The sequence below is a fragment of the Frankia sp. EI5c genome (assembly GCF_001636565.1).
GTDB lineage: Bacteria > Actinomycetota > Actinomycetes > Frankiales > Frankiaceae > Parafrankia.
Genome location: NZ_LRTK01000001.1, coordinates 57,672 through 115,342 on the forward strand (window position 1 = coordinate 57,672; position 57,671 = coordinate 115,342).

The 57,671-nt window shown below is 72.5% G+C and carries 36 protein-coding genes and 24 pseudogenes (2 of these 60 cut by a window edge); 23 read left to right on the forward strand and 37 right to left on the reverse strand.

The window, feature by feature from the left end; genetic code table 11:
* Positions 1-609: the final stretch of an acetyl-CoA C-acetyltransferase gene (locus tag UG55_RS00245; RefSeq protein ID WP_066061300.1), read on the forward strand. It extends 609 nt beyond the left edge of the window; 609 of the gene's 1,218 nt are visible here — the last part of the coding sequence; its start codon lies off the left edge, out of view; it ends in the stop codon at positions 607-609.
* Positions 610-865: 256 nt separating this feature from the next.
* Positions 866-2,128, forward strand: a complete 1,263-nt coding sequence (locus UG55_RS00250; protein WP_242423533.1) for an IS701 family transposase — start codon at positions 866-868, stop codon at positions 2,126-2,128.
* On the opposite strand, the gene UG55_RS46460 is transcribed toward UG55_RS00250, so the two are convergent.
* The 10 genes and pseudogenes from UG55_RS46460 to UG55_RS30690 all read right to left on the reverse strand — a co-directional run.
* Positions 2,113-2,923 (reverse strand): ABC transporter substrate-binding protein (locus UG55_RS46460; RefSeq protein WP_396230763.1); only part of this gene is annotated, 811 nt, incomplete at its 5' end. The two genes, UG55_RS00250 and UG55_RS46460, sit on opposite strands and share 16 nt — an antisense overlap.
* Before the next feature lies 1 nt (position 2,924).
* Positions 2,925-3,456: pseudogene (locus UG55_RS46465) on the reverse strand (ABC transporter substrate-binding protein); the annotation flags it as partial.
* Between the two features lie 28 nt (positions 3,457-3,484).
* A pseudogene (locus UG55_RS30670) lies at positions 3,485-3,713 on the reverse strand (branched-chain amino acid ABC transporter permease); the annotation flags it as partial.
* Between the two features lies 1 nt (position 3,714).
* Positions 3,715-4,080 (reverse strand): annotated as a pseudogene (locus tag UG55_RS30675) (branched-chain amino acid ABC transporter permease); the annotation flags it as partial.
* Between the two features lies 1 nt (position 4,081).
* Positions 4,082-4,513: pseudogene (locus UG55_RS30680) on the reverse strand (branched-chain amino acid ABC transporter permease); the annotation flags it as partial.
* A gap of 133 nt (positions 4,514-4,646) precedes the next feature.
* The gene (locus UG55_RS00265; protein WP_066060988.1) at positions 4,647-5,537 is read right to left on the reverse strand and encodes a branched-chain amino acid ABC transporter permease; all 891 of its coding nucleotides are present in this window, start codon (positions 5,535-5,537) and stop codon (positions 4,647-4,649) included.
* Positions 5,538-5,588: 51 nt separating this feature from the next.
* Positions 5,589-5,910 (reverse strand): annotated as a pseudogene (locus UG55_RS45040) (ABC transporter ATP-binding protein); the annotation flags it as partial.
* Position 5,911: 1 nt separating this feature from the next.
* A pseudogene (locus UG55_RS30685) lies at positions 5,912-6,539 on the reverse strand (ABC transporter ATP-binding protein); the annotation flags it as partial.
* A 3-nt stretch (positions 6,540-6,542) separates the two neighbouring features.
* Positions 6,543-7,009 (reverse strand): annotated as a pseudogene (locus tag UG55_RS46470) (ABC transporter ATP-binding protein); the annotation flags it as partial.
* A gap of 1 nt (position 7,010) precedes the next feature.
* Positions 7,011-7,484, reverse strand: a pseudogene (locus tag UG55_RS30690) (ABC transporter ATP-binding protein); the annotation flags it as partial.
* An 852-nt stretch (positions 7,485-8,336) separates the two neighbouring features.
* Between UG55_RS30690 and UG55_RS46475 the strand changes: the two are divergent.
* The 3 genes and pseudogenes from UG55_RS46475 to UG55_RS30695 form a co-directional block, all read left to right on the forward strand.
* Positions 8,337-8,499: helix-turn-helix domain-containing protein (locus UG55_RS46475; protein ID WP_206779336.1), on the forward strand; the 163-nt coding region annotated here is incomplete at its 3' end.
* Positions 8,500-8,779: 280 nt separating this feature from the next.
* On the forward strand, positions 8,780-10,996 hold a 2,217-nt coding region (locus tag UG55_RS00285), incomplete at its 3' end, for an SNF2-related protein (RefSeq protein ID WP_242423506.1).
* Between the two features lies 1 nt (position 10,997).
* Positions 10,998-11,989: pseudogene (locus tag UG55_RS30695) on the forward strand (DEAD/DEAH box helicase); the annotation flags it as partial.
* Between the two features lie 2,435 nt (positions 11,990-14,424).
* On the opposite strand, the gene UG55_RS00300 reads toward UG55_RS30695, so the two are convergent.
* Positions 14,425-15,150 carry a TetR/AcrR family transcriptional regulator gene (locus tag UG55_RS00300; RefSeq protein WP_083986236.1) on the reverse strand — a complete coding sequence of 242 codons (726 nt, stop codon included), beginning with the start codon at positions 15,148-15,150 and terminating at the stop codon, positions 14,425-14,427.
* Positions 15,151-15,393: 243 nt separating this feature from the next.
* Here UG55_RS00300 and UG55_RS00305 point away from each other — a divergent pair, with 243 nt between their 5' ends.
* Positions 15,394-16,440, forward strand: coding sequence for an aldo/keto reductase (locus UG55_RS00305; RefSeq protein ID WP_066061311.1), 1,047 nt, complete (start codon positions 15,394-15,396; stop codon positions 16,438-16,440).
* A gap of 35 nt (positions 16,441-16,475) precedes the next feature.
* On the forward strand, positions 16,476-16,967 hold the full coding sequence (locus UG55_RS00310) for a TIGR00725 family protein (RefSeq protein ID WP_206779332.1): 492 nt from the start codon (positions 16,476-16,478) through the stop codon (positions 16,965-16,967).
* 141 nt (positions 16,968-17,108) lie between these two features.
* Here the strand turns inward: UG55_RS00310 and UG55_RS00315 are convergent, their stop codons facing one another.
* The 6 genes and pseudogenes from UG55_RS00315 to UG55_RS46485 form a co-directional block, all read right to left on the reverse strand.
* Positions 17,109-18,149 (reverse strand): hemerythrin HHE cation-binding protein, encoded by a 1,041-nt coding sequence (locus UG55_RS00315; RefSeq protein ID WP_066061006.1) that lies wholly within the window; start codon positions 18,147-18,149, stop codon positions 17,109-17,111.
* A gap of 77 nt (positions 18,150-18,226) precedes the next feature.
* A complete protein-coding gene (locus UG55_RS00320) occupies positions 18,227-18,637 on the reverse strand; it encodes an EthD domain-containing protein (RefSeq protein ID WP_066061009.1) in 411 nt (136 codons plus the stop codon).
* A gap of 777 nt (positions 18,638-19,414) precedes the next feature.
* Complete coding sequence (locus UG55_RS00325; protein WP_066061012.1) at positions 19,415-21,118, reverse strand: WD40 repeat domain-containing protein; 1,704 nt, start codon at positions 21,116-21,118, stop codon at positions 19,415-19,417.
* A gap of 257 nt (positions 21,119-21,375) precedes the next feature.
* Positions 21,376-21,957: a DUF4190 domain-containing protein gene (locus UG55_RS00330; RefSeq protein WP_066061015.1), complete on the reverse strand. Its 582-nt coding sequence runs from the start codon at positions 21,955-21,957 to the stop codon at positions 21,376-21,378.
* A gap of 228 nt (positions 21,958-22,185) precedes the next feature.
* Positions 22,186-22,684 (reverse strand): annotated as a pseudogene (locus tag UG55_RS46480) (pectate lyase); the annotation flags it as partial.
* 1 nt (position 22,685) lies between these two features.
* Positions 22,686-23,589, reverse strand: a pseudogene (locus tag UG55_RS46485) (right-handed parallel beta-helix repeat-containing protein); the annotation flags it as partial.
* A 634-nt stretch (positions 23,590-24,223) separates the two neighbouring features.
* Between UG55_RS46485 and UG55_RS00340 the strand changes: the two are divergent.
* The 3 genes and pseudogenes from UG55_RS00340 to UG55_RS00345 all read left to right on the forward strand — a co-directional run.
* The coding region (locus UG55_RS00340; protein ID WP_242423507.1) for a thiolase family protein at positions 24,224-25,289 on the forward strand (1,066 nt) is incomplete at its 3' end.
* A 1-nt stretch (position 25,290) separates the two neighbouring features.
* Positions 25,291-25,372: pseudogene (locus tag UG55_RS30700) on the forward strand (hypothetical protein); the annotation flags it as partial.
* Positions 25,373-25,437: 65 nt separating this feature from the next.
* Complete coding sequence (locus UG55_RS00345; protein WP_304440371.1) at positions 25,438-25,641, forward strand: cold shock domain-containing protein; 204 nt, start codon at positions 25,438-25,440, stop codon at positions 25,639-25,641.
* A 93-nt stretch (positions 25,642-25,734) separates the two neighbouring features.
* Here UG55_RS00345 and UG55_RS00350 read toward each other — a convergent pair.
* On the reverse strand, positions 25,735-26,420 hold a 686-nt coding region (locus UG55_RS00350), incomplete at its 5' end, for a TIGR03564 family F420-dependent LLM class oxidoreductase (protein ID WP_242423508.1).
* Position 26,421: 1 nt separating this feature from the next.
* A pseudogene (locus tag UG55_RS30705) lies at positions 26,422-26,676 on the reverse strand (LLM class flavin-dependent oxidoreductase); the annotation flags it as partial.
* Between the two features lie 45 nt (positions 26,677-26,721).
* Here UG55_RS30705 and UG55_RS00355 point away from each other — a divergent pair.
* Entirely contained in the window at positions 26,722-27,279 is a 558-nt protein-coding gene (locus UG55_RS00355; RefSeq protein WP_066061321.1) for a TetR/AcrR family transcriptional regulator, read from the forward strand.
* A 25-nt stretch (positions 27,280-27,304) separates the two neighbouring features.
* Here UG55_RS00355 and prpB read toward each other — a convergent pair whose 3' ends face one another.
* From prpB to UG55_RS30730, 7 genes and pseudogenes are all read right to left on the reverse strand, one after another.
* Positions 27,305-28,198, reverse strand: a complete 894-nt coding sequence (prpB, locus tag UG55_RS00360) for a methylisocitrate lyase (RefSeq protein WP_066061024.1) — start codon at positions 28,196-28,198, stop codon at positions 27,305-27,307.
* A 40-nt stretch (positions 28,199-28,238) separates the two neighbouring features.
* Positions 28,239-28,729, reverse strand: a pseudogene (locus UG55_RS30710) (MmgE/PrpD family protein); the annotation flags it as partial.
* Between the two features lies 1 nt (position 28,730).
* Positions 28,731-29,077, reverse strand: a pseudogene (locus UG55_RS30715) (MmgE/PrpD family protein); the annotation flags it as partial.
* A gap of 1 nt (position 29,078) precedes the next feature.
* A pseudogene (locus tag UG55_RS30720) lies at positions 29,079-29,810 on the reverse strand (MmgE/PrpD family protein); the annotation flags it as partial.
* Between the two features lie 154 nt (positions 29,811-29,964).
* Positions 29,965-31,014 carry an enoyl-CoA hydratase/isomerase family protein gene (locus tag UG55_RS00370; protein WP_066061030.1) on the reverse strand — a complete coding sequence of 350 codons (1,050 nt, stop codon included), beginning with the start codon at positions 31,012-31,014 and terminating at the stop codon, positions 29,965-29,967.
* Positions 31,015-31,254: 240 nt separating this feature from the next.
* Positions 31,255-31,955: pseudogene (locus UG55_RS30725) on the reverse strand (phosphatidylglycerol lysyltransferase domain-containing protein); the annotation flags it as partial.
* Position 31,956: 1 nt separating this feature from the next.
* Positions 31,957-32,946: pseudogene (locus UG55_RS30730) on the reverse strand (phosphatidylglycerol lysyltransferase domain-containing protein); the annotation flags it as partial.
* 370 nt (positions 32,947-33,316) lie between these two features.
* Here UG55_RS30730 and UG55_RS00380 point away from each other — a divergent pair.
* Positions 33,317-34,801 (forward strand): class I adenylate-forming enzyme family protein, encoded by a 1,485-nt coding sequence (locus UG55_RS00380; protein ID WP_066061033.1) that lies wholly within the window; start codon positions 33,317-33,319, stop codon positions 34,799-34,801.
* 16 nt (positions 34,802-34,817) lie between these two features.
* On the opposite strand, the pseudogene UG55_RS30735 reads toward UG55_RS00380, so the two are convergent.
* The 3 pseudogenes from UG55_RS30735 to UG55_RS30745 all read right to left on the reverse strand — a co-directional run.
* Positions 34,818-34,968 (reverse strand): annotated as a pseudogene (locus UG55_RS30735) (GntR family transcriptional regulator); the annotation flags it as partial.
* A gap of 1 nt (position 34,969) precedes the next feature.
* Positions 34,970-35,298: pseudogene (locus UG55_RS30740) on the reverse strand (FCD domain-containing protein); the annotation flags it as partial.
* Between the two features lies 1 nt (position 35,299).
* Positions 35,300-35,594, reverse strand: a pseudogene (locus UG55_RS30745) (FadR/GntR family transcriptional regulator); the annotation flags it as partial.
* A 329-nt stretch (positions 35,595-35,923) separates the two neighbouring features.
* Here UG55_RS30745 and UG55_RS00390 point away from each other — a divergent pair.
* Positions 35,924-36,880: an alpha/beta hydrolase gene (locus UG55_RS00390; protein WP_066061038.1), complete on the forward strand. Its 957-nt coding sequence runs from the start codon at positions 35,924-35,926 to the stop codon at positions 36,878-36,880.
* Here the strand turns inward: UG55_RS00390 and UG55_RS00395 are convergent.
* On the reverse strand, positions 36,786-38,408 hold the full coding sequence (locus UG55_RS00395; protein ID WP_242423510.1) for an MFS transporter: 1,623 nt from the start codon (positions 38,406-38,408) through the stop codon (positions 36,786-36,788). The two genes, UG55_RS00390 and UG55_RS00395, sit on opposite strands and share 95 nt — an antisense overlap.
* Positions 38,409-38,748: 340 nt before the next feature.
* On the opposite strand from UG55_RS00395, the gene UG55_RS00400 reads away from it, so the two are divergent.
* From UG55_RS00400 to UG55_RS30755, 4 genes and pseudogenes are all read left to right on the forward strand, one after another.
* Entirely contained in the window at positions 38,749-39,807 is a 1,059-nt protein-coding gene (locus UG55_RS00400; RefSeq protein WP_066061041.1) for a phospholipase A2, read from the forward strand.
* A 141-nt stretch (positions 39,808-39,948) separates the two neighbouring features.
* Entirely contained in the window at positions 39,949-40,683 is a 735-nt protein-coding gene (locus UG55_RS00405; RefSeq protein ID WP_066061044.1) for an SDR family oxidoreductase, read from the forward strand.
* A 173-nt stretch (positions 40,684-40,856) separates the two neighbouring features.
* On the forward strand, positions 40,857-41,381 hold a 525-nt coding region (locus tag UG55_RS30750; protein ID WP_242423511.1), incomplete at its 3' end, for an aldo/keto reductase.
* 1 nt (position 41,382) lies between these two features.
* A pseudogene (locus UG55_RS30755) lies at positions 41,383-41,846 on the forward strand (aldo/keto reductase); the annotation flags it as partial.
* Positions 41,847-42,031: 185 nt separating this feature from the next.
* Here the strand turns inward: UG55_RS30755 and UG55_RS29025 are convergent.
* The 3 genes from UG55_RS29025 to UG55_RS00425 all read right to left on the reverse strand — a co-directional run bounded on the left by UG55_RS29025 (position 42,032) and on the right by UG55_RS00425 (position 46,270).
* Positions 42,032-42,940: a hypothetical protein gene (locus tag UG55_RS29025; protein ID WP_066061050.1), complete on the reverse strand. Its 909-nt coding sequence runs from the start codon at positions 42,938-42,940 to the stop codon at positions 42,032-42,034.
* 24 nt (positions 42,941-42,964) lie between these two features.
* Positions 42,965-45,403 carry a hypothetical protein gene (locus UG55_RS00420; RefSeq protein ID WP_066061327.1) on the reverse strand — a complete coding sequence of 813 codons (2,439 nt, stop codon included), beginning with the start codon at positions 45,401-45,403 and terminating at the stop codon, positions 42,965-42,967.
* Positions 45,404-45,556: 153 nt separating this feature from the next.
* Entirely contained in the window at positions 45,557-46,270 is a 714-nt protein-coding gene (locus UG55_RS00425; protein WP_066061053.1) for an HAD hydrolase-like protein, read from the reverse strand.
* Between the two features lie 293 nt (positions 46,271-46,563).
* Between UG55_RS00425 and UG55_RS30760 the strand changes: the two are divergent.
* Positions 46,564-47,796 (forward strand): annotated as a pseudogene (locus tag UG55_RS30760) (ATP-binding protein); the annotation flags it as partial.
* 1,408 nt (positions 47,797-49,204) lie between these two features.
* On the opposite strand, the gene UG55_RS00435 reads toward UG55_RS30760, so the two are convergent.
* A complete protein-coding gene (locus UG55_RS00435) occupies positions 49,205-50,518 on the reverse strand; it encodes an amidohydrolase family protein (RefSeq protein WP_242423513.1) in 1,314 nt (437 codons plus the stop codon).
* An 843-nt stretch (positions 50,519-51,361) separates the two neighbouring features.
* On the opposite strand from UG55_RS00435, the gene UG55_RS30765 reads away from it, so the two are divergent.
* Together UG55_RS30765 and UG55_RS00440 are read left to right on the forward strand one after the other, a co-directional pair.
* A partial coding sequence (locus tag UG55_RS30765; RefSeq protein WP_242423514.1) for a thioesterase II family protein occupies positions 51,362-51,564 on the forward strand: 203 nt, incomplete at its 3' end.
* A gap of 1 nt (position 51,565) precedes the next feature.
* Positions 51,566-52,132: an alpha/beta fold hydrolase gene (locus tag UG55_RS00440; RefSeq protein WP_313954566.1), complete on the forward strand. Its 567-nt coding sequence runs from the start codon at positions 51,566-51,568 to the stop codon at positions 52,130-52,132.
* A 72-nt stretch (positions 52,133-52,204) separates the two neighbouring features.
* On the opposite strand, the gene UG55_RS00445 is transcribed toward UG55_RS00440, so the two are convergent.
* Positions 52,205-54,286 carry an NAD-binding protein gene (locus UG55_RS00445; protein WP_313954567.1) on the reverse strand — a complete coding sequence of 694 codons (2,082 nt, stop codon included), beginning with the start codon at positions 54,284-54,286 and terminating at the stop codon, positions 52,205-52,207.
* Positions 54,287-54,498: 212 nt separating this feature from the next.
* Between UG55_RS00445 and UG55_RS00450 the strand changes: the two genes are divergently transcribed.
* From UG55_RS00450 to UG55_RS00460, 3 genes are all read left to right on the forward strand, one after another.
* Positions 54,499-55,371: an oxygenase MpaB family protein gene (locus UG55_RS00450; protein WP_066061333.1), complete on the forward strand. Its 873-nt coding sequence runs from the start codon at positions 54,499-54,501 to the stop codon at positions 55,369-55,371.
* A gap of 324 nt (positions 55,372-55,695) precedes the next feature.
* Complete coding sequence (locus tag UG55_RS00455; RefSeq protein ID WP_066061062.1) at positions 55,696-55,947, forward strand: hypothetical protein; 252 nt, start codon at positions 55,696-55,698, stop codon at positions 55,945-55,947.
* Between the two features lie 189 nt (positions 55,948-56,136).
* On the forward strand, positions 56,137-56,574 hold the full coding sequence (locus UG55_RS00460; protein ID WP_066061065.1) for an SsgA family sporulation/cell division regulator: 438 nt from the start codon (positions 56,137-56,139) through the stop codon (positions 56,572-56,574).
* A 207-nt stretch (positions 56,575-56,781) separates the two neighbouring features.
* On the opposite strand, the gene UG55_RS30770 is transcribed toward UG55_RS00460, so the two are convergent.
* Positions 56,782-57,475: sensor histidine kinase (locus UG55_RS30770; RefSeq protein ID WP_242423515.1), on the reverse strand; the 694-nt coding region annotated here is incomplete at its 5' end.
* A 1-nt stretch (position 57,476) separates the two neighbouring features.
* Positions 57,477-57,671: pseudogene (locus UG55_RS30775) on the reverse strand (GAF domain-containing protein) (its annotated part continues 1,288 nt past the right edge of the window); the annotation flags it as partial.

Sequence of the window (57,671 nt, forward strand, 5' to 3'; positions counted from 1 at the left end):
GCGATCGCGGACGGCTTCTGGGCGCGTGACATCACCCCGGTCACCCTTCCCGACGACACGCTGGTCACCAAGGACGACGGGCCGCGCCCGGGCGTCACCCTGGAGGCGGTCGCCGCACTGAAGCCGGTGTTCCGCCCCGACGGCACCGTCACGGCTGGAAACTGCTGCCCGCTCAACGACGGTGCCGCCGCGGTGGTCGTCATGTCCGACACCAGGGCCAGGGAGCTGGGTATCACGCCGCTGGCCCGGATCGTCTCCACCGCCGTCACCGGTCTCTCCCCGGAAATCATGGGTCTCGGCCCGGTCGAAGCCTCGAAGCGGGCGCTGGCCCGGGCCGGCCTCACCATCGATGACATCGATCTGGTCGAGATCAACGAGGCTTTCGCGGTGCAGGTGATCGCCTCCGCCCGGGAACTCGGCATCGACGAGGACAGGCTGAACGTGAACGGCGGCGCAATCGCGGTCGGCCACCCCTTCGGGATGACCGGTGCCCGGATCACGAGCACACTGATCAACTCCCTGCGGTTCCACGACAAGCAGTTCGGTCTGGAAACCATGTGCGTCGGCGGCGGGCAGGGCATGGCGATGGTCATCGAACGACTGAGCTGAACTCAGCGGCCGAACTGGGGGGCTGGCCTTAGGCGCGTCGATTTCCGTCAGCGGGAGGCGCTCCGTCCTGCTGCCGGCAGGAGGAGAAATTGGCCCATTTACAGCGGCTCGTGCCCGACGGCCACCTGGGGTCGGCGCCGTGAGGCCGGAGGAAATGGAACGGGTCCGCCCGGTCGTCGAGGCCTTCGCCGAGCAGATGCTGGGTGGGCTGCGGCGACGTGACCAGNGTGCGAAGGGTGAGCTGTATCTGCGCGGCCTGCTGCTTGACGGCAGGCGCAAGTCGATGCGGCCGATGGCCGACCGGCTCGCGGTGGACCACCAGTGCCTGCAGCAGTTCATCACCAGCTCCACCTGGGACCACAGCGAGGTCCGGCGGCGGTTGACCGGGTGGGCGACCGGGTTCGTGGACCCGGTCGCGCTGGTCGTGGACGACAGCGGCTTCGCCAAGGATGGTCCGGCCTCGCCGGGGGTGGCCCGCATGTACTCCGAGGGCCTGGGCCGGGTCGGCAACTGCCAGATCGGCGTGTCCGTGCACGCCGCGGCCGACTGGGCCTCGGCAGCTCTGAACTGGCGGCTGTTCCTGCCGCCGTCGTGGGATGACGCCGTCCTCGACGATCCTGATCAGATGGCCGCGGCCCGCCTCCGGCGGGCGCGGGCCGCGATCCCGGACGACCAGCGTCATCAGGAGACCTGGCGGCAGGCCCTGGAAATGCTCGACGAGCTGCGCGGGTGGGGGATGCCGGTGCGCCCCGTCGTGGCCGACACCGGCTACGGTGACGTCGCCGCGTTCCGGCGGGGGCTGACCGAGCGGGGCGTCCCGTATCTGCTGGCGGTGACGCCGACCCTGCTCGCCCACCCGGTGGAACCCGGCCCCGCCGCTGGGCCGTACTCGGCTGGTGGTCAGTACTCGGCTGGTGGTCAGTACTCGTACGAGCCGCCGCGGGATCTCAGGTCCCTGCTCATGACGACCGGCCGGTCCGTCGGCCGGTACCTGACCCTGCGTGGCGGGCAGCGGATGAGCGCGGCCGGCCCGGAGGGCCTCAGGTGGTCGCACTTCCTCGCCCTGCGGATCCGGGTCGCCGGCCGCGGCGGTTGCCGCCTGCCCGACCGGAGTCCGCCGGAATGCTGGCTGCTGGCCGAATGGCCGCCCGGCGCGGCCGAGCCCCGCGAGTACTGGTTGTCCACCCTGCCGGCGGACGTCCCACTGCCTGACCTGGTTCGGCTCGCCAGGGCCCGCCGGCGGATCGAGGAGGACTACGGCGAGCTCACCGGCCGCCTCGGCCTCGACCATTTCGAGGGACGTTCCTGGACGGGCTGGCACCGCCACGTCACCCTCGTCAGCACGGCCCAGGCGATCTGCACCCGGCTGCGGGGCGAGCCGAAGGTGCTCCGGCGCCCGGCCACCAGATCCGGTGCGGTGGGGTGGAGCGCCTCGGGGCGGGTCGCCCCGGGGAGGGCCGCTCGGCGGGCGGTTCACCCGCCGAGCGGCCCCGGAGACGTTTCTCAGCTACGGACGTAGGCGGCCACGGTCGGCCCCTCGTAGTTGTCCGCGATGCCCTCGGTGCTGCCCGGAGCTCCAGGCTTCGGGCGGGCGAGGAAGCTCTGCCGGGACGGGGACTCACCAGGCTTGGAGAAGTCCAGCTCGCCGGTCACTCCATCGGTCTTGGCCGGGCTGATGGCGGCCTTGGCGGCGAGCACACCCGCCGGGGTGAGGTCGCCGTCGGCGCACGCCCGCTCCAGGATCAGATCCATGATCTTCGAGGACGCGTAGCCGGTGACGACGCTGTTCGACGGCTCGACGTTCGGGAACTTCGCCTTGTACGCCTTCAGCAGCTCAGCCGCCGGCGGGCGGCCGACACCCACGTTCGGGCCGACGAGGTAGAAGTTCTCGACCAGGGCGTCGCGAGCCGGGGTGTCGAGCAGTGTCGGGAAGAAGGTGGGGGCGTTGCCCAGCACCGGGACATTGAGCCCGGCTCCCTTCGCCGCTCCGGCGACGCCGGCCGTCTGGCTGGGCTGGGTGGTGGCGATGATCACCGAAACCTTCTCGGCGGCGAGCGCGGTGACCCGGGAGGTCATATCCGGCTCGGCCGCGCCGATCCGCTGCTCGACGACGGTCAGCCCGTTCTCCTGGGCGAAGAACTTGCTGCCTTCGAGTGCGTTGTTGCCGTACTCGCTGTCATGGAAGATGTGGCCGATCTTGTCACCCTTCTTGATCAGCCCCTTCTCGAGCAGGTAGTCGAGGCCGTTGATGGTCTCGACGTCGTAGGTGGCCCCGGGGACCGCGTAGTTCTCGCTGGCCGCGAGGTTCTTCGCCNAGGCGACCGGAATGCCGATGAGGCCGTCCTTCTCGAGCTCGGGAATGAGCGTCGTCGCCATCGGCGAACCGAGAACCTGGACGAAGCCGAGGACGTCGCCGGAGATCTCGGAGTACTGCGAGACCGCGGTCTGGACGTTGTACCCGTGGTCCTTGATCTCGAGCTCGACCTGGTACTGGCCGCAGACGCCCTTGTCGGCGTTCACCTGGTCCCAGTAGATCCGCTGGCCCTCGGTGACGTCCTTGCCGCTGGCCGCGTTCAGACCGGTGAAGTCGGTCAGTACGCCTAACGTGATCGTGTTGCCCTTGATGCCCGCCCCGGTCTTGACCGCTCCCCGGGAGGCGTCCGCCGGCGGCGTTTCCTTCTCGTCGGCCTTCGTGCTGCACGCCGCGGTCGCGACGAGCGCCGCGGCCGCGGCGAGCGCCACGGCCGGGCGCAGCAGCCCGCGGTGCCGGATTCTGGTGCCCTGCATCCTGGTCCCTCTCGTTCTCATGGTGTCTGTCGAAAACGTGCGTGAAAATCCGCCCAGCATGCTGGGTCAGCGGGTGGAGAGCTCGTGGTCAGGTTGGTTCCCGTGCGACGGCGCGTTTCCTGCGCCCAGGCCGCAGGTTGTGGGCGATACCGGCCAGGCCGGCGGGCCAGAAAATGATGACCAGAATCACGGCCGCGCCATATGCGTAGCGAGCGGCCTCAGAATAGCTCACCCCACCGGTTCCGGGTTCGGAAAGACCCGGAATCGACTCGGCGTACTGCCCGAGCACGTAGGGCAGCGCGGTGACGAACGCCGCCNCGACACAGGCACCGCCCACCGAGCCGAGCCCGCCCAGCACGATCATCGCCAGGTACTGGATCGAGATGTCCACTGCGAACGACTCGGGGGCCACACTGCCGATGGCCAGTGCGAACAACACGCCGGAAAGGCCCGCGTACATCGACGAGAGCAGGAACGCCCGGGCCCGGTAGGCGGTGACGTTCACACCGTTCACCGAGGCCGCGATCTCGCTGTCCCGCACGGCCCGCAGGGCCCGGCCGGGACGTCCGTTCAACGTCGCCCGGGCGAACAGGTAGCAGCCGACCGCGAGGACGAGCCCGAGATACCAGAGCCGCTCGAACTTCTCGAACTCGACGTTGAGCACATAGAGGTCGGGGTCGCTGTNGTCGAAGGTGAACCCGAACAGCGAGAACTCGGGAACGGACCGCCCGTTGTGACCGCCGCTGACCTGGTGGACCGAATTGAAGACATGGATTCCGACGAACACCAGCCCGAGCGAGGCGATACCGAGGTAGAGGCCTTTCAGGCGGGCGCCGAGCGGGCTGAAGACCAGCCCGGCCAGACCGGAGATCCCGACCGCGAGCACCATGCCGAGAAGCGGTGGAAGCCCGAGCCCGACATACGGGTGAGCGCCGGCGTCGTTGGACTCGCCCGACAGCCAGCAGTAGCTGATGCCACCGACGGCGAGGAAGAACGCGTGCCCGAGCGAGAGCTGGCCGGTGGTGCCGACCAGGATGTTCAGCCCGATCGCGCCGATCGCCGCGCCGAACACCGCGAACCCGGTGCGCAGCCAGAACTCCTCAAGGTAGAACGGCATGATCGCCAGCACGGCCACCAGCGCCACCAACAGCAGGCTGCCCGTGGACGGGCGGGGGAGGCTCCGCGTGCGGTGAGGAGGGGCCGCCGGGACGGCGCTCGGCGGGGCGCCCGCGGTGCGCTCCGTCGTCGTGTCAGACACGATGCAGCTCCTTCGTCCCGAACAGACCCGCTGGCCGGACGACGAGCACCAGCATCATCACCACGTAGGGGACGACGACGCTGAAGCCGCCACCGAGGAAGGTCAGGCTGGTGTTGTAGCCGGCGAACAGTGACTCGGCGACACCGATGATCAGGCCCCCGGCCAGGGCTCCGGTCGTCGAGTCGAGACCGCCGAGGATGGCGGCGGGGAACGCGGCGAACGCGATCGTGCGGAGGTTCGGCTCCAGACCGGGGGTGGGGCTGCCGGTCAGGAACACGGCGGCCACCGCGGCGAGGCCACCCGCGATGATCCATGCCACCGCGCCGACCCGGGCCTGCCGGATTCCCATCAGCGCGGCCGCCTCGCCGTCCTCGGCCGCCGCCCGCAGGGCGACGCCCCAGCTGGTGAAGCGGAACGCGGCGAACAGCAGTCCGATGAGGACGATCGCCACACCGATCGCGATCAGGCGGTTCTCGCTGATGTTGACGCCGCCCAGGTGCATCACGCCGGCGCCCCAGGGCTGGCCGAGGGGCAGCACCTTCGAACCGATCCGCCTGGTCAGATCGGTGGTGATGAGGACGTCCAGGCCAAGGGTCATGATCGTGAGCGACGCCACGTGGGCACTGCGCACGCGGGAGAACAGCACCCGTTCGGAGAGCAGCGCGGCCAGGGCCGTGGCGACGACCCCGATGGCGACCGCGGCGGCGAAGCCCACCGAAGGCTGGAGACGCGCGATGAGGTAGGCGCCGAGCAGCAGGAAGGCGCCGTGCGCGAAGTTCAGGATCTCACTGGCCTTGTAGATGATGACGAAGCCGAGGGCGATGAGGGCGTACAACGACCCGAGGGAAAGGCCGTTGAGCAGGAACGAAAGGAAGGTGGTCACAGAGGGGGCTCTCCGGTCGGAGCGGCGACACGGCCGAGGCGTTCGTCGCGACTACTTTGAAGTTGCCGTGGCATCAGCCGTGGTCTGAACCGAGGTCGGATCGGTTTCGGTGCCGAGGTAGGCGGCGATGACCGCCGGGTCGTTCTGAATCTGCGCGGGCGTTCCGTCAGCGATCAGGCGGCCGAAGTCCAGCACACTGATCCGGTCCGCAACGGACATGATCATGGACATGTCGTGTTCCACCAGCAGCACCGTGATTCCCAGTGAGGCGCGCACGGCGAGCACGATGTCCGACATCCGCAGGGTCTCCGCGGCGTTCATTCCGGCGACCGGTTCGTCCAGCAGCAGCACCCGCGGTTCGGTGGCCAACGCCNGGGCGACCTCGACCCGTTTGCGGTCGCCGTAGGAAAGGATTCCCAGCGGCTGATGGAGAACATGGCCGAGATCGACGAACTCGGCGATCTCCACCACCCGCTCCCGGTGCAGCCGTTCCTCCCGGACCGCCCACGGCAGCTTCAGCCCGGTGCCGACGAAACCGGCCCGGGTGAGCAGGTGCCGGCCGAGCATGATGTTCTCCTCGACCGACTCGTTGGGCGAGGCCGCCATGTTCTGGAAGGCGCGGCCCACGCCGAGCGCGGTGACCTTGTGCGGCCGCAGCCCGGTCAGCGTCCGATCGCCGAGCCGCACGCTGCCGGCGGCGGCTCGGTAGACGCCCGAAATGACGTTGAACAGCGTCGACTTCCCGGCGCCGTTCGGCCCGATGACCGCATGTATCGTGCCGGGCTCGGCCCGCAGCGACACCCCGGACAACGCGGTGAGCGCGCCGAACTTCACGGTCACGGAGTCCACTTCCAGCGCGGCGACGTCCTCCCGCGCAACCCGGCCTGACCCGGAACCGGCGCCCGAGCCAGAGCTGGAGTCAGGGCCGGTGCCGGGGGCGGAGCCGGGCCCGGAGCCCGCGCCGGAGTCGGAGTCGTGCCCGGTCTTGGTCGGTATCGTCACGGCCTACCTGCCTCCCGTCACGGTTCCGACCCCGGCGGGGAGGAGCCCGAAACGGCCCCGCGGGGGTGGGTTCCAGCGGCTCAGCGTCGGCTCCGGAGCGGTACGCCCGCCGGTTCCGCCCGACCCGCCTGCTCGGGCGCCGGGTGGGCTGCCGGGCCCGTCGCCGGGCCCACTGCCGGAGTCGCCGCCCGCTGCCTGCTCAGCGGCCTTCTCGGCGTGCCCTCGACCGAGATAGAGGGACGCGATGTCGTCGGAGGCGGCCAGCTGCGCGGCCGGGCCCGACAGCGCCACCTTGCCGAGCTCGAGCACGTACCCGCTGTCGGCGACACCCAGTGCCATCGTGGCGTTCTGCTCGACGAGCATGACGGACGTGCCCTGGCGGTTGATCTCTTTGAGCACCTCTCCGATCCGCGTCACAACCTGCGGAGCGAGGCCGAGTGACGGTTCGTCCAGCAGCAGCAGCCGGGGGCNGGACATCAGCGCCCGACCCATGGCCAACATCTGCTGCTCGCCGCCGGAGAGCAGCGCGGCGCGTTGCCCGCTGCGCTCGGCGAGCCGCGGGAACATCTCGTAGACCTTTTCCCGGGCCTCCGCCCTGGCCGTGCGGCTGCGGACGGATATCGCCCCGGCGCGGAGGTTCTCCTCGACGGACAGCCGCCCGAACACGCGGCGCCCCTCGGGAACGAGAACGACCCCGCGCTTCACGACATCGGCCGGGTCAACACCCACCAACGACCGGTCGCCGAATGTGACCCGCCCTTTGTCCACCTTGGCCCGATGACGTTTCAGCGAGCCGGTGATGGCGCGGAGCAGCGTGGTCTTGCCTGCCCCGTTGCTGCCGAGGACGGCGACTATCTCACCGGCCCCGACGTGTAGATCAACCTCCCGCAGGGCCCGAATGACACCCGCGTAGGTGACCTGCAGACCACTGACGTCAAGCTCCAAGGTCGCCCTCCGTCGGCTTGCCTGTTGCTGGGATGACCGCCTCTTACGACGCGAAGTTGAAGGTGTTTCAGGCGGCCGATCATGTAACGCCAGGGTCTGCGGCACAAGTGTTGTTCGCTTTTCCCCAGTACTTTGTTAGGTTGCCGATCCCGGCCGGCGGCCCGGTCTTCCGCCGGCGCGGGCCAGCCGCTTCGCCGGCGGTACCGGCCCGGAACTCACGGACGGACTGTGTGTGGCCGGTTGCGGAGCGGAGCTACGCATGGCCCGGTGGTGGTCCGGGGCCGAGAGTGCACACCTGAACCTGACCAGCGCGCATCCCCGGCGCTGCGGGATCGGGGGGATGGCCTGGTCCAGCGTCGTCTCGACGCCGCAGCCGCCGTCTGGCGGGCACTGCGCGGCGGCCAGGGCCGCTGGTCGGATCGAGAACCTCATGCGCGCCGGAGGCTGGCGTGGAAAAGTCGGCAGCCGAGGGAACGGGCGTGCGGATTCTCTGGTCGCCGCCCCCCGCTGGTTCGGCCGAACCTTTCTTTGTTTGCTCTGCGTCAAATAATTGTACTCNCGGGGGCATCGCCTGTAGCTGGCGCGGGATGTGGCTTCGTTGTGGTCGCGGTGGAAGCCCGGCGAGTGTGGTCCGTTTCGCGGACTACGGTGAATCATCCCCGGCGATAGGGGCGGCCCCGCCCGGTGTTAGAGCACCGGAACGGGGCCTCGATCCGAACCCTGTAGCACCAGGATCCCGAACCGTGACCTCTAGGTATCTCACAGCGTTCCGCTGTCTCCGCTCTCTACCACCATGTTCGTACGATCCGCCTCGTCCCGACGGTTGTCGGTGGGCGGGTGGTGTCGGTGCGCATGTTGCGGGCCACCCTGCTCGGGATCGCCTACTACCGCCACGCGGAGGACTGGTCGGGCGCGTTCCCGGCGATGTCCACGCTGGCGGCGCGGGCTGAGGTGTCGGTGTCCACCGCCCGGCGCGCGGTGCGTGGCCTGGAGATGGCCGGTGTCCTGGCCACGGNGCGCGGCGGTGGCCGCCGGTCGAACCGGTGCCGCCTGATCCGTACGTCTGCACCCACGGTGTCAGGCCGTCCTTGGCGCAAGGGCAGCCGGCGAAGGCGTCGCACCCGATCTTGGCGGTCTTGAACTGGTTGGATGTCCGAGCCTCGATGCTGTCGGCCTTTTCGATCAGGAGGGGTGGTAGTGCTGCCTGGTCGGTGCCGGCCGGTCGTCCGATGCGTACGTAGGCTCGCCGGTGTGCCCGGTGGAGTTGGTCGAGCGCGGGGTCTGTGGGGGCGCTGATGCTGGTTGTGCACGGCATCTACGCGCCTGCCGGCGGGGCCTGGCTGTGGGCTGAGCACACCCGGCGCCGGGGGCGGGCGCCGCATCCCTTCGCGCCCGCGCCGCATCCCTTCGCGGCGACCTTCGCGGAGCTGGCTCCGCTCGCTACCAGCGAGAGTGCCACGGGCGGGCAGGTTGCCGTGCTGCTGCCGAGCACGGCCGCCGGGCCGCTGGCGTCACCGGAGCTGGCGATGGCGCTGAGCGAGGCCGTGCCCGGGCCGGCGGGCGGGCGGGCGGCAGCTGTGGACGCCCACAGTCCGGTCCTCCGCCGCTGGTTGGTCGACACGATCCGTCCCGGCGTCTCGCCCTGGCCCGGCCCGTGGTGGGAGATCGGCGAGGGGGTCCAGCTCGGGGCATCCGCGCGGTTCCTGCTGGCCGTCGATGCGTTCGCGGCGGAGCTGGTCGACCGCGGCCGGGTCCTCCCAGCGGTCGGCTGGGCCGGGGCGCGGCCGCTGGCCCGCTGGTCACCTGTCCTCACCGGGCCGGACGCCGACCGTTTCGACGAGCTGGTCGCGGCCATGCCGCCGGCATTCCGGGCCGCCGCGCCCCAGGCGCACGCGCCCCAAGCAGCCGCGGACCGGGCAGCCGCGGACCGGGCAGCCGCGGGCAGGGCGTCGGGAAGCGATCCGGTCGAGGCGCTGGGCGCCGCGCTCGACCATCGGGTCGATGTCCATGTGCGTGAGCGGCTTCGGCAGGCCCGCCCCGCGGCGGGTGCCTTGGGCTCGCGGCGGTCGTCATCGGCCAGGGCGACTGCCGGCTGGCTGCGCGCCCTCGACGGCGCGGGCGGTGCGGACGGCGCCTCGCACTTCACCGCCACCGACGCCGCGGCCCGCGACCTTGCCGCGAAGGTCGAGGTGTGGCGGGCGGGTGGCAGGTGGGCGTCCCCGCTGCGGGTGTGTTTCCGGCTGGGTGAGCCGGGGGCGCTGTCGCGGCCGGCGCCGGGTGACGAGGACGCCTGGCGCGTCGACTTCCTGCTGCAGGCGGTCGACGATCCCGGCGTCCAGGTGCCTGCGAGCCAGATCTGGCGCCGTCGGCCCGCCGGGCCCGGCGCGTGGACCACCGACGCCGAGGAGTCGCTGCTCGGTGGGCTCGGACGGGCCGCCGCCGTGTGGCCGGAGCTGGACCGGGCCCTGCGCGCGGCCCGTCCAACGGGCCTGGAACTGACCCTCGAACAGGCGCAGCGCTTCCTGGACGTCGCCGGAGCCCTCGAGCAGGAGGGCTTCGGGGTGTTCGTGCCGTCCTGGTGGACGAGGCCGGCGCGGCTGGCGTCCCGGCTCACGGTGCGCGCGGTGAACCCGGTGGCGCCGATTCTGCGTGACGTCACGACGGACCTCGCCCAGATCGTCGACTTCCGCTGGGCGGTCAGCCTCGGCGGCGTCGAGCTGAGCCGCGTCGAGCTCGAACGGCTCGCGAAGGCCAGGGCCGGGCTCGTCAAGGTGCGGGGCAGGTGGACCCGGGTGGACCCGGGCCAGCTCGCCGGGCTGGATCTGGCCCGGCAGACAGCCGGCGGCCGGATGACCGTCGGTGAGGCGCTCGCCCACACCGGTCTCGGCCCCGGCCCGAGCGGCGATGACGAGGCGTCCGGCGCGGACGTCGAGGTGGTGGCGGACGGCTGGCTCGGCGCGCTGCTCACCGGCCCTGCCGGCCCTTCCGGCCCTTCCGGCCCTTCCGGCCCTTCCGGCCAGCAGGGCTCCGGGCCTGGATTCGGCATCGAGCCGCCGGCCGGGCTGGGTGTGCGGCTACGCCCCTACCAGGTGGACGGGCTCGCCTGGCTCGCGCTGCTCGACCGGCTCGGGGTCGGCGCCGTCCTCGCCGACGACATGGGCCTGGGCAAGACCATCCAGGTCCTGGCGCTGGAGCTGCGTACTCGGGCGGCCGCGCGCCGGGGACCGACCCTCGTCGTCTGCCCGACCTCGGTGCTGGGGAACTGGCGGCGCGAGGCGGCCCAGGTCGCGCCCGGGCTGACGGTCCACACCCACCACGAGGCCCGCCTGCGAGCGGCCGGCCTGGATCTCGCCGAGGCCTCGTCCAGGCATGATCTGGTCCTCACCACCTACCCGAGGCTCACCCGGGACGTCGACCGGTTCCGCGCGGTCAGCTGGGAGCGGATCGTCCTCGACGAGGCGCAGCAGATCAAGAATTCCGCGACCGCCCAGGCCCGCGCCGTCCGCCAGCTGNCCGCCCGCCACCGGATCGCGCTGACCGGCACCCCGGTGGAGAACCGGCTCGGTGACCTGTGGGCGATCATGCATGCGGTCAACCCGGGGCTGCTCGGCTCGGCCGCCTCCTTCCGCGCCCGCTACGCGGTGCCGATCGAGCGGTACGGCGACCCGGACGCGACCGCCCGGCTGCGTCGACGGATCCGCCCGGTCGTGCTGCGCCGGGTGAAATCCGACCCGACGGTGCTGCATGACCTGCCGTCCAAGGTGGAACTCCGCCAGCTGTGCACACTGACGGCCGAGCAGGCGTCGCTGTACCGGGCGGTCGTCGACGACATGATGGAGCGGCTGCGGGACGCCTCGTCCACCGTGCGGCGCAACGGCGTGGTGCTCGCCGCGATGACGAGGCTCAAGCAGGTCTGCAACCACCCGGCCCACCTGCTCGGGGACTCCTCGGCGCTGCCGGGCCGGTCCGGCAAGCTCGCCCGGCTGGAGGAGCTGCTCACCGGAATCGTCGCGGACGGCGAGCGCGCGCTGTGCTTCACCCAGTTCGCCCGCTTCGGCGCGATGCTCGAGCCCTACCTGTCCGCCCGGCTCGGGGTCGAGGTGTCGTTCCTGCACGGCGGTCTGCGCGCCGCCGAACGGGACGCCCTCGTTGAACGCTTCCAGGCCCAGCACGGCCCCGGTGTCTTCCTGCTCTCCCTCAAGGCCGGGGGCAACGGCATCAACCTGACCGCGGCGAACCACGTCATCCACATCGATCGGTGGTGGAACCCGGCGGTGGAGGCACAGGCGACGGACCGCGCCCACCGCATCGGGCAGCGGCGGGACGTGTGGGTCCGCACGCTGCTGTGCATGGGCACCCTGGAGGAGCGGATCGACCGGATCCTCGTCGACAAGGCCGCGCTGGCCCGCACCGTCGTCGGCGGCGGGGAGAGCTGGCTGGCGTCACTGTCCACTGACGAGCTGTGGGATCTCGTCGCCCTCGCCCCCGAGGCCGTCGATGACTGACCCGGACGCCCGAGGCAGCCGGGACCGCCGGGACCGCCGGGACCGACCGGCCTGGTGGTCGTCGCGGTTCCTCGCGCTGATCGAGGGCATGAGCCTGCCCGAGCCGCTGCGCGCCGGCCGGGCCCTGGTGCGCACCNAGGCGGTGCTGAGCGTGCGGCGATCCGGCAACCTCGTCGTCGCGATGGTCCGCGACCGCGGTGACGACCTGCACAGGCCCCGGCTCGCCATCCGAACGTTCGGCGACGCCGACTGGGGCCGTGTCGAGGACGCGCTCGCCGCGCAGGCCCGGTTTGCCGCGGCACTTCTGGCCGGCTCGATGCCCGCGGACCTCGAGGAGGTCTTCGCCGCGCTCGGGCTCCCCCTGTTCCCCGAGCGTGTCGACGACCTGGCGATGGATTGCACATGCACCGACTGGCAGCGGCCCTGCGCGCACCTCGTCGCCGCCTGCCACCAGCTCGCCGACACGATCAACCTCGACCCGTTCGCGCTGCTCGCCCTGCGCGGCCGGGAACGTGACCCGCTGCTCGCCGAGATCCGCCGCCTCCGCCCACGATCCACCTCCGACGCCGGGACAACAGCCAACCGGACGTACTCCTGGCTGATGGCCCGGGCAGGGGCACCGGCGGCGACCAACCCGCCCGGCGGAACCGCGGAACCGCTGCCGACCGCCCCGTCCGCCTTCTGGACGTCGCCCACCCCCGCCGGCCGCTCGTCGGCCGGTCCCGCCGGTCCCACCGGTGGTCCCGCCGGTCAGCCGCCGCCGGCACCCGTCGGCCGCCGGGGCTCCGCGCCCGCTCACCACCCCCCGGCGGGGCGTTCCGACATCCTGCTGCNGCTGTGTGGGCCGCTGGTGGTGGAACCGTTCGGCGACCTTCGCGAGATGCTGCGCCCCGCCTACCAGATCTTCACGGCCCACCGCGCGGACAGCCGTACCGATCGGCGAGAGAACCCCTGAAGGGCACGGAGCAGGGCGGCCAACTGCTCGGCCTCACGGTGTGCGCATAGGCCCGGAGTCGGGAGACAGTGTGTGTCGTCGGAGCATTCGGATGCTGTTGCACACATGCCGGAGCGTATTACCGGACGAACGGAGTATATGTGCCGGTGCTCAGGTCCGCCTCATTTCGTGACCGGCGCTTGTCCTACCGGTGCCCGTGAAAGGGTTACGTTGTCGGCCTCGTATTGGAAACGAACACGGGGGCCGAATGTCGGCGACAATGCATGACCTACACGCTGGTGAGCGGCAAAGCCTGGCGGCGGGGGAACGGAAGACATCCGCCGGCCGTGTCGGTCTGCCGCGGCCGGCGTCCCGCTTCCAGCCGGCGGCCTCACGGCGAGGGTGAGGCCGAGCCGGTGACCGTCCTTCTCGTTTTCCTGCTGCTCGGCTCGGTCGCCGCCATCGTCGTGGGCTCGGTCGCTCTCGTCCGTGGCCGGCTCGGCTGGGCGCGGATCCGCGATCGCCGGACAGCCGCGGGCGCGACTGCCGTGGCGGTGCTCGCCCTCATCGTGTGCGTCGTGCTGATGCCGACGGACGACGTGGGGGAGAAGGTGGCCGCTGACAGGACGGTCGCGGCTGGGCCCACTCCCTCGGGGCACCCCAGCCCGCTGCTCGCGACGACGGCGAATCCCAGTAGTACGGACACGCCCGCGCCCGCACCCGCCTCGGTCGGCCCGGCACCCGCCTCGGTCGGCACGGCACCCAGGCCGGTCGGCACGACCGCGGCCGCCGTCCCGTCCGCGGTGGCCGTCCCGACGACGTCCGCGTCGCAGACGCTTCCGGGTACGGCGGCGGCGTGGTCCTTCTCCGCGCCAGGGCCGTCGCCGGAGGCCCGGCCGCCGGCTCCGGCGGCAGCGGCCCCGCCGCCTCCGCTGGTAGCCCAACCGCCGCCTTCGAGTGTTGCCCAGCCGGCTCCGAAGGCACCAAAGCCGGCACCGGAGGCCGTTCAGCTGCCGCCGTCGAAGGTGGCTCCGCCGCCTCCTCCGAAGACGGCCGAGCCGTCGCCGGTGGCTGTCGTGCCGTCGCCGGAGGCTGTCGTGCCGTCGCCGGAGGCGACTGAGCCGTCGCCGGAGATGTCCGAGCCGTCGCCTCCAGATGTGGTCGAGCCGTCGCCGGAGGTGCCGCCTGCCACTGAGCCGCCCGTGTCGGATCCACGCGCGGGGTGCGATCCGGCGTACCCAGACGTCTGCCTACAAACNGGCATCGGCGACTACGACTGCGAGGGCGGAGAGGGCGACGGGCCCAACTACATTCGCGGCCCGCTGCGTGTCACACCTCCCGACCCGTTCGGACTGGACCGGGACGGTGACGGCTACGGCTGCGACACCTGAACTGTCATCGGTGGAACGTTTCAGGTCGACGCCCTGCCCGTTTTCAGGTCGACGTCCTGCCTGTTCGAACAAAGCGAGGCCGACTCGTCGGGAAGGCACGCACGGGAGGATTACGGGTTGATTGTGCTGCGGCGGTAGACGCCGGCCCGGGCGGCGGTGAAGGCGGCTTCGGCGGCGCGGTCCGCGGCGGGTTCGTCGGGTGGTTCCGCGGTGGTGAGGAGCTGGTAGTAGAGCGGGGCGGAAACCGCGCGGACAACCTCGTGGGCGTCGGTGCCCGGTGGTATCTCACCGCGCTCGACGGCGTCTTCGACGCAGCCGGCCCATTCGGCGACGCGGATCTCGTAGAACCGGCGCAGCGCCCGGGCGGTGTGGTCGTCGCAGGTTGCGGCGGCGATGACGGCGCGGAACAGCGGGCCCTGGCGCGGGTCGGCGAGTGTGCGCCGCACCAGCCTGGCGTTCTGGAGCAGATCGCCCAGCAGGGAGCCGGTGTGGCTGCGGGGCAGGGAGTGCTCGGCCATGTCGACGAGCAGGTCCGCGACGAGGCCGCTGGCCGAGCCCCAACGGCGGTAGACGGTGGTGCGGCCGACCTGGGCGCGGGCCGCGACGTCGGCGAGGTCGAGGTGGGCGAAGCCGTGCTCGGCCAGCGAGTCGCCGGTTGCCCGCAGGACGGCGGTCCGCACCCGCGCGGTGCGGCCACCGGGGCGGAGGCTGCCCGGACGCGCGTCCACCTCGCCCGCCGCTGTGCCGTCTCCCTCGCGGCCGCCACCGTGATCTTCGCGTTCGTCGTTGTCGTCGTCGAGGTCGTCGTTGCCGCGGTCGTCGTCCTGCAGGGGCATCGTCAGCCGTCCGCTACGCCTAAGGGAATCGGTGTTCCGTTAACTGGATGTCTTCTGCTACGGTAGCCATGTTCTTAACGGGACTTTGAGCCCGTTAGTAGGGTCTCGTGCTGTGGCCGGGTGACGTCCCAGGTGACACGCTCGCTGTGCGCTGGCTGTGCCACGGCGGCTGTGCCACGGCGGCCGGGCTCGTCGGGCGGGCCGGGTCGAGACCGCGACGAGCACCTCGTGGAGGGATCGACGATGGAGTACAGACGGCTGGGTGCGTCGGGGCTGCGGGTTCCCGCGCTGAGTTTCGGCGGCGGCACCCTCGGTGGGCGCGGCCCGCTGTTCGGCGCCTGGGGCAACACCGATGCCGGCGAGGCCCGCCGCCTGGTCGACATCTGCCTCGACGCGGGTGTCACGATGTTCGACACCGCCGACGTCTACTCCGACGGCGAGTCGGAGAAGGTGCTGGGTGAGGCGATCCGGGGCCGTCGCGACCAGGTGATCCTCTCCACCAAGACCAGCCTGCCGGTCGGCGACGGGCCGAACGACGCCGGTTCGTCCCGGGCGCGGCTGCTCGCGGCCTGCGACGCGGCACTGCGGCGGCTCGGCACCGAGTACCTCGACCTGTTCCAGCTCCACGCCTTCGACGCCGGCACGCCGGTCGAGGAGGTGATGTCCACCCTGGACGACCTGGTGCGCGCCGGGAAGGTCCGCTATGTGGGGGTATCCAACTTCGCCGGCTGGCAGCTGATGAAGTCGCTCGCCGCCGCTGACCGGCACGGCTGGCCGCGCCACGTCGCCCACCAGGTCTACTACTCGCTGATCGGCCGCGACTACGAATGGGAGCTGATGCCCCTGGGGCTCGACCAGGGCGTCGGCGCGCTGGTCTGGAGCCCGCTCGGCTGGGGCCGGCTGACCGGCCGGATCCGTCGTGGGCAGCCGCTGCCGCCGGCGAGCCGCCTGCACCAGACCGCATCCTTCGCCCCGCCGGTGGACGACGAGCACCTGTTCGACGTCGTCGACGTCCTGCTGGAGATCGCCGAGGAGACCGGGCGAGCCGTCCCGCAGATCGCCGTCAACTGGCTGCTCACCCGGCCGACGGTCTCCTCCGTCATCATCGGCGCGCGGGACGAGGCGCAGCTGCGGCAGAACCTCGGCGCGGTGGGCTGGACGCTCGCTCCCGAACACCTCGCGAGGCTGGAGACCGTCTCCGCCCGCACCGCGCCGTATCCGTACTTCCCGTACCACCGCCAGGCCGGCTTCGCCCGCCTGAACCCGCCCCTGGTCGGCGCCGCGCGGTGAGCTGGCCAGCGGGGGTCGATGCGAACTTCGCCCGCGTGCAGATAGGGGTCGTCGGCCCCGGCGCCGCCGAGGCGACGCCGGCGCGGTACGAGCTCGCGCGCCAGGTGGGAAACCTGCTCGCGCGGGCCGGTGCGCTCGTGATCTGCGGCGGCCTCGGCGGCGTCATGGAGGGTGTCGCGCGTGGCGCCCACGAGGCGGGCGGGCTGTGCGTCGGCATCGTGCCCGGCCATGACCGGGGCGCGGCCAACCGGTATCTCAGCGCCGTGGTGTGCAGCGGGATCGGCGAGAAGCGAAACGAGATGGTCGTCGACTCGTCCGACGCCCTGGTGGTGATCGGGGGCAACGAGGGCACGGTCAACGAGGTCCTGCTCGCGAAGAAGCATGGCGTGGCGGCCTTCGGCCTTGACTGTGCCCCGGTCGTCACCGGCGGCAGGCGACTCGATGCCGTCGTCATCGTCGACGAACCGGCGCAGGCCGTCGCCCGAGCGGTTGCGACGGCCCACGCCGGAGTTCGTCGGAAGGGGTGAACGCGCGTCCGCCGGGACCGGGGCGCCAACCTCCGGCAGCGGACGTCCTCAGGACGTCCTGAGGACACGGACGTCCTGAGGACACCGCTGTCCTCAGGGCACAGATGTCCTGGGGACACAGATGTCCTCAGGGCGCCGAGGTCAGCTTGACCGGTTGCCGTGCTCCTTGGTGATGCCGGTGATCGGGGCGTCGCTCTCGATGCGTGCCTGGCGGATGAGGGCGATGCGCGTCCGGGCCGGCGGCTCCTGCGGGATGACGGGAAGGGACGCGCCGCGCCGCGCGGCCTCGCGTTCGAGCCGGGCTCGCGCCTTGGCGAGGGTGTCCTCGCTCGGCCGGAGAACCTGCTTGGTATCGAGGGTCGCCGGATGCTGCGGAAGCGAACGTTCGACCCGGAACAGGACGCGGTCGCCGTCCGGCCCGGCGTCGCCGACGAAGGTGCGGAACCCCGCGAAGGTCAGCGACGCCCTGCCCTTCAGCTGCCAGGGAGTGCCCTTGGGTGCCGCCAGCAGGAAGCCCTCGGTCGTCAGTTCGAAGGAGTACACCCGCATCGGGAGCGGGTAGCCGTCCTCGTCGAGTACCGACAGGTGCGCGGGGGTGCCGCCGGCCACGGCCTCCCTGGCCACGTCCTGCCACGGGCGAACCGGCCAGGAGGAGCGGGTCTCCGCCCCGGAGGGCGGGGGGTCGGACACCGGGTAGGACGTGTCCGGCGGTGCCGTCCACACCTGCGGCGGGCTGTCGAGGGCGGCGTGGTTATCCCACCAGTACACCCGCTCGGGCTTGTTCTCGATGATGATCCGGGACCAGTAGGTGACCGCCTTCCGGGCGTCCTCCCAGGTGATGCCGTGACTGATTCCCTTGTAACCGGTCTCGGCGAGGTAGCGCAGGGCGTTGGCCTGCAGGTCGCTGTCACGCACCGCCCCGCGGGCGCGCACCACCACGACCGGCTCCTCGGGCCTGCCCTCGATCAGAAGCCCGACCTTGGGATTGCGCCGTACCCGCTCGGCCTTGGTCGGATTGGGTAAGCCCGTCGCCAGGTCCAGCGTCGACATGTCGTCGGCCGGAAAGTAGTAGGTCGGTGTGTCGATCGGGACCCCGGCGGCGGATACCGTCGAGAACTCCGTCACCACCCCCGACTCGATGAGGCTGAAGACTCTCGCCGGGAGGTCATGAAGGCCACTCATTTGCCACCATCTCCTGTTCTGCGGACGGGCACCGGGTGGACGGGCGCCGGGAGGTGTCTGCCGTGCCTGTGCGGACCTCAGCCGCGGACTACCGGCACCCAGTCGTAGATCTCGCCATCCGGGCCCATCGGGGAATCGTGTTCCTCGACGATGCAGATCGGGTTTTCGTGGCTGGCGAAGAGCTTCTTCTCGTCCTCCATGGTGTGCGGCAGCCGCTCGGGGTCGCGGATGAGCCGCTGGGAGTTCTCGAAGTCCTCGCGACTGTTCCACCAGATTTCCATGATGCAGTCGTAACCGCTGTCGTGGATCTCGCCGGTCACCGGGTTCTCCACCGGGGTGAGGTAACGTCGCACGTACCGTACCGCGTTCGGAATGGCTGGCTTTCCGAGTTTCTTCGCCAGCTGCGTGTGCTGGTTCTCGTAGTAGTCCAGGAACTCTTCCATCGTCATGTCCGGACGCTTTCGGAAGAAGCAGACCTGCTTGAACACGAAGAGTGACCCCTCTCGACTCCCGGATAAGCCCCGCCGCGGCCGACCTCGGATCCAAAACAACAACTATCACGAACTTCCGCCGCCGGGAACCGTGCGGCCCGCGCGCGGCGCCCGCNGCCTCGGCCTGACCGCGGCCCTCGGCCCTCGGCAACGGCCCTCAGCTCTCGGCTGCTCGGCGGCTCGGCCCCGGCTCCCGGCCTTCAGGTGTCGGCGCTCGGCCTCGGAACCCGGTCCTCGGCTGTCAGTTGCCAGGTCTCGGCTCTCGGTCCCGCCCGGTGTCCGGCGGGAGCGGGTAGGGGTGGCAGGTGGTGCCCGTGGGCGGATCAGTGCACTGAATCCGAGTCAGTCTGGTGGCAACCGGTGCGGCGGCGACGCGAACGCCGTCCGGGCTGGTCCGAGGGGCTGGTCCGGTGCGCGACACCCCGGATCGGCGGATCCGGTGGAGGTGGGTGGCTCCCGCCCCGCCCGCGAGCCGCCGCCTCGGCTCCGCACCCAGGTCAGCGGCAGTTTTCCGGCGGAGGCGGCTGCCGTTCCGCCGCCCGGGGCTAATCGCCGCGGGCCCGCCGCGGTGATGGCCGGCAGCATAACAATGCTCGAACATGCTTGCGGACGAGGCCGGCCTGTGTCTATCCTCTGGATGCATTCTTGTCCGGGTCCGCGCTGTCGCGCGGGCTTACTTGCACGCGAGTCACCGTCCTCGGAAACGATGGGACTGTGGACTGGCAGGTCCATCCAACTGGTCGGCTCAGACAACGCCAGCTGGCGGGCTCGGGGCTAACTTCCGCAGGCCACGGCCACCCGCAGGCCCTGCAGGTACTGCTTCTCCTCGTCTCGGGTCAGCGGGCCCGGCGCCATGTCGCACACCTGATCACGCCATCGCGACGGCTCGTCGCTCCAAGCATCGAGCGCACCGTTACCGAGGGTGTAGAGACGATGCCCGGCGACGGCGGCGGTCGACAGCAGGCCGCCGCCTTCCTCCGGCAGCACTACCGCCTGATCCCAGGAGCCGAGCAGCAGGCCGGAGGCCGCGTCCCACATGACGACGCGGTGGCGGGTCTCGTCGTACTGCAGGACCGTCGAGCCGTCGGCGCTGAAGTCGACGGACGAGCTGGTGTCGGAGCCGTCGGCGCGCAGGATCTCGCGGGCGCCGTCTCGCAGATCTCGGAGCACGATCCGGCCGTCCAGGTCCGCCATCGCCACGGTCGCGCCGTCCGGGCTGACGGCCGCGTCGCGTATGAACGCGGTGTCGGTGAGCCGGTCACCCTTTCGCAGCGTGCTGCCGTCCCACCGCCAGACGCGCAGCGTGACGCCGCTGCCGAGCCCGTCCGGGCTGGCCTCGCAGGAGACGACCGTGCGGCCGTCGGCGCTGGTGAACACTCCGTCGGCCTGCTCCGCCAGCGTCTGACGGGTGTCGCCACTCTGGGGGTCGACGACCACCAGCCGGCACCCCTGGAACATCAGTACCGAGCGGTCGCCGGGAAGGAAACGCACTGTCTCGGAACCCTCCAGGCCCGGGCATGACTGGCCCGAGCCCGGGTGTCCGGCGATCCGCCGCCCGGTCCGCGCGTCCCAGATCGCCAGCGCGCCGTCGTCGTTGCCGGCCAGCAGCTTCCCGTCCGAGCTCCAGGTGACCTGCCGGGCCGCGCCGGCGGTGGCCGAGAAGTCCAGGTCGATGACCTTCTTTCCGGTGGCCGTGCTCCACAGCGACACGCCGCCCGCCCCGGACAGCGCCAGGGTCCTCGTGTCGGGGCTCACCGCCAGTCCGCTGGGCACCTCGGGACCGGCGTCCGCCAGGTGAGCGAACGAGGACACCCGGTGGTCGACGAACGGTGTTGTGAGGGTGACCGACTCGTCGATGGCACCCGAAGCGACGACGCCGCCGTCGCCGGAGACCGCGAGGTCACTGATGCCCGTCTGATGCTGGAACAGCAGCGCAAGACGTCCGGTGGCAGGGTCGCGGGCGTGGACCGCGCCGTCAGAGTCGCCGAGCACCAGGGTCTTCCCGTCGGCGGACAGGGCGACCTTGTCGGCCGGCAGGGCGGTCGGCGCCGTTGCCAGCAGCTGCTGGGTCTGGTAATCCCACAGCTCCGCGACGTTGTCGTGTGTCACCGCCAGGACGGGCGCGTGCCGTGCGATCGCGATCGACGTCGGACCCGACACCGTGATCGGCAGTGCGGGCAGCCCCTGCCGCGTCCGAGTGTCGAGCCGAACGACCCGGCCCTGCACCAGGCCATTGCTGTCCTGTTGCGGCAGCTGCGGGCTGCTGGCGCCGGCGAGGAGGAAGCGGCCGTCCCCGCTGAACGCGATCGAGCCGCTTGGGTCGATCGCGCCCTCCGACGTGGCGATCTCGGCGCCGGACTCGAGATCCCACACGGTGACGGCGGTGTGGAAGTTGTCACGGCCGGCGTTGAATCGCCCGGGAACCCTTCCGCACCTCCCGCTGTCGAACCAGCGGAAAAGGATTGACAACCGGCCCACTGCCCCAGCGTCGATGGTCGATGACAGCCGCGCCGACGACAGTCGTAGAACGCGCGCAGCAGCGGCTCACTGTGCGCAGTCATGCGGGCTGCGTACCTCCCGCCGCCGCGACGGCTTGTCAAGGATCCGTATCCAGCGGGAGAAATCGCGCGCTTCCACCTGCCGGCTCTGATCGGAGATGCGGCGCGGGCGCTGGAGCAGCTGGGCACGCTGCTGGTCGACGACACCCGGGTGTTCGGCGCGGACGATCCGCGCGTTCAGGACCTCTCGAACTCCCGGGTGCACTGGTCGATCGCGGCTTGGTTGTTACCGGCGTCGTCCAGGCAGGTCAGGTAGGTGCGACCCTCCTCGGAGACGAAGAACGCGATCGCCGCGATCAGGATGACCAGCGCGATCGCCGCACCGATGGCGCCGGTGATGATGCCGGCCAGGGCCAGGCCGCCGTTGTTGGCCTCCTGGCGCCGGACCCGGCCGCGGCCGAGGAAGCCGCAGACCAGCGCCCCGATGCCGAGCAGGATGCCGCCGACGACGGTCCAGGAGAGCACGATCGCGGCGATGCCCAGAACCAGTGCGGCGACGCCGAGACCGTTGCGGGGCTGGCCACCGCCGCCGTAGGGGCCGTAGCCGGGTGGCGGGTAGCCCTGACCGCCGGGCGGGTAGCCATACCCCGGCCCAGGCGGGTAGCCCGGGTTCGGCGGGTAGGCCTGGCCTTGCTGCGGGTACTCCTGGCCCTGCGGGTATGCGGGCCCGCCCCCCGGACTTTGGCCGGGATAGGGGGGATAGCCGCTCCCGCCCCCGCCCTGGTCCGGGCTCTGGGGACCCCCCCAGTTGTCGCTCACGTGTAGTCCGGCTCCCCTCGCCCCGCCGCGCGGATGTCACCTTCCGGGCGGCGCCCGTCACGGAATCCAACCATCTTCCTGCGGAGCCGGTCAGCTGATCCGGCTCAGGGAACCGCGGCCGGCGGGGAGGGGACGGTCGCGCGTGCCTCCGGGCGGGCAGGAGCGAACTCGGGACGTCGCGGGGCGTACGCCATGACAAGGGGCGCCGGTCGCCCGGCGACAGGATGACTAGGGGAGCTGGGCGCCCAGCGAAAGGGGGTTGGCGGCAAGTCGGAGGAACCCGCCGGTCGTCGGAAGTGAACCGTTCGCCGCGCGGGCGGCCCGAGCGCGGGTGTCGTCGGCGCTGACGAAGCTCGCCGCGCTGTAGGTGCCGGCCAGCGTCCACGAGTTCCCGGCGGCGTCGGCCCCGCCGCCGATGGTCGCGGCCCTGCCGTTGCTCACCGAGAGGTTCGCCCGCAGTGTCGACGACGACAGCGAGAAATAGAAGCCGGCTCCGCCGTTGCCGTAGGCGGTGTTCGAGGTGAGCTGGAGCGATCCGGGGTTGCCGTTCTCGGTGAATCCGTTGGCGGTGTTCGCCCAGGCGGCACTGTTGCGCACCACATGGGCGACGGCGGGCCGCGGGCTGCTGCCGCCACCGAGCTTGAACCCGTTGCCGTTACCGGTGAATCCGGAGATGTTCCACCGGTTCACCCCGTTGCCGTACGCCCACGATCCCTCGATCGTCACCNGGCTGGTGAACGCCCACAGGTCGAGACCGTCGTCGGAGTTGTTGAAGACCCGTACGTTGCGCACGGTGTTCCCGGTGCCGGAGCCGAACTTGACGCCGATTCCGTCCGCGTTCTGGCCGCCGGTCGCGTTGTCGTGGTTGTCGTGACTGTCGACGTTCTCGACAAGGTTGTCGCTGGTGTTCTGGCCGGTGAGATCGAGTCCGGTGTTCTGGTTGTCGTGGATGTCGAGGCGCCGGAAGGTCGAGTGCGTCACCGACTGCGCGTACAGCGCCTGCTGGGGTGAGTTCCGCAGCTCAAGGCCGTCGAAATCCCAGTAGGACGCGGTGGTGATGATCAGCTTGGTGGTGGAGGGCAGGCGGCTGCCGTCGATGACGGCGTGCTCGCTGCCGTAGGAGGTCAGGACGATGCGCTTCGCGGCCGTGCCGCTGGTCGTGATGCCGATCTTGGCGGTCGGCTGGTGGACTCCGCCGCGCAGGGCGATGACGTCGCCGGGGCGCGCGACGCTGACCGCGCGCTGAACTGTGGCGAACGGGGCGGCGAGTGTGCCCGGGTTCGAGTCGCTGCCGGTCGGGGCGACGACGATCGTGGGTGTCCGGGGAGCCGCGGTGCCGCCGGCGGGCGTGGAGGCCGTCGGGCTCGGGGGAGTGGTACCCGGCGGCGGGCTGGTGGAGGTCGGGGCGCCGCTGCTGGCGGGACTGGTCGCGGGGACGGTGGCAGGCGGTGATGCCGGCGGCGTCGGAGCGGCCGGCGAGGTGGGGGGCGCGACAGTGGTCGTCGAGGTCGGCGCCGGCGATCCCGGTGTCGGCACCTCTGCCTCACAACCGGCTATCAGCAGACCTGCCGCCGCCGCGGCGGTGAAGGCCGCGAACGTCCGTGAGAAGGACAGCCGAGGGGATGGTGCCATGAGTTCCTCCGGAGGGCGACAACCGTTCGGTCCATGCGGCCGCGGCTGGCAGTCGCGGCCTTTCGTGTCCGGGTTCCCCTCGCGGAAAGACGCCGCGGTGGAGAATCCCGACCCCTCCCGCAGTGCAGGTTAGTGACTGCCGCCGCGGTGCGCGCGAACTGTCACCGGCAGGTATCAACCAGGATCCCGGAAACGGATGCGTCCGCCGCGCGGAGTCAGGGCACCTGACCTGTGGCGCGAGAATGACGCCGCCATCCGCGGCGCGGCTGGCCGACCACGGAGTTCTCGAGTGCGCCGAATTCCGTCGCCCCGCCCCGAAGGCGGTCGCGGAGCCGAAGGCACGGCCGGCCCGCGCCGAGAGGCGGTCGGTCGCGCCCACGCCGCGCTCCGGCCGTACCGCGGGTGGGCACCGCGCCGAGGGCCCGTGCCGCACGGCGGCGGGTGCCGCGTCCGGTGCGTGGGTATGCCCGGGACGATGGTCGCTGACCGCAAGAGAGTGTACGTTCACTTTTCAATGGTTCGCCGTCGTGGTGGCCGCCACGGTCCCGCACGGTCCGGACGTCGAGCCGGGCACGCGAAGGGCATGGTGGAGCTGACGGGCGGGCGCGGCGCGGTTCGTCAGTAAGGAGTGACCATGCGTGACGCGGTGATCGTGGAGGCAGTCCGCACGCCGACCGGGAAGCGGAACGGCGGCCTGTCGGGAGTGCATCCGACGGACCTCTCGGCGCATGTGCTGTCGGCCCTGGCCGAGCGGGCCGGGGTGGATCCGGCGGTGGTGGACGACGTGGTGTGGGGCTGTGTGGGGCAGGTCGGTGAGCAGACCTTCGACATCGCCCGCAACGCCGCGCTCGGCGCCGGCTGGCCGGAGACCGTCACCGGGGTGACGGTGGACCGGCAGTGCGGCTCGTCTCAGCAGGCGGTGCATTTCGCCGCGGCCGGGCTGATCGCCGGGCAGTACGACGTGGCGGTGGCCGGCGGTGTGGAGTCGATGTCCCGGGTGCCGATGGGCTCGGCGCTGCAGGGCAAGGTGCCGTTCGGGGAGAGGTACCTGGAGCGCTACAACGGCGCCTTCCCGGACCAGGGCATCGGCGCGGAGATGATCGCGGAGCAGTGGGGCCTGTCGCGGACCCAGCTCGACGAGTTCGCGTTGCTGTCGCACGAGCGCGCGGCGGCGGCGCAGGACGAGGGGCGGTTCGACGCGCAGATCGTCCCGGTTCCGGTCGCGGACGGCGCGGTGGTGACGAAGGACGAGGGCATCCGCCGCGGCGGGACGGTGGAGGGACTCGCCGGCCTGCGGACGGTGTTCAAGCCCGAGGGTGGTGTCATCACCGCGGGGAACTCGTCGCAGATCTCCGATGGTTCGGCGGCGCTGTTGATGACGACCAGTGAGAAGGCCGCCGAGCTGGGCCTGCGGCCGATCGCCCGGGTACACACGGCGGTGCTGGCGGGCACCGACCCGGTGATCATGCTGACCGGGCCGATCCCCGCGACGCGCAAGGTGCTGGCCCGCGCCGGTCTCACGATCGACGACATCGGCGTGTTCGAGGTGAACGAGGCGTTCGCGTCGGTTCCGCTGGCCTGGCTGGCCGAGGTGGGCGCGGACCCGAAGGCGGTGAACCCGAACGGCGGCGCGATCGCGTTGGGGCATCCGCTGGGCGGGTCGGGCGCGCGTCTGATGACGACGATGCTCTACCACATGCNGGACAACGGGATTCGTTACGGCCTGCAGACCATGTGCGAGGGCGGCGGCCAGGCGAACGCGACGATCCTCGAGCTGCTCTGAGCCACGGAAACTCGATCGACCGGATGGGCCGGGCGGCCCAGACTGGTGCGATGGCGAATGGGACTGTGAAGTTCTTTGATGCGGAGCGGGGCTGGGGTGCTGTCTCCTCCCCGGAGCTGCCGCACGGGCGCGACGCGTGGGTTCATTTCAGCATGATCGAAATGGATGGGTTTCGTTCGCTGGAAGCCGGTGACCGCGTCGAGTTCGGTTTCGAGGAGGGTCCGCAGGACGGCTACAGCTTCCGCGTGACCCGCCTCCGTCGGCTCTGACGCGGGTGGCCTCCTTCCGGGACTGACTCGGGAGGAGGCCACCGGGCGTGAGCCCGGGACGACCGGGGTCGCCGGGAGAGCGCTACCGGGGAACTACCGGGAGAGATCGGCGAGCAGGCTCAGGGTGCGCTTCTGGGTCGCCTCGTCCCCGACCGCTCGGATCAGCAGGTCGGTGGCGCCGGCGTCGGCGAAGCGCCGGATCTCCCGCTCGACCTCGTGCTCGTCGCCCACCAGGGCGGTCTCGTGCACGCCGGTGAGGCCCTGGCGAGCCAGCAGCGTCTGGTAGCTCGGCAGCTCCGAGGCGAAACTGACCTGGTCGGAGATGGTCTGGTAGATACTCTGCTCGTCTTCGGTGACGGCGGCGAGGGCGCAGACGAGGACGCGGGGTGCGGGCCGGCCGGCCGCGGTGGCGGCCGCGGTGACCGCGGGGACGATCTTTTCCCCGACGTGGCGGGCCCCGGTCCAGACGGTGACGGTTCCGTCGGCGAGTTCACCGGCGACGCGCAGCAGCATGGGTGCCAGCGCCGCGAGCAGGACGGGTGGCGCCGTGGCTCCCGGCACGTCCACCCGGCCGACCGCGGTCAGGGTCTCGCCGTGGTAGTCGACGTCCTCGCCGCGTAGCAGTGGGCGCAGCGCTGTGAGGTACTCGCGGATGTGCCGCACCGGACGGTCGAACGAGTAGCCGAACTGCCCCTCGATGCTTGGCCGGTGACCGGGGCCGATGCCCAGGACGAACCGGTTGCCGCTGGCTGCCTGGGCGGTGAGGGCCTCCCCGGCCANGAGGAGCGGGTGCCGTGGGTAGGTGGGCACGATCGCCGTGCCCACCTCGATGCCGGGCACCTGCTGGCCGCACAGCGCGGCCGTGGTGACTGCCTCCCAGGAGCCGACCTGGCCGAAGTAGGCGCTGGTCAGGCCCGCGGCGGAGGCCTGGCGGACCTCTTCGACGAGTGCCTGCAGGCTGGGACCGCCGGAGATGAAGACGCCGAGGCGCATGGACACGCTCCTAACCTGAACCGGAACTTCATGTTCTGGCATGCGAGGTTAACATGAATTCGAAGTTCCGCTTGAAGGGTGGTGTGGATGCGGGCGGACGCGCGGCGGAACCGTGATCTGATCATCGAGGCGGCGCTGGGGGTGATATCCGAGCGCGGGTCGGCCGCGTCGATGGAGGAGATCGCCCGCGCGGCCGGGCTGGGCGTCGGCACCCTCTACCGCCACTTTCCGGACCGGCAGACGCTGCTGGACAGCGTCACCGCCGACGTCGTGCGTGAACTGCACGCCACGTGCCAGCGGCGGGCCGCGCAGGCCGCGCAGGCCGTACGGCCCGCTCGAACCGGGTCCGGCTGGGCGGCGCTGTCGGCGCTCGTCGAATACTGTGCTGACCGGCCGCTCGCGCTGATCAAGGCGCTGAACGGGGGGGCGAGTGCCGAGCCCGAGATCTCCCGCCTGCTCGGCGAGATCAACGAGCTGCTCGTCCGCATCGTCGAGGCGGCGCAGGCCGAGGGCACCCTGCGGGCCGACTTCCCGGCGGCGGAGGTCGTCGGCCTGATCAGTGTGACTGTGTGCCGGCCCTGCGCCCGGGCCGACGACGTCCTGACAACGGTCGTGCTGGACGGCCTGCGCACCCAGCCTCGGTGACGCCCGGTACCGCGGCCGGCGGGGCTCAGACCCGGAAGTCGAAGATGTTCGTGTCGAACGTGTTGTAGGCGGGGTAGTCGAGCAGCTCGTAGAGCCGGGCCCGGGTCTGCATCCGGTCGACGAGGCCGGCCTGCGTGCCCTCGGCGAGGATGCGGCGCAGGCCGTCCTCGGCGGCGCCCATCGCGAGGCGCAGCAGGGTGACGGGGTAGATGACCAGGTTCACCCCGGCGGATTCCAACGCCCGCGTGGTGAGGAGCTCGCTTTTGCCGAACTCGGTCATGTTGGCCAGGATCGGCACGTCGACCGCCCTGCGGACGGCTTCGAACTCGCGCACGTCGGCCATCGCCTCCGGGAAGATCAGATCCGCGCCCGCGTCGGCGTAGGCGCGGGCCCGGTCGAGGGCGCCGTCGAGGCCTTCGGGGCCGCGGGCGTCGGTGCGGGCACAGATCACGAAGTTGGCGTCCCGGCGGGCGGCGACCGCGGCGCCGATGCGGCGGACCATCTCGGCGGTGCTCACGACGGTCTTGCCGTCGAGGTGCCCGCAGCGTTTCGGGTTGACCTGGTCTTCGAGGTGGCAGCCGGCGAGGCCGGCGTCCTCCAGCGTCTGGACGGTGCGGGCGACGTTCATCGGCTCGCCGAAGCCGGTGTCGGCGTCGACGAGGGCGGGCAGGTCGGTGACCCGGGCGATCTGCCCGGCGCGGCCCGCGACCTCGGTGAGCGTGGTGAGGCCGATGTCGGGCAGCGCCAGGTCGGCGGCGAGGACCGCGCCGGAGATGTAGACGCCGTCGAAGCCGAGCTCGGTGATGAGCACGGCGGTGAGCGGGTTGAACGCGCCGGGGAAGCGCAGCAGCCGGCCGGCGCTCAGCGCGTCGCGGAAGGCGGCGCGGCGGGTGTGGGCCGGTGTTCTCGCGTGCAGCATCGGTCGGACGTCCCCTCGCTGAGGTCGGTGTGCCCTCGGGTCAGAAGATGCCGCCGCTGCCGCTGCCGTCCAGCGGCGGCCGTGGCGTGACGGTGAGTCCGGCGAGTTCGTCGGGGCGCAGGTCGGGCAGGCGGGTGGCGGTGTCGAGGAAGCGGGCCTGTTCCTCGGCGGGAAGGACGCCGTCGGTGAGGCGGCGGAACTTGGCGAGATACTCGTCGCGGCCGAAGGGACGGGCCCCCAGCGGGTGGGCGTCGGCGACGGCGATCTCGTCGGTGAGGGTGGTCCCGTCCGTCAGCTCGACGACGACCCGCGCACCGAAGGCCTTCTCGGCCGGGTCGGTGGAGTGGTAGCGCCGGGTCCACTCCGCGTCCTCGACCGTGGTGATCTTTCGCCAGAGGGCCACGGTGTCGGGCCGGGTGGCCCGCTCGGGGGCGTAGGAGCGCTCGTGGTGCCAGTCGCCGTCCTGCAGGGCCACGGCGAAGATGTAGGGCACGGAATGGTCGAGGGTTTCCCTGCTGGCCGTCGGGTCGTNCTTCTGCGGGTCGCCGGAGCCGGAGCCGATCACGTTGTGGGTGTGGTGGCTGGTGTGCAGGGTGATCGCGCGGACCCGGTCGAAGTCGCCGATGCGGGGGCCGAGGCGGCGGGCGAGGTCGATCAGCGCCTGGCTCTGGTACTCGGCCGAGTGCTCCTTGGTGTAGGTCTCCAGGATGCCGCGCCGGGGTTCGCCGGCCGCGGGCAGCGAGACGACGTAACGGGCGGAAGGCCCGCCGAGCAGCCAGGCGATGAATCCGTCCTCGCCCTCGTAGGCGGGGGCGGGGGCGCCCTCGCCGCGCATCGCCCGGTCGACGGCCTCCACGGCCAGTTTTCCGGCGAAGGCCGNGGCGTAGGCCTTCCAGGACGAGATGGTGCCCTTGCGGGACTGCCGGGTGGTCGTGGTGGTGTGCAGGGCCTGCCCGACCGCCTGGTAGATCGTCTCGGTGGGCAGGCCGAGCAGGGTGCCGAGGCCGGCCGCGGCGGACGGGCCGAGGTGCGCGATGTGGTCGATGCGGTGCTCGTGCAGGCAGATCCCGCGGACGAGGGCGACCTGGATCTCGTAGCCGGTGACGATCCCGCGCACGAGCGTGCGGCCGTCGAGGCCGAGATGCTGCGCCACGGCCAGTGCCGGCGGGATGTTGTCACCGGGGTGGGAGTAGTCCGCGGCCAGGTAGGTGTCGTGGAAGTCCAGCTCGCGCACGGCGACGCCGTTCGCCCACGCCGCCCACTCGGGGGAGACGCGGGTGTCCGCCGCCAGGCCGAAGACGGTGGCACCGTTCCGGACCGAGGCACCGTCGCGGCCTGGGCCTGGGCCTGAGCCTGGGCCTGGGCCTGGGCTGGGGCTGGGGCCGGCGGGGCGGTGGCGCAGCGCCTGCTCCCGGGCGGCGACCACCGGCCGGCGCGCCAGCGACGCGGCGGCCACCCCCGCGTTGTCGATGATCCGGTTGATCACCATGTCGGTGACCTCGGACTCGACGTCCACCGGGTCGGCGGCCACCGCCGCGATCTTCCACGCGAGCTGGTCCTCCCGCGCGAGCCGCTCCGCGCTGCGGTACACCCGGACCTGGTGGTCGATCATGCGCTGCCGCTTTCCTCTCGTGTGGTGCGTGGCCTTGTCGAGCGGGGCGGGACGCCCTTCCACCCGCCCGACGTCACGTACCGGGCTGATGTCACCCACCCCACCGTGACGTCGACGTCACCACCCCACCGTGAGGTCACGCAGCCGCCTGACGTCACCCGGGCGCGGGCGTCAGGTCGCCGCCGGGCGGTACGGCGAAGAACGCCGCGACGAGGTCGTCGTCGACGCCGGCCAGCGTGGGTGGGTCCCAGCGGGGCGCGCGGTCCTTGTCGATGATCTGGGCGCGGATGCCTTCACGCAGGTCGGGTGAGCGCAGCGCGGCGCTGGAGACGCGGAACTCGGCCACCAGCGCGGACCACAGGTCGGGCAGGTCCGCCGCCGCGCGCAGCGCCCGCAGCGTGACCTTGAGCGCGGTCGGCGACTTCGCCTCGATCGCGTCGGCGGCAGCGGCGGCGCCCGGTGCGCCGTGGGCGCGCAGCCGGGTGATGATCTCCTCGACGGTCGGGGCACGGTAGCAGTCGTCGATCCAGCCGGCGGCCGTCGCGAGCTCGCTGGCCGGCGGCGTGACCGCGAACTCCTCAATGATCTTCGTGGGGCTGCTGGCGTCGGAGGCTCCGATGAGGGCCTCGGCCAGGTCGGGCAGCCGATCGCTGGGAACCAGGTGGTCGGCCAGGCCGGCGTGGAGCGCGTCCGCTCCGGTCAGGTGGGCGGCCGTCAGCGCGGCGTGGATGCCCGACCGGCCGGGCATCCGGGACAGCAGCCAGGTGCCGCCGACGTCCGGGACGAGGCCGATGCCGACTTCGGGCATGCCCAGGCGGGTGCGCTCCGTGACGACCCGGACGTCGCCGTGCGCGGAGATGCCGACGCCGCCGCCCATGACGAGGCCGTCCATGAGAGCGACGTAGGGCTTCGGGTAACGGCTGATCCGGGCGTTGAGGCGGTACTCGTCGGCCCAGAAGGCCAGCGACCCCGTGCCGCCGGAGCAGGCGTCCGCGTGGAAGGCGCGGATGTCGCCCCCGGCGCACAGCCCGCGCGCACCGGCGCCGTCGACGAGGACGGAGTCCACCGCGTCGTCGTGTTCCCAGGCGCGCAGTGCCGCGTCCATCGCGCGGACCATGTCATGGCTGAGCGCGTTGATGGCCTTCGGCCGGTTCAGCGTGAGCCGGCCGACCCGCCCCCGCACCGAACACAGGACGTCACTCACCGGGTCGCCTCCAGTCTCGAACGGGGGCGTCGACCCGCCTGAGCTCGTTCGTCCTACACAGGTAAGTATCGCGGGCGACCGTGCTCAGACGCCGGCAGAACGGCGCCCGGCCCCCGCGGCCACCACCACCTGGCTCGGGCCGGCGGACGGCTCGTCGCGGTCGGGCGACTCGCGCCGGGCGTCCTGCCCGAAGCCGGCGGACGGGCCCTGGGCGGTCAGCGGGCGGTCCGCGGACGGGGCGCGCCGGCGCCGGGGGACACCGGGTCTGGGCAGCCGCTCGCCCCAGCGCGGCCAGACCAGGAACGCCTCGGCCTCCAGCATCGCCAGGGCGATCCGGGGCAGGTCCGCGGGGGTGGGATAGCAGACGTAACGCGGCGACCAGGTGGGCTGGAACTTGGAGTTGAAGCGGTACAGGCTGTCGATCTGGAACCAGCGGGAGAGGAAGACCAGCAGGCTCCGCCACCAGCGCACCACCGGTCCGGCGCCGAGGCGCTCGCCGCGTTCGAGCGTGGAGCGGAAGGCGGCGAAGTTCAGTGACAGCCGCCGCACGCCGAGGCCGGGGGCCAGGCGGGCGGCGTTGACGATCAGGAACTCGTTGAGGCCGTTGTCGGCGGATCTGTCGCGCAGCATGGCGTCGAGCGACAGCCCGGTCGCCCCCCAGGGGACGAAGTGCAGCAGGGCGCGCAGCCGGCGCTCGGTGCCGCCCGGCGCCGAGTAGGCGAGGACCACGACACAGTCGCCGTCGGCGGGGCCGCCGAGGCGACCCAGCGCCATGGAGAAGCCCCGCTCGGTCTCGTCGCCGCGCCACAGGGCGGCCTGGCTCCTGAGCCGGGCCAGATCGGTGGTCGTCAGGTCGCTCACCCGTCGGACCTCCGCCGTGTAGCCGGCGCGTTCGACCCGGGCGACCGCCTGGCGGACGTTGCGCATCGCGCGGCCTTCGANGGTGAAGGTCGCCGTGTCCAGAACAGCCTCGTCCCCGACCTCCAGGACGGATAACCCGGCCCTGGTCCAGGCGAGGCCGCCGGCCTCCGAGCAGCCGAGGACGGCCGGCACCCAGGCATGGTCGGCGGCCTCGCGGAGGAACGCCGCGATGGCTCCGGGCCACGCCTCCCGGTCACCGAGGGGATCTCCGCTGGCGAGCATGACTCCGGAGACCACGCGGTAAGCCACACAGGCCTTGCCGCTCGATGACCAGACCACGGACTTGTCGGACCGCAGCACGAAATAGCCGAGCGAGTCCGCCTCCCCGTGCCGCGCCAGCAGGGCACGAACCCGGGCCTCGTCATCCTCGGTCAACATCGGCCGCGGCTCCGGGGGGCGCAGCGTGAGATAGCAGGTGGCGGCCATGGTCAGCGCCCCCATGGTCAGCAGCACCCGGAACACCAGGTCGGCGAAGCGGTCGGAGGTGAACGCCAGCGGCCCGCGGACCCCGACCAGACCCAGCAGGATCTGCTCCAGCTGCGCGGACAGCGGATGCGGGCCGAGAATCCGATCTCGGCCCAGCCGGAACAGCACCAGTCCGACCACGATCGACACCGCGGCCAGGAAGGACCCGACCCCGACCGCCCGCCAGCGCGTCGTCGGGTCGCCCTTCGCCCGGAACTCCCGGCGCGTCACCAGCAGGGCGGCGCACAGCACGGCCGAACCGGCCGCCTCCTCGTAGTCGAGGCCCTTGGCCACGTGCAGGAGCACGCTGATCCCCAGCAGGGTCACCGCTGCGCGCCAGGCCCGCCGTTTGCGCCGCCGCAGCCCGGCGGCGAGCAGGACCAACAGCATCCCGACGACGACGGTGAAGGCGGAGGCCTGCCGGGAGACCGCCGTCGGCATCAGCTCCCGCAGGTTCTCCAGGCGTGAGTGCCACTCCGGGGTCAGGGCGGAACCGATGTCCATCAGGCCGATGACCAGGGTCCCCAACGCGGCGGCTCGTGGAATCCACCGCCGCGGCTCTGCCGGCAGACCGGACGCGCGGAGTGTTGGCAACAGCCCCTCCTCTTTCCCGTTCTGTCCGCGCCGCGCGGTGCGCGGCGGAGCCGTGACGCTCTGGAGTATGGAGGCAGGTCGGGGGCGGGCGGCGAGGGAGGTTGTCACATCGCCAACCCGAGGCCGCCGCGGTTGGCGGCGCGGTTCCCGCGGCGGGCGCCGACTCGGCGCGGCCGCCGGTCTGTGGCCGGTCTGTGGCGCTGCGGGCGACTTACGAGATATATAAAGGTATTCGTCGGCGAGGTTGAGGAGTGAGCTGGTGAGGGTTGTCGCCGAGTACCCGGGCAGCCCGCCACCCGCCGGGCACTGAGGTCCACCGCAAATGGGAACCGGGACTTTCTGGGAGGCTGTCGAACAGGCCGCGCGGCACCGCCCCGGCGCGGTCGTGCTCGCCGACGACCACGGCCGTGAGCTGACGGCCACCGCTCTGCGTGACGAGGCCCAACGGGCGGCGGCCGGCCTGGGCGCGCTCGGTGTCGGGGCCGGGGACGTCGTCTCCTGGCAGCTGCCCACCACCCTGGAGGCGGTGGTGCTGATGGCGGCCTGCGCCCGGCTCGGCGCGGTGCAGAACCCGATCATCCCCGTGTTCCGGCAGGCCGAGGTCGGCTTCATCGTCCGCCAGGTCGCGGCGGACCTGCTGGTCGTCCCGGAGACCTGGCGTGGCTTCGGGCACGGCGAGATGGCGAGATCGCTCGGGGTCAAGGTGCTCGCGCTCGACCTCGACGGCCCGCCCGCCCCGGCGCTGCGGCTGCCGGGCGGGGATCCCGCGGGCCTCGGGCCGGTGCCCGCCGCGGCGGCGGGCGCGGCGGAGTGCCGCTGGATCTACTACTCGTCCGGCACGACCGCCGACCCCAAAGGGGTGCGGCACTCGGACGCGTCGGTGTGCGCCTCGGCGGGTGGCGTCGTCGCCGGGCTCGGCTTCGGCGCCGGGGACGTGTACCCGATCGCCTGGCCGATAGCGCACATCGGCGGTGTGGCCATGCTGCTGTCCGCCCTGCTCACCGGCGGCCGGCTGGTGCTGTTCGACGTCTTCGACCCGGTGACGACCCCCGAGCGGATGGCGGCTCACAGCCCGACGATTCTCGGCTCGGCGACACCGTTCTTCCACGCCTACCTGGCCGCGCAGCGGCGCCACGAGGGCCACGGGCTGTTCCCGGCGCTGCGCGCCTGCGTCGGCGGCGGCGCGGCGACTCCGCCACCGGTCAACCGCGAGGTCGCCGAGGTGCTCGGCGTGGCCGGCGTGGTGGGCTCCTGGGGCCTCACCGAGTTCCCGGTCGCCACCAGCGAGACTCCGCGGGACCCGGCGGTCGGGTCCACCGTCGGCCGGCCGGCCGAGGGAGTGCGGGTCCGCGTCGTGGACGGCGAACTGCGGCTCGCCGGCCCCCAGTGCTTCCTCGGCTACGTCGACCCGTCACTCGACACCGCGGCATTCGACGACGAGGGCTGGTTGCGCACCGGGGATCTCGGGGTGGTCGACGAGGCCGGCCGGGTCCGGGTCGAGGGCCGGCTCAAGGAGGTGATAATCCGCAACGCGGAGAACATCTCGGCCGCGGAGGTGGAGAACGTCCTGCTGCGACACCCTGCCGTGGCGGACGTCGCCGTCATCGGCGTGCCCGACGAGCGAACCGGTGAACGGGTGTGCGCCGTCGCCGTCGCGCGCCCCGGCCACCAGATCACGCTGGCCGATCTCGTCGAGCACTGCCGGGCGGGCGGGCTCGCGCGCCACAAGTGCCCCGAGCGGCTCAGGCTCGTCGACGAACTCCCGCGTAACGCGATGGGCAAGGTACTGCGGCGGGCGCTGCGCTGACCGGCCAGCCGGCCCGTCAGTAGTCGTGCTGCAGCAGGTCGATGACGGTCTTCGCCCGCTGTGCCAGCAGAACCTGGCCGACGATCTTCATGTGCTCCGCCCAGTGCGCCTCGGCGCCGGCCGCGTCGCCCTCCTCGATGAGCGCGGCCAGCCGGGCCTGTGAGCGCNGGCCGCGCAGCCGGGTGGCGGTGGGGTCTCTGCCCTCGTCGGGCTGGCTGACCGCCGCGACGGCCCGCGCGACGATCTCGTTGAGCATTTCGGCCACGATGCTCAGCGTCTGGTTCCCCGCCAGGTCGATGAGCCGGCTGTGGAAGCGCGAGTTCGCACGCCCGAAACTCTCCGGGTCGTCGATCGCCTCCAGCTGCTCGGCGCTGAGGCGGCGCAGTTCGGCGGCCGCGGACCGGTGGGAACGCGACGCGGCCACGATCCGCGCGGCGACGGGCTCGAGCATGCTGCGGGCGTCGTAGACATCCGCGAGCGGCACATTGCGGGCCTGCNGGACCATCGCCGCGGTGCGGGCTGTCATCCGCTCGTTGGGCTGGTGCACGACGACGCCGCCGAGCACCCCGCGCCGGACGGAGATGAGGCCCTCCGCCTCCAGGATGCGCAGCGCCTCTCGCAGCGAGGGGCGGGAGACACCGAATCGGTCGACCAGGTCGGGCTCACGCCCGAGTGACTCACCCTCTGCCAGCTGCCCCCGCACGATGAGACCACGCAGCTCGTCCGCTATCTGCTGGGGCTTCTCGCGGAGCGCGGGTCGACCCTCGCCACGCGCCTTCCTCGGCTCCGCCACCTCGACCGACCTTCTCTCCGCCGGCCGTCGCCGGCCACTGACTGCCCTGCCAATCATAAGGACCGCTGAGAGGGGGTCTGGCCGCTCGCAAAGCGGGCGCAACCCACGGATCCGTGCAGATGATGATGGGCTCTGGTGGTCCCTGCCAGATATCATTTTTTCGACCTGGTGGGTTTCCCGTGCCCACCCACCCGGCGTGGAGGCCGACCTACGGAGGGCACCGGCCCGGCCGGCGCCGAGCACCTGCGAAGCCGGCAGGGTGTGCAGCCGGCAGGGTGTGCAGCCGGCAGGGTGACGGCTTGACGGGCGCCACCGACAGGAGGCCACGGATGACGTCCGCGACGGTGTCGCCGCAGTTGCGTGCCCGGCTGCGCCGGTCGCCGCGGGTGCCGGTCCACCGGGCCTGGGTGCGTGGCCTGGTGCGGTTCGCCATCCGCCGGCTTCCCCCCGTGCCGCTCGCCGGAGTCAGTGTCGAACAGCCGCCGGGCCTGCGCCCCGGCAGCCGCGTCCACCGACCGGACAGCCCGCGCTCGAACGCCGCGCTGCTGTGGATCCACGGCGGCGGGCTGGTGATGGGGTCCGCCGTCCAGGACGACCGCCAGTGTGGGCAGACCGCACTCGAGCTCGGGATCACCGTCGTCTCGGTCGACTACCGGCTCGCTCCCGAGTGCCCGTTCCCCGCCGCCCTCGACGACTGCCAGGCCGGCTGGGAGTGGGTTCAGCAGTACGCCGACTCACTGGGCGTGGACCCGACCCGGGTCGCGGTCGGCGGCCAGAGCGCCGGCGGCGGGCTCGCGGCGTCCCTCGTGCAGCGGCTGTGCGACGCGGGTGGGCCCGCCCCGGCAGCCCAGTGGCTGCACTCCCCGATGCTCGACGACCGGACGGCCGCGCGGCCCGAGCTGGACGCCGTCCGCCACCCGGTGTGGACCAACGGGCTGAACAGGTTCGGCTGGCGTTCCTACCTCGGGGCGGAACCCGGCGCGGCCGAGGTGCCGCCGTACGCGGTCCCGGCGCGCCGGGCGGAGCTCCGCGGGCTCCCGCCGGCCTGGATCGGCGTCGGTGACGTCGACCTCTTCTACGACGAGAACCGGGAGTACGCCCGGCGGCTGGGCGAGGCCGGGGTGGCAACGATGTTCCACCCCGTCGCCGGGGCCCCGCACGGTTTCGAGAACTGGGCCCACGACACCGACCTCAGCCGCGAGTACCTGGCGGCGGCGCGGTCCTGGCTGCGCCGGGTGCTGATGGACCGGCCCGCCCCGCCCGCCCCGCCGGCCCCGCCGGCCTGAAACCGCCGGGCAGGATGAGGGAGCCCGCGAGGGCAACCCCGACCGACACCAGGCCGACGAGCACGGTGGCGAGCAGGCCGGCGTCCGGCCCGTGCCGGGAGCTCTCGGCGAAGAACAACGCGCCGCCGCCCGACACCCCGAGTGCCGAGGCGAACTGCTGGGTGGTGGTGAGGACACCGCTGACCGTGCCGCTGATGTCCGGTGGGGCCGCCGCCATCACCGTGGCCGCCAGCGCCGGGATAACCAGGCCGTTGCCGACGCCGATGAGCATCAGCAGCGGCGTGAGCTCGTACGCCGAGACGCCGGTGCCCTCGGCGGCGACGACCGCGGCGAGCCCGCCGAGCGCCGCCATGGTGGCCAGCGAGCCCGCGGTCAGCACCCGCGGCCCGTAGCGGCCGGCCAGCCGCCGGGCCCACAGCGAGGAAAGCGCGAACACGGCACCCAGCGGAGCGAACATCAGCCCGGCGTTCAGCGGCGAACGGTGCTGGCCGACCTGCAGGAAGATCGTGAGCGAGAGCAGGAAACCGCCGAAGAACAGGAAGTAGCCCGCACTCATCACCATGCCGCCGACCACCGGCCGGGAACGCACCACGGCGGGCGGGATGATCGGATGCCCGCCGCCGCGGGCCAGCCGGGCCTCCCAGGAGGCGAACCCGACCAGCACGGCGAGGCCGGTACCGAGCGCAAGCCACGTCCACAGCGGCCAGCCCTCGTCCCGGCCGAGGGTGAGCGGGACGAGCACGAGGCCGATGCCCAGCATCAGCGTGCCCAGCCCGACCGGGTCGAGCCCTTCCGGGCGCGCGGCCCGGGACTCCGCGACCAGCCGCCGCGCACCGACCAGGGCCGCCAGCCCGATGGGGACGTTGACCAGGAAGATCGGGCGCCAGCCGAGTCCGAAGATGTCCAGGTCGAGCAGTACCCCGCCGAGCACCTGGCCGCAGACCCCGCCGAGCCCGATCGTCACTCCGAAGAAGGCGAAGGCCCGGGCCCGCTCCGCCGGCGGGAACGTGACGGTGAGCAGCGCGAGCACCTGGGGGACCATGCCCGCGGCACCGGCTCCCTGCAGCAGGCGGCCGCCGATGAGCGTCGCCTCGTTCGGCGCCAGTCCGCACAGCGCGGACGCGACGGTGAACACCGCCATGCCGATCAGGTACATGCGGCGCCGCCCGAAGCGATCACCGAGACGTCCCGCGGTGACGAGGCCGGCGGCGTAGGTGAACGAATAGCCGCCGACGATGAGTTCAAGGCCGGCGTTGGACGCCCCGAGGTCGGTCTCGATGCTCGGTGCGGCCACGTTCACCACGAAGACGTCGAAAAGGCTCATGAAGCTGGCGATCAGGATCACCGGCAGCGCCCGCCACCGGCGGGGATCCGGGGTGGCCTCGCCCGGAGCCGTGGTCGCCTTCGCCGTGGTCCCCTTCGCCGTGGTCGCCTCGGCCCTGATCGTCTCGGCAGTGGACGGCGTGGTCAGGGAGGTCTCGGCCGTGGCCGCCTCGGATGTGGCCGTGAGGCCGGGCTGGGTGGGCATGGTCATCGGACCTTCGGGGTCGGGACCCCGCCGCTCGTGGCGGGTGGGAAACACGGCTCCATCAGGGTGGGCACCGGCTGGTATCCAATCGGTCGGGGCAGGGCAGGGCAGGGCAGGGCATGGCGGGGCGGTTGGGGGTGCCTTCCGCCACGGGTACTCACCGGCCCTCGCGGCGGCGCGCGACGGGCACCACCCCACCGCGCTGTGAACCCGGTGCTGTGACCCGGAGCTGCGGGACAGCTTGTTGTGCGAAACCCGACAGGTCGGGCATCGCACAGCAGCACACGTTTCACAGCGGTTATTCCCGGTCTAGGTTCGACTGGTCGAAAGGACGCGGATCATGTCGAACCGTCGGTGCCCCGCCGTGCGAGGACGGCTGGCGCGCAGTCCGGCCGTCCTCGCCACCCTGGCGCTCGGGGCGCTGATCGCGGGCTGCCAGCCCGGAGCGGCGCCGGTCAGGGGCGCGGAGCCGACCCCGTCACTGGTCGTCGCGGGGGTGGAGACGACCTCTCAGCCCGGCGGCGGCGCGGACCGAACCCCGACCTCGGAACAGGACGGGTCACCGGGCCGAGGCGGGACACCGGGCCAGAGCGGGCCGTCGGCCAGTGCGTCGCCGCGGCCCGCCGGCACACCGTCCGCGGGCGCGGCGACCCCTGAGGACTGCCACCAGGTGGGCGGCTTCGACGTATGCGGGCCCATCTACCGGCGGTACGCCCAACTGGGTGGCCCGACGGGTTCGCTGGGCCGTCCCGTCGGCGAGGCGAGGTCGGCCGGCGGTGGGCGCTCCCAGCGCTTCGAACACGGCACGGTCGCCGACAGCCCGTCGACGGGCACCCACGTCGTCGCCGGGCCCGCGGCCGACGCCTGGGCGGAGAACGGAGGGGCGGGAGGCCGGCTCGGGTATCCGCTGCTGGACCCACGCCCCGCGGTCGGCGCGGAGAGCGTCAGCTACTTCCAGGGCGGCGCCGTGTTCGTCACCGGTGGGGAGACCGACGTCCATGAGGCACCCGGTGGGGAGGTACCTGCCGTCGACGTCCCCAGCGTCCACGGGCTTCCGCTGGCGGACTTCGTCACCGTCCGGCGCGCCTGGGCGGCCTACCCGCCGGCGGGTGACCTGGTGTGGGCGACCGACGGGTGCAGCGGACCGACGCCACCCGCGGTGGACACCCTGTTCGCCGACCCCTGTCTGCGCCACGACTTCGGCTACCGCAACTATCTGAACGGCCCGCGGGTCGACCCCACCCAGGAGCGCAGGCTCGCCGTCGACAACCAGTTCCTCGTCGACCTGCGCGCGACCTGTGTGGCGGCCGGCGAGCCGCAGGTGAACTGGTTCGGCGTGATGATGCCGTGCCAACGCGCCGCCCAGGTGATGTACGACGCGGTGCGCGCCTTCGGTTAGCCGCCCGACCGGACCGCTTCAGGCCGCCGCGCCCGCCGGGCGGGATGCCGGCGAGGCATCGCCCTGCCATGGTTGTGGGAACCCCCGGCTGGCTGCTGATCGGACCGCCCGTCCGCCGGCCGAGAACCAGAGAGGCCGAACATGAAGATTGCCGTCATCGGTGGTACTGGGCGCATCGGCTCTCAGGTGGTTCGTATCCTGGCGGCGGGCGGGCACCAGGCGGTGCCGCACTCGACTTCCAGTGGCGTCGACCTGCTCACCGGTCGTGGGCTTCCCGAGGCGTTGAAAGGCGCCGACGTCGCCGTTAACCTGGCGAACTCGCCGACTTTCGACGACGCCTCGCCCGCCTTTTTCCAGAAGACCATGGAAAACATGCTGGCCGCCGCCGAGGCCGGCGGTGTCGGCCATGCGGTAATCCTCTCCATTGTGGGCGCCGACCAGGTTCCGGGCCTGGTCTACTACCGGGCAAAGGTGCTGCAGGAGGACATTCTCAAGGCCGGCCCGGTGCCGTATTCGGTCGTCCGTGCCACGCAGTTCTTCGAGTTCGTCGACGTGGTGCTTTCCTGGACCGCTGACGACAACACCGTCCGCCTGCCGGCCACGCCCGTGCAGCCCGTCGCCGCGGCCGAGGTCGCACAGGCCGTGGCCGAAGTGAGCGCGGGCGCTCCCCTGCGGGGCACCCGAGATGTCGCCGGCCCCGAGGTGTTCGCACTCGACGAGCTCGGCAGGATCACCCTGGCCGCGCGCGGTGACCAGCGCACGGTCGTCACCGACAACAGCGCCGGGATGTTCGCCGCCGTCCCCGGCAACGCTCTCGTCGCCGGGGACGGCGCCGTCATCGCCAGGACCTCCTATCGTGAGTGGCTCGCACGCTGATTCGCCCGCGCCGGCGCGCCTCGCCCGCGCCCCTCGCCCGCGCCGGCGCGCTCGCGCGGACGGCCCCGTACCGCCGACGCGGGTGCCCGGGTGCGGCTTCTGGCTAGAGTCATGAGCCGGTGACCGTCCCGGCGAACGCCCGGGCACCGCTGCGGCGGAAAGGTGCTGATCGCGTGGAGTACGTCAAGCTCGGGTCGACCGGCCTGGAGGTCTCGCGGATCTGTCTGGGCTGCATGAGCTACGGCACGCCGGGCGAGGGAACGCATCCGTGGTCTCTGGACGAGGAGGCGTCCCGGCCGTTCTTCCAGCGCGCGCTCGACGCGGGGGTCACCTTCTTCGATACCGCGAACGTCTACTCACTGGGCCGCAGCGAGGAGATCACCGGCCGGGCCCTGCGGGACTTCGCCCGCCGCGACGAGATCGTGATCGCCACGAAGGTCCAGGGCCGGATGCGACGCGGCGCCAACGGCGGAGGACTCTCCCGCAAGGTCATCATGACCGAGATCGACGCGAGCCTGCGCCGGCTCGGTACCGACTACATCGACCTCTACCAGATCCACCGTTTCGATGACTCGACCCCGATCGAGGAAACGCTGGAGGCGCTGCACGACGTCGTCCGCGCGGGCAAGGCTCGCTACATCGGCGCGTCGTCGATGTACGCGTGGCAGTTCGCCAAGGCGTTGTTCACCGCCGAGCGCNACGGGTGGACGCGCTTCGTGTCCATGCAGAACCACTACAACCTGCTCTACCGGGAAGAGGAGCGCGAGATGCTCCCGCTGTGCGCGGACCAGGGCATCGGCGTCATCCCGTGGAGCCCGCTGGCCCGCGGCCGTCTCACCCGCGACTGGGCGACGACCACCACCCGCACCGAGAGCGACGGCTTCGCGAAGACGCTCTACCAGGACGACGACCGGCACATCGTCGACGAAGTGGCCAAGATCGCCGCCGAGCGTGGCGTGACCCGGGCCCAGGTGGCGCTGGCGTGGGTGGCCCACAACCCGGTTGTGGTGGCGCCGATCGTCGGTGCCACGAAGCCGCAGCATCTCGACGAGGCCGTCGCCGCGCTCGACCTCGCGCTCACCGACGAGGAGGTGGCCCGGCTGGAGGCGCCGTACCGCCCCCGCCCCGTCACCGGCATCTCCGTCCCGCCGCGGCGCCGCTGAACGTCGGCGCCCGCCTGCCGCACTCACCTCACGCGCCGCCCGTCGGCCCCGCGCCGACGCCGAAGTCAAGATTCGGCGAAAGGAGACACGGCGAGCTCTTCAGCCATGCGAACGGAACAACCGCTCGCCCCCCGAAACATAGCCGGCACCGTCAGAACACGCAGCAGGGTCCTGAGTGCGCCGTCTCAGCCGAACGTCGGGTCGGGGCTGTCAGGGAGCTCCGGGCCGGGCCCGAAATCGTGCGGTAGGTCGTCGACGGGGCTGAACACATCCACGTCGTTGAAGAAGTCCGCGGCGTGGTCGGATCCGGGACCAAAGAGCTCGTCCGGACCATTTGGGAACCCGGCATCGGTTCCGTGTTCGGCCTCGTTCCCGGCCCCGTCCTCGGTTCCGTGTTCGGTTCCGGGTTCGGCCCCCGTCTCCTGGGGCGTGCTGGAATCCCGGCCTTGGCTGGTTCCGTGGTTGATCTCGGTTTCCTGGCTGGCCTCGGTTTCCTGGCTGGCCTCGGTCGTGTGGCCGGTGCCGGTGCCGGCGCCGGTGCCATCGCCGTTGGCGGTGCTGTGGCTGCTCTCGGTTGGGGGGCCGGGCTCGTCGCTCTTCTTCACCGCGTCGGGGTGCTTCTCGCTGTCGGCTGTGTGGACGTCCGGGTCGGCGGACTTGGCGCCGTGGGGATCCGAATCCGGGTGGTTGCTCCTGGCCATCGCCGTGCCCACGTTCGACGTCGCGGTCGGTCCGCCGTGGGTGTCGGCATCCCAGCCGTCATCCCAGCCCTCGCCCCATCCGTCACCCCAGGCGTCGTCGGCGTGCCTGGTCGGCTCGGCGGGGTCCGCCTCACCACCGTCACCGTCACTGACTTCTCCGTGCGCCGCGCCGTCCTGGGCCGGGTCGCCGGGGGGCGGGTCGCCGTGAATCGCGCCGTCGGAACCGGCGAGTGCGGCTGCGGCCACCAGTGCGGCTGCGGCGACCGCACCGCCGACCGCCGCACCGGTGGCTCCCGCCGCCAGCAGTGGCGGGAGGCCTGGGTCGTCGTGGCGGCCGGCGTAGGTGTCGACCTGGGCGCGTGCCCGGTCGAACTGACTGGAGAAGATCGACATTCCTGCCCCCCGCGGATCAGCGGATCAGAAGTCGGCGAACCGGGGTGTGCTGACCGCGTCGCGGGCGGCGCGCAGATGGTCCGCGATCGCGCCGCGGCCGACCCGGATCCCGGAGTTCGCCGGGTAGCGCCGTAGGACGTCCAGTCGGGCGAGTCGGCGGGCGACCTCCCGCAGCACCGCCTCGCGGCTGTCGGCGGGCGCCCCCCGCAGCTGGAGGGTCAGCTGGCGGGCGGTCTCCCAACGCGATGCGAAAAGATTCTCGGTCAGGACGTACCCCAGCACCGGCAGAGTGCTGGTCACCAGGGTGTTCCAGCGGTCGATCACGGTCGCCCAGCCACGGGCCGACTGCGCGCCGACCGCTGCCGTCCGTTTCTCGCCCTGGGTGTACCGGCTGTAGACCTGGCTGGCGCCGGACACGAGGAAGACCGGGTTGAGCAGGGCCGCGACCCCGAGGGACACCGCGGCGCTGGTGTAGTCGGGCCGCGGCAGCGCCGCGGGGTCGAGGTCCAGCAGCCGGGACACCTGTGCGGCGAGCTGGCCGGTCTCGGCGGCGGCCCGCTGGGCGGGCGCGAGTGCCGCGCGCAACCGGCTCTCCTGGGCCTTCAGCCAGGCCGGCTCCCGCCCGCCGGTCAGCGGCTCCAGCAGCCGGGCGTCGCGGTGCCGCACGAACGCCGGCAGGACGGAGCCGACCTGGTCGAGATGGCGCTGCAGCTCGACCAGGCCCTCGGCCAGGGTGGCGGCGGCGCGGGCCCGCTCGTCGTCGTCGGTCGGCAGCGGCACCCTGCTGCCCAGGTCGGCGGCGGAGCCGTCGCCCAGGAGCACCGCGTGCAGCTCGTAGAACGGGCCGAAGATGGTGTAGAGGAAGTAGTCCTCCTCCAGGCCGGCGGCGGCCCGCAGCATGTCGGGAACACCGCGCGGGTCGGCCAGCGCGTTGCGGCCGGCGACGAGGTCGGTGTGGACCGCCCGCACCAGCTCCAGCTGCCCCGTGATCGTCACCTCGCCGGAGACAGCCGCTACGCGTAACTGCGCGCGCGGTACGGCCGGGGTGCCCGCCGCGGATGTTCCCGCGATCTCGTGGATCTCGGTGAACGGCAGGAGCAGGTCCACTCCCGGACCACGCACACGCATTCCGTCGGACGCGACGGCGCAGGCGACGGGGCGGCCGTCGGCCAGTTCGGCGGGGTAGGGGCCGGCGGCAAGTGTCAGCTCGGCAGCGGCCCGCACCGCCGGATGCTCGTGCAGGCGTCGACCGAAGACCACCGACTCGCTCTGCACCGTGACCGGCCCCTGGTCCGGGTCGAAGATCACGAAGCGTTCGGCTGAGCCGGCGACCCGCAGTCGGGAGTCCGTCAGGTCGAACCGGGCGACGACCCGGGAACTGTGCACCTCCTGCAGTTCGAGGTTGACGTCGTCGAGTACGCAGTCCAGCCGGGCGACCTCGGGCTCGCCCGCCACCCCCCGGGCGGAAACGGGAGCGGACGTGCCCACCGCCGCGGGCCTCGTGGCCGGGTCCGCGTCCTGGCCGGGTGCCGGGGCGGGAGTCGGGCCGGTGCCGGCGGCCGTCAGGAAGGCGTGCAGCACCTGCGGGGTGACCAGGTGCAGGATCGCGCCGGTGATGAACCGGCCGTCCAGGACCGCGCCGCCCCGCAGCCGCGCGGCGGTCGGGCCGGCCGCGCTCAGCTCGATGCGGTTGCGGGGCCAGTCGACCAGCGTGCGTCCCCGCGAACGCAGTTCGAGCCGCCCCCCGCGCACTACTACGTACGCCGCGAGCTCCGGCGCTGACCCGGGCCCAGGCCCAGGCAGGGGCCCGGGGCCAGTGACCGGTCCAGGCCCGGGCCCGAGTCCGGGGCCAGCGACGGGTCCAGGCCCGGGCAGGGGCGCAGGCCCAGGTACTGGTCCCGGCACGGGCTCGGGCACGGGCCTGGGCCCCGTTGACCCGGTGCCGGCCGTGGTGGCCGCAACCCCCGAACCGGGCCTCCCATCCCAGGCGCCGGGGGCCACACCAAACCCGTTGCCCGCCCCGGTCCCGCCGCCGGCCTCGGCTGCCGCGCTGGCGGGATCGTCCTCGAACAGCGGTGTCACCGACACTGCGCACGGGCTGACGAACAGCGTCGACGCCGCGTCCGCGAGCAGCCGCCCCTGCAGACCGGTGAGCGCCGCGAGGGCCTCCGGCGGCAGTGGCGCGCTCGATGCGCTCAGCGTCCGCCCGGCGGGCAGCCGCAGGTCGACCACGAGGCGGCTGCTGTAGTCGACGAGCTCGACCGTCGCGTCCGGGTCGACGGCTGGTTCCAGGGTGGTGACGGTCGCGGCGCTGAGAACGTTCGTGTCATGGACGTAGACCGCCGGGTGATCGGTGAGCAGCACCCGGCGGTTGCCCATCAGCGAGAAGCCGCTCGAGGCCTGCTCGCGGAGGGGGAACCATGCGCTGTCGAAGACGATGCGGCCCAGGACCGGGTGGTTCACCGGTGCCGGGCTCGGACCGCCGGCCAGTCGCCCGGCCAACCGCGGCGTACGCCCCACCGCCGGACCCTGGTCCGGCGGTGGGCCCTGGAATGCCTGCATGCCCCGTCCCGTCCCCCGCTCGCTTCGTGGTCTTGCCTGTTGCGTCCGGTCCGGTCACCACCGGGCCGTCCAGATGCTCCCGAACGCGGCGTGGCGGAATGCGGCCAGGTCGGTCAGGTCGGGCAGGACCGCGTCCGCGCCGGCGGCCGCGAGCTCGGCCGCGGTGGTCTCCCCGGTCGCGACCGCGACCGAGCGCACCCCGGCGTCGTGCGCGCCCTGCACGTCGTAGGGCGTGTCGCCGACGACGACGATCCGTCCCGGCCCGAACACCTGCCCGTAGACGGCTTCGGCGCGCGCGACCGCCCGTCGGACGAGAACCGCCCGGTCAAGCCCGTCGTCGCCGTAGCCGCCCACCGTGAGGTCGAGATGTTCGGCCAGGTCCATGGCGCGCAGCTTCGCCTCGGTGACGGAGCGGAGGTTGCCGGTCACCACCGACTGGGTGACCCGGTCGGCCGCGAGGCCCGCGACCGCGGCCGCGGCGCCGGGCAGTGGGCGACCGATCTCCCGCATGCGCCCCTCCAGCGCCCGGGCCGCCCGCCCCATCGCCTCGTAGAGTGCGGCGAGGGTGCGCTCATCCGTCGGCGCGTCGTTGAGCCGCAGCGTGTCGAGCAGGATGGCCCGTTCGGTGCGGCCCGTCGTCGCCGCCCGTTCCCGCAGCGGGCGGCCGATCGTCGCGGCGAAGGCCGCCGCGTGGATCTCCCGCCCCAGTGGACGGATCGTCAGCAGGGTCGCGTCGATGTCCCACAGCACCAGCGCGGGTTCAGCCACCGCGCCATGATTTCACGAGCCGGTGCGGCGGCCACGGTGAGGACTTCGCGGCGGGCGACAGTGCGGTGGTGCGGTGCTCACCGTGTCCTTCTGGGTTCGGATGCGGTCGGCCCTGGATCGCCGGATCGCGGGCATGGCAGGGTGGCCTCATGCAGACGCGCGACGGGGGCGCGGCGGATGGGGCGCGTCCACGGGGCAGAGGCGTCGTCGCGCACGGCCGGGACCTCCTACGGCCCTCGCCGCGGCCCGGAGTTCTCCGGCCGGCGGTTCCAGGTGAGCCGACCACATCCGAGGTGGCGCTGGCCCCGGTGATACCGCTGCCGCGGTTGGCCCGGCGGTTGCGCTGGGCGCGAGCCGGGGGTGCTCCGGAGCAGGCGGGCGAGTGGCACCGGGGGGCGTCGTCGCGCGCCGGCCAGGCGCTGGAGCGTTCCGCGGTCCGGGCGCTGGCTGTCCTGCGGGCCGCGGTGTGCGTCATCACCATGATCTATCTGGCGCTGTGGCATGACTGGTACGGCGAACACGTGCCGGGAGCGGTCGCGTTCGTGGTGTTCGCTGCCGCCTGGGGCTTCTGTTTCGTCGTGTGCTGCCTGCGTCGTGGTGTGTCACGGGAACTGGCGCTCGCCACCGTCGTCGCGGCAGCCGTCCCGGCTCTGCTCAGCACGTACTGCCTCCCGCCGCCGTCGATCGGTGACACTGGGAACTGGGTCATGCTCGCCGTCCTGCACGCGGGGCTGACCGCGGCCTGGGCGCTGCCACCGCGGATGTTCGCCCTCGCCGCGGCCGGCCTGGCGGCGCTGGTCGCCGTCGGCGGGTATCAGGGGCGCCCACAGGTGTTCACCGCGATCACGTTCACGCTGGTGGTGCCGGTGCTGTTCGCGTTCGCCGCGCGGCGGCTGCGGGCCGCGGCCCGGCGGGCCGACGACCGCCTGACCTCGGCGATGCTCGGCCACCGTGCCAGGGTGCTGGTGCTGACGCTCGACCAGGACCGCCGGGAACGCCAGCGGGTCCTGCATGACACCGTCCTCAACACGCTGACCGGGCTGGCCTGGGGCGGCGGGGATGACGTCGCGCTCGCCCGCCGCCGGTGCGCGTCGGGCGCCGACGCCATCCGCCACCTGCTCGCCCACGACATCGGCCCGCCGGCGGTGGGGCTGGACGCGGCGCTGGCCGCGGCCGTGGCCGAAGCCGGCGACCGTGGCCTCGTAGTGCACCTTGAGGGGGCGGCCCCGCTGGCGGACCCCCCGCCGGCGGAGGCGGGCGAGCCGCCGCCCGCGGTTGTCGCCGCGCTGGCGGCCGCGACCGGCGAGGCGCTGGCGAACGTGGAACGCCACGCGGGCACCGGCGAGGCCTGGGTCGACCTGGAACGGGCGGCGGGACGGCTCACGATCCGGGTGCGCGACCAGGGGTCCGGTTTCCAGCCGGGTCGGTGGGCACCGGATCGTCTCGGCGTGCGCCAGTCCGTGCTCGCCCGGGTCCGTGATGCGGGTGGCCTCGCCGTCGTGGACTCCGCGCCGGGGCGGGGAACCNCCGTCACGATGCACTGGCCCGACGCCGCGCCGCCCGCTGCCGGCGTGCCCGCCGCTGGCCCGTCCACCGCCGTGGTGCCGGGTAGGTCCTCGCCGGGCCGTGAGCAACAGGCCGGCGCCGAACTGGTGCGTGAGATGACCGCCGCCGAACTGCGCCGGGACTACGCCACCGGGCTGCGGGCTGCCGTCGCCGCCGTCGCGGTCGCCTGGCATGTGCTGATGCTGGTGCCGCTGCTGGCCACCCTGGGGCGGGTCCACGTGCCGGTCGCGGCGGTGGGGGTGTGGATCGTGCTGGGGGCGGCGACCCTCGTCATCGCCGCGGCCGCCCGGCGCCGGCCGCTGACGGGTGCGGAGACCGTCGGAGTGACGGCGGTGTCGGTCGGCGCCGTGCTGGCGAGCGTGAACGTCCACAACCCGGACCTGCTGCGGGTTGTCAACTGGCCGCTGATCATCGTGGCGTTGCTGCTGGCCTTCGTGACCGCGTCCAGGCCCGGCCCGCAGGCAGTCGCCGCGGCCACCGTCGTCCTCGCCGCGGTGGTCGTGACCGTGGTCAGCCGCGGAGCTACGGACGCGCTGACGTTCTCGCGGCTGCTGGTGCTCGGCTACGGCATCCTCGGGCTTCAGCTCATGGTGGCCATGATCGGGCCGCTGTTGCGCAGGACCGCTGACACCACCGCCCGGGCCGCCCGGGCCGAGGCCGAGACGCTCGCCGGGCAGGACTCGGACGCGATGATCCGCCGGGAGCGGGAACGCTGGCTGGGAGCGATCCGCGACGAGGTGCTGCCGACGCTGGACGCGCTGGCCAGCGGGGCCGCCGACCCTCGCGACCCGGCCTGCCGGCAGCTGTGCGCCCGGCAGGCGGCGGGTATCCGGCGCATGCTCGCCCAGGAGGGCTCGGGAGCGACGCTGGCAACGCTCGCGGCGGATATCGAGGCCGTGGTGGCGGCGGCCCAGCGCCGGGGGATGACCGTCGAGGTACAGATCGCCGGCGAACCCGGCAACGGGCCGTTCGGCGTGCCGCTCGATCTGCGGGCGGGCGTGGTGGACCTGCTCGACCGCACGCTGGCGATGCTGCCGGAGAACCGGGCGTTGCTGACCATGTGGAGCGGTGCCGGCGGTGGCAGCGTGTTCGTCTCCGCGGCCTGGCCCGGCGATCGTCAGCCGCCCGTCCTAACCGGCCCCGTACAGGCGTTCGTGGACGTCGATGATGGGCGGCTGACGGTGGAGCTGCGCTGGCAGACCGCGGCGGGCGGAGCTGCACCGGCCGACCGGGTCGCCGCGCCGACCGGGTCGCCGACTGGATCGGGCTGACCGGATCGGGCTGACCGGATCGGGCTGACGGGTGCGGGCTGACGGGTGCGGGCCGAGCGGCGCGGGCATGTCGGCCCGCCGGGAGGATCCGCCCTGGTCAGCCCAGCCGGGCGGCCAGGGCGGGGAACAGCCGGAGGGCGTTGTCGCGGGCGATCGCCGCCCGGGTCCGCCGGTCCAACATGGGATCAGCGCGCAGGGCGGCGATGCCGTCCCCCAGGGTGGCGGCTGGAACGGCGTTGTAGTCGGAGCCGAAGAGGATCTGGTGGGCGCCGGCCGCGGCGAGCAGGCTCGGGGTGGCGTAGGGCGACATCGGCCCGGCCGTGTCGTACCAGAAACGGCGCAGCGCGGAGCGGATGACCGCGGGCTCGGCCCCGTACCCCAGCGCGCGGCCGAGCGCGAGCCGCCCCGCGATGTAGGGGAAGGCGCCGCCGCCGTGGGCGAGGATCCACCGGATGCGCGGATGGCGGTCGAGCGCGCCGGAAACCACGAGCTGGACGGCAGCGCGGGCGGTGTCCGCCGCGTAGTCCACCAGGAAGGCCGGCACCGCGATGGGCGTGGCTCCGGGCAGGTCGAACGGATGGACCAGGGCCACGCCGTGCCGGGCGTTCAGTGCCGCCAGGACGGGTTCCAGGGCCGGGTCGCCCAGGTATCGGGTTCCGGCGTGCGTGGTCAGCAGCACGCCGTCGGCGCCGAGGATGTCATAGGCGCGGTTGACCTCGTTGACAGCGTCCGCCGCGTCCAGCAGCGGGATGGTTGCGAGCCAGCCGAACCGCGCCGGGTGCGAGTGGGCGATCTCGCTCAGGCTGTTGTTGGCGACCGTGGCCAGTTCGAGGGCCAGCGCCGCCGTCGGGGTGAAGGCGGCGGGAATGGCCGCGGAGACGAGCGCGAGCCCGATCCCGTACTGATCCATCGTGCTCAGCGCGGTGTCGACATCCCAGTCGGTCGGCAGCGGTCCACCCGTCGGTGGGATGACTCCATGCGCGACCAGCCATTCGCGGACGGGCGCCGGCATCATCGGGTGGTGGTGCACGTCGATGAGCGGCGGGAGCCCACCCGAGGGCCGGCCCGTGGAGGTCGGCTGGTCTGAGATCGCCTGGTCCGGGACCGGCTGGTCCGGGTCGGCGCGGCGCGGGGGGGCAGCCACAGCGGTCCCGCCGGTCACGACCGCCGCGCCGGTCAGGACGCCGGTGGCGGCCAGGAGAACTCCCCGGCGCGAGGCGCCGGATGTCCTGGAGGTGTGGGTGGGAGTGCGGGTGGGAGAGGTCCCGTCGGTCGCGAGCGTCCGCTCCGGCGCGGGCGGCCCGGCCGTCGCCGCCTCGACGGCCGGCCGGGTCCTGTGGACGGCCCACTCAGCCTCGTGATCGCTCGTATCCGCGTGGCGGTTGGCCATTTCTGCGTCACGGTTGAGCATCGCGGTGTGGTCCTTTCGGAGCGCGAGCGGTGGAACAGGTGCACGGGGGCTCGCGGGGCAGGGCGGTCCTGCCGCCGGTGGCTGGCGAACGCGCCGGGTTCCTTGTGTCGGCCAGGAAGGTCGGAACCGGGGCGGGGAGGAGATATCAGGCCGAGGGTGCCGGCAATCAGTCAGGCCGAATTCCCGGATAACCGGTTGAACCGAGTGCGTTCCGGGGTTGCCGGACCCGTTTTTCGCCGGTGGGTGTTCAGTCGCCCGCCTGCTCCGGTGCCGCCGGAGAATGCCTCCGTCAGGCGGCACTGACGGGCGCCGGCAGACTGAAGATGCACACGACCCCCCCGGTCAACGCGGTAGCCGCCGGGCCGGTGGTGCGACGCGCCCGGCGGCGCGGCGGTCGGGCCAGGTATTGCCCGTGGCCGGCCGCCTCCTAAATCATAGATCTTCGCGGCCCGTTGGGGAACCGTTGTTGCGTGTTTCGGCGGGCTGTGCGGGATTTCAGCGCGGTCCTCGGTCGGATCGGTGTGGGTCTCGGGCGGAATTTCCCGTCAGGGTGCCGGGATCTTCTGGCCGTTTGTCGGGTTTTCTCGAGTGGTCCCGTGGAGTGTTTCGGTAAACTCGCCTAATATATCCGGGTCATCCGGTATTTTCTGGGTTGCCAAGGTTGGGGGTTGTGGGGAGAGACGTCCGGCAGGCTCCGCGGCAGTCGTCAGGCGACGGGCGGACAAGTGGCCCGAAGGTCTGAATGCGTGGTCTGATGGTGATGGAGGCTGTCTGGCCGGTTCGGTGACGCATGTCCCCGACCGGTGCCCGTCCCTGTCAGTCCGCGGTTGGCTGTTTATACAGATGGTGGTGACCTTGAGCGGCGACGTCGATCTCTGGATCCGGCGGTTCAACCGAGGCGGCGAGGCGGGGCCGCGGCTGGTGTGCTTCCCGCATGCGGGCGGCGCGTCGACCTTCTTCCACCCGCTGTCGGTGGCGCTCGAGGACACCGCCCAGGTCGTCGGGGTGCAGTATCCGGGGCGTCAGGACCGGCTCGGCGAGGCGCCNCTGACCAGCATCGCCGCTCTCGCGGACGCGATCGCCGAGAGACTCCTGCTCCTGGGCGACCGGCCGATGGCCTTCTTCGGCCACAGCATGGGGTCCATCGTCGCGTTCGAGGTGACCAGGCGGCTGGAGGCGACGCCCGGTGCGCCGACCCCGCTGATCATCTTTCCCTCCGCCCGCCCCGCGCCGTCCAGGGGACGGCCGGGCAACGTGCACCGCGGTGACGACGACTCCGTCCTCGCCTCGATCGCCGCTCTCGGCGGCACCGACCAGCGCCTGCTGGCCGACCCCGAGCTCAGGAAGATCATTCTCCCGGCCACCAGGGCGGACTACCAGGCCATCGAGAGCTATCACTGCGCGCCGGGGGTGACGGTCGGCGTCCCGCTGCGGGCGATGATCGGGGACAGCGACCCGGCGGTGAACGAGGCCGAGGCCCTGGCCTGGCGCGAGCACACCACCAGCGAGTTCGATCTCGCCGTGCTTCCGGGTGGGCACTTCTACCTCACCGCACAGATGGCGGCGGTCGCCGACCGTGTCCGAGCGGGCCTGCTGGGCGTCGCCGCCGGCTGAGCCGCCGGGCGGAAGGTGGCGGCGGGCCGAGCTGGGCGCACCGCCCGACGGTCCGCGGGGCCGCGAGAGCGGCTACGGGGTGTGCCCCGTGGGGGAGTGCCGGTTGCGCCGGACCAGGTCGATGATCTGGGGAACGGGGCCGACGACGACCAGTTCGTCGCCCGTCCGCAGGCGGGTGTGCCGCCCGGGACGGTAGTCCGGCGCGCTCCGGCCCGTCCCCGCGGGGGAGTCGCCGGCGGTGCCCGCCGGGTTGGCAGCCGTGCCCGTGGTGCCCGCCGGGTCTGCCGTGGAACCGGGGTGGTCGGAGGGGATCACGGCCAGAACACGGGTGCCGAGGGCCAGCTCGGCAAGGGTCGGCCCGGCCAGGCCGCCGTCGGCGCGCACCGTCATCCGCGCTACCAGGAACGGTGTGTGCTCCACGTAGAAGGCGCTGATCACCTCGTGACCCAGGACGGCGGCGAGGAAGTGCGGCGTGGCCAGCGCCGTCGCGCTGCGGGCCCGGTGAATGCCGAACCGGCGTTCGACCTCGTCGACCATCGTGGCGTCGAAGACCCGCATGACGATGCGCAGCGGCGCTCGGGAGTCCCTGGTACTGGAAGGCGAGCCCGATCCAGAGCCCGGTCCCGAGGCCGAGGCGGGAGCCGAGGACTCCCGGGCTGACAGCACCGTCTCGAGGTTCGTGTGTCCGTCGCTGGTCATCGCCGCGATGGTGGCGGCGTGCTCCAGCCCGGCCTCCAGCAGGGTTGAGCGGACCGTGGCGTCCCCGATCACCACCGGGACGCCGCGTTCGTGGGCCACGGGCAGGTAACGGTTGTTCCTGTCCCGCTCGATGACCACGAGCGGGTGGCCGGCGCGCAGGATGCCCTCCATCGTGGCCACGCCGACCGACCCGAGCCCGCAGAGGATCACATGGTCACGGACCGTGCCCGCACGCCCGAGCCCCAGCGTCCGCTCCAGCCGCCGACCGACGATGACGTTGGTGATGAACGCGTAGACCACAGCGACGGACACCGCACCGAACACCATCAGGCACACGCCGAAGGCCTTGAGCCAGGAGTCCGCCTGGCTGAAGTTGTAGTCGCCGTAGCCGACCGTCACCGCCGTCTGGACGGTGAGGTAGAGCGCGTCCAGGGCGTTGAAGTCCGGCGGCGCGGCCGGGTTGTGGTCCCGGTAGGTCAGCGTCAGGGCGACGGTGCTCACCAGCAGGACGGCGGCGACGAGGGCCAGCGCGTGCCGGAACGGCCGGTCGAGCTCCGCGCGCACGGTGGCGAACAGCGCGCGCAGCCGGCCAGCCCCTACCTGACGGTGTTGCCTGGCGCCGCGGGTGCGCCGATCGGCGCGGCGCGCGGGTCGGGCCCCGCCGTCCCGCGACCGGTTCGCGGTGAACGCGCGGCCGGTGGCTCCGAGCGAGGCGAACAGCCGGGCGTCGTGCGCCTGCCGCGCCGCCAGCCCGCTGTCGCGCAGGTCGCCCAGCCGGCCCATCACGATCAGACGGTCGCCGGGCGCCACCCGGACGTCCCGTGGCGGGCACGTCACGGCCTGCCTCCCACCCGCCCGTCGCAGCGAGATGGGCGTCAGGTCGCCGTAGCCGACGCGGAAGGGCCCCTCGGCGGTGACCTCCTCGTCGACCACGGCGAAGATCTCCCCGGCGGCGGCCGTGGCGTCCAGCGCGAACGCGTGGACGACCGTCGACCGCACACACGCCTCGACGAAGCCGGGGGCCGCCAGCTCGCCGAGGCTGCGCACCCTGACCTGGGCGAAGGCATCCTGCAACTGGCCGCCGAGCTGCGGGTTGTCGATGCTGGCGACGATTCTGGTCCGGGGGGCGCCGTCGGTCGCCACGAGGCAGATCCGCAGGTTCTCCAGGTCGGTCCCGTGGCAGGCCACCAGCGCCAGCGCGCTGTCGAGCCCCGCCTGGCGCAGGGCCTCCGGTAGCCGGGCGCTTTCCGGGACGAGCGCCACGCCCAGCCGCTCGAGCCGCCGCCGCAGGACGGGGGAGTCGTGATCGTCGACGACGACCACCCGCAGACCGGCGGCGTCTAGCTGCTCGACGATGCTCAGCCCGAGGTCGTTCAGGCCGCACACGATCACATGGCCGGCGTCGGCCGCCCTGGGGACCTCCCCCCTGGCATCTGGCAACCCGCTCGCTGCCACACCGGTCTCCGTCNCCCCGGCCTCCGCCATACCGGCCACTGAACCATCCCGGGTCCCGGATTCCAGGACCCACGGCTCGCCCGCGCCATCCCGGTACGACGGCCTGTGGGACGGTCCGGTCACGGATGAACGCTCCGCGCCGCGTTGCTCAGGCGCATGATGGAACGGTGACGCTGCCCGGGTTGNGGATCGAGAACAAGCGGATCAGCAGGTTGCGGATCGACGCGGAGCCCCTGCGCACCCGCCTGGCGGGAGAGGTGTTCTCCCGGGTCGCCGGTACCAGCGGCCCGGAGAGACGGGAGCGGATTTTCGGCGCCGAGGGGGAGCGCTGGTTCGGCCCCAGCCGGCCGATCCGCCGGGTGCATGGCGACTCCGCCATGTTCGTCGGCGGCCTGCGTGCCCTGCTTCTGCAGTCCCTGCACCCGCTCGCGATGGCCGGGGTGGCGGATCATTCGGACTACCGACACGATCCCTGGGGCCGGCTGCAGCGGACCAGCTACTTCCTCGCCGTCACGACGTTCGGCCCGGTGCACGAGGCCGAGAAGGCCGTCGCCCAGGTGCAGGCGGTGCACCGGCGGGTCCGCGGGGTCGCGCCGGACGGCCGCGCCTACTCGGCCGGCGACCCGCACCTGATGCGCTGGGTGCACGTGGCGGAGATCGACAGCTTTCTCGCGGCCCACCAGCGGTACGGCGCGGTCCGCCTCACCCCGGCGGAGTGCGACGGCTACATCCTGGACGCCAGCCTCGTCGCGAACAGGCTCGGCGTGCCCGACGCGCCGCGCTCCCGGGCCGAGCTCGCCCAGCAGCTCGCCGACTTCCGGAGCGAGCTGCGCGGAACTGCGCAGGCCCGGGCGGCGGCTCGCTACCTGCTGCTGCGTCCGCCGCTGCCGGCCGTGGCCAGGGTTCCCTACAGTGCCCTGGCGGCGGCGGCCGTCGGGCTGATGCCGGTGTGGACGCGTTGGCCGCTGCGGCTGCCGTACCTGCCCGCCGCGGAGGCCACGTTGGCGCGGCTGGCCGGGCAGGGGATGGTGTCGGGCATCCGCTGGGCCACGGCCCCGCGCGAGGACGAGCCCGTCCGGGGATGACGCCTGTGCGAGGTGACGCCTGCAAGCGGAGCGTGAGTGCGGGTGGGTCGCCAGGCAGGCGCGGCCCCCTCACGGACGCGCCTGCCCGACTGGCCGGCATCCGTCGTACCCGTATGCCGGCGGACGCCCGACCCGAGCCTGGCGCGGCCCCGCGCGTCGGCGAGGTTCGTGGACGTCCTCGTGTGAAGTACGCGGCGCGGCCCGGGCTCCCGCGACCGTCGCGGATTTTCTTCGCCGGCGGCCCGGCCGCGGGCGTGGGCGGGTGGCGCCGGGCGGGCCGTTCCTCCCGGGTAGCGCGCGGCGGGGGTGGGTAGGTGATCGATCATGCTGAGTTGGCTGCGCCGGAAGACGTCCGTCAGGAACGGTCAGGAGGGGGCTGACAGCTCGTCCTGGAATCCGACCGGGTGGTGGTGGTGCCTGGAGCACGACCGGGTGGAGAACCCTCCGGACGCGCCCGGCCACCGGCGGCTCGGCCCCTATCCGAGTGCGGCTGACGCCGAGAACTGGCGTGCCGGAGTGGAGCGCCGCAACGACCGCTGGGAGGAGGAGGACCGCCGCTGGGCCGGCGACCGCTGACGCGCCGCGGGCGCGCCGCCACCAGGAGAGTGGCTGGTGGATGGCGCTGTCCCGCGGAGCAGGGTCGTTGGTACCCCGCCCCGGCGACAAAGGCCGGATGATACCGGGCTTGCCTGGATGACACCGTTCTGTAACGACACCAGTCGTGTGTCTCCACACAACACCAGTCGCCGGGGGTGGGAGGGCCTGATGAGCCGCCGTCCAATCGTGTCAGAGGCCGTGACATGGGAGTTCAACGCCACCTATCTGGCCGAGAACGGTGAGCGGGTACCGCTGCCGACGAGCCTGCGTTACGACCCGGTGGACCCGGTCGCGATCACCATGAGCATGTGGGTCACTGATCAGAAAGCCGTGGTCTGGACGTTTGCCCGCAGGCTCTTCGTCGACGGCGCCCGGCGCTGCGCGGGGCTGGGTGACGTCCGGGTCCGTCCGCTGGTGCGCGACCGCCGTCGGGTGCTGCTGGTCGAGCTGTCGAGCCCCGGGGGGCACGCGCTGATCGAGCTGCCCGCGAACCGGGTCAACGACTTCATCGGCCACACCTACGACCTGCTTCCCGCCTCGGCGGAGGACGCGGTGATCGAGCGGGATCTGGAGCAGCGGGTCCTGCGGGGGCGCAGCCGCAGCTGACCTTCCTGCGGCATCCGGACGTCCGGACCAGCCCGCCTCTGGACGTCCGGCCCCGGCCGGTGGGCGACGCACTCTCCCGAACGATCCCGCCGGGATGTGTCGCGCCGCCGGCGACGCGGGCATCGCGAATGCCGCGGGTGTCACGATGCCGGGGCTGTCACGATGCGGCAGGTACGGTGGTTCGTCGTCGCGTGACCTCGCGCCGACCTACAGGGGCGCGGTCCAGCGCAGGTGGGTGCCACCACCGGGCGGTGTGGTGAGAGAGCAGGTCCCGCCGACGATCTCCGCCCGGGTGCGGAGGTTGTCCAGTCCGCTGCGGCGGGTCGAGTCGCCGATGCCGACGCCGTCGTCCACCGCGTCGAGGGTGACGCTGTCACCGTCGACGGCGAGCCGCAGCTCCGCGGTGCTGGCGCGGGCATGCCGGGCGGTGTTGGTGAGCGCCTCGCGGGCGACGGCGATGAGATGGTCGGTGAGCCGGTCGTCCAGCAGTGAGTCGAGCGGTCCGCTCAGTGTGATGGCGGGGGTGAAGCCGAGCGCGGGCCGGACGTCCTCGGAGATCTCCTCCAGCGCGGTGCGCAGCCGGGCGACCCGGGTCGGGTGGGCGCTGCGGAGCTCGAAGATGGTCCGCCGGATGTCCTTGATGGTGGCGTCGATGTCCTCGATGTAACCGGTGATGCGGTCGGAGTTGGACGGGTTCTCGTACTGGGCGAGGTCCTGCATGCCCAGCGCGACGGCGAAGAGCCGCTGGATGACGTGGTCATGCAGGTCGCGGGCGATGCGGCCGCGGTCGGCGAGGACGAGCAGGCGTTCCTGGTCGGCTTTGGCGTGCGCGAGCTCCAGGGCGATCGCGATGTGGCCGGCGAAACTGGTGGCCAGGGTGAGGTCGGTGTCGGTGAAGGCCNGGGCACCGTGGTCACGGCCGATGAGCAGCGCTCCGTCGCACTGGTCGAGACCGGCGACGAGCGGGACGACCATGAGTGGTCCGGTGCGCTCCGTGCGCTCGGCGGGGAGGGCGTCGAGCTGGGCGTTGTCCACCCGCAGGGGCTGGCGTTCGGCGAGGACGCGGCCGGTGAGAGTGTGCTCCAGCGGGATGCGCC

What these genes read in the sequence shown, in the direction of transcription:
- UG55_RS00395 (WP_242423510.1), bottom strand. Translation starts at nt 38,408, where the DNA reads ATGCCCACCCAGCCCGGCCTCACGGCCACATCCGAGGCGGCCACGGCC.
- UG55_RS00305 (WP_066061311.1), top strand. Translation starts at nt 15,394, where the DNA reads ATGGAGTACAGACGGCTGGGTGCGTCGGGGCTGCGGGTTCCCGCGCTG.
- prpB (WP_066061024.1), bottom strand. Translation starts at nt 28,198, where the DNA reads ATGCTGCACGCGAGAACACCGGCCCACACCCGCCGCGCCGCCTTCCGC.
- UG55_RS29025 (WP_066061050.1), bottom strand. Translation starts at nt 42,940, where the DNA reads ATGTCGATCTTCTCCAGTCAGTTCGACCGGGCACGCGCCCAGGTCGAC.
- UG55_RS00455 (WP_066061062.1), top strand. Translation starts at nt 55,696, where the DNA reads ATGCTGAGTTGGCTGCGCCGGAAGACGTCCGTCAGGAACGGTCAGGAG.
- UG55_RS00405 (WP_066061044.1), top strand. Translation starts at nt 39,949, where the DNA reads ATGAAGATTGCCGTCATCGGTGGTACTGGGCGCATCGGCTCTCAGGTG.
- UG55_RS00355 (WP_066061321.1), top strand. Translation starts at nt 26,722, where the DNA reads ATGCGGGCGGACGCGCGGCGGAACCGTGATCTGATCATCGAGGCGGCG.
- UG55_RS00315 (WP_066061006.1), bottom strand. Translation starts at nt 18,149, where the DNA reads ATGAGTGGCCTTCATGACCTCCCGGCGAGAGTCTTCAGCCTCATCGAG.
- UG55_RS00390 (WP_066061038.1), top strand. Translation starts at nt 35,924, where the DNA reads ATGACGTCCGCGACGGTGTCGCCGCAGTTGCGTGCCCGGCTGCGCCGG.
- UG55_RS00300 (WP_083986236.1), bottom strand. Translation starts at nt 15,150, where the DNA reads ATGCCCCTGCAGGACGACGACCGCGGCAACGACGACCTCGACGACGAC.
- UG55_RS00400 (WP_066061041.1), top strand. Translation starts at nt 38,749, where the DNA reads ATGTCGAACCGTCGGTGCCCCGCCGTGCGAGGACGGCTGGCGCGCAGT.
- UG55_RS00435 (WP_242423513.1), bottom strand. Translation starts at nt 50,518, where the DNA reads ATGCTCAACCGTGACGCAGAAATGGCCAACCGCCACGCGGATACGAGC.
- UG55_RS00460 (WP_066061065.1), top strand. Translation starts at nt 56,137, where the DNA reads ATGAGCCGCCGTCCAATCGTGTCAGAGGCCGTGACATGGGAGTTCAAC.
- UG55_RS00380 (WP_066061033.1), top strand. Translation starts at nt 33,317, where the DNA reads ATGGGAACCGGGACTTTCTGGGAGGCTGTCGAACAGGCCGCGCGGCAC.